Origin of the sequence: Mesorhizobium sp. 131-2-1 (genome assembly GCF_016756535.1) — a bacterium.
In the GTDB taxonomy this organism is placed as follows: Bacteria; Pseudomonadota; Alphaproteobacteria; order Rhizobiales; family Rhizobiaceae; genus Mesorhizobium.
On the sequence record NZ_AP023247.1, the window covers coordinates 5,216,897 to 5,272,411 of the forward strand.

Consider the following 55,515-nt stretch of genomic DNA (forward strand, 5'->3'; position numbering starts at 1 on the left):
TGTGAGACATGGAAAAGCGCCCTGCCCGGCGGCGGAGCCGGAAGTCTAAAGTGGTGCAGCGTCCTTTGCGCGCCCAAAAGGACGCGCGGCGCTGCACGCTGCCTTCTATTGGCGTTTTCCACAGTGGTCAAACCGGTGGATCCAGCATCATGGATGATTTCACGGCTACAGCGGCATCGTTCGCTGTCGAACCACCGCGCAATAACTCTCGCTGAGCCATCGTCACGGCATCGACTGAACAACAAACGTTGTGCCGGCCAATTAATACCAGCTGTTGTCGCCCGACCATTCCATGAAGCTACCGAGGCCGGGAAGCGGTCCCTCCAGTATATTATGGATCACGCAAGTAAGGTAGCTGCCTGGTTGGGCGCGGAGGAGTTGGGATTTCCTTTTGGGATTGGCAAGGCCGCCAGTATCGGCTAGCTAGCGAGCCGGACAAATCTTCGGAGCGAACTTGGCTGTCAGTCGGGAATATGGCGTCGGCAATCGAGGCGCGCATCGCGCCGACCTGCCGCTGACGGAACAGGCCAGGCATCCGGGCAGCGCGCATGACGAAATTGAAATCGTGGCGCTCATACCCTGCTACAACGAAGCCGCGACCATCGCGACCGTGGTGGCCGAGTTTCGCCAGTCTCTGCCGAAAGCCCGCATTTATGTCTATGACAACAACTCGATCGACGACACCGCGACGGTAGCCGCATCCGCTGGCGCGACTGTCCGCCGTGAGCATCGGCAGGGCAAGGGCAATGTGGTGCGGCGGATGTTTTCCGATATCGACGCGGACGTGTACCTGATCGTCGACGGCGATGCGACATACGATGCTTCCGCGGCGCCTGCCATGGTCCTCGAGCTCTTGTCCGGACCATACGACAAGGTGAATGGAGCACGCGCTCATGCCAGCCAGCTGGCATTCAGGCCGGGCCACCTCATCGGAAACCGCCTGCTTACATCGCTTGTTTCGCTTTTCTTCGGCGACCAAAGCCGGGACATGCTGTCCGGCTACAAGGCGCTGTCACGTCGGTTTGTAAAAACATTTCCGGCGGTAAGCGCGGGCTTTGAGATCGAGACCGAACTCCTGATCCATGCGCTGGAACTTGGCGTACCGATGAGCGAGATCGAAACGCATTACAAGGAGCGGCCCGCGGGCTCGTTGAGCAAACTGGCGACCTACAAAGACGGCTTTCGCATCCTGTGGGTGATTTTCCACTTGATCCGCGACCTGCTGCCGCTTCCGTTTTTCCTGTCGATCGCCGCGGCTCTGGCGCTGATAGCGATTGGATTCGGCACGCCCGTCTTCCTCAACTATCTCTCCACCGGATTGGTGCCCCGCTTTCCGACCTTGATAGCGGTGTCGGCAGCAATGATCCTCGCATTCCTTTCCGTATTCGCCGGCCTCATTCTCGATAGCGTGGCGCGCGGCCGCAAGGAGGCGAAGCTGCTTGCCTATCTATCCTACCGATCGGTGCAGCGGTGAGCGTGACGAGCGCGAAAATGGCGCGCTTTCTCTTTGCCGGGGGCATTGGGTTCGTCACTGACGCGGTCGTGTTCTTCGGCTTCGTGTACGGTTTTGGCGGCTCGATCATCACGGCGCGCGTGTTGGCAAGCCTGGTCGCGATGACCGTGACCTGGATCCTGAACCGGAGCATGACTTTCGTTGACGGCCGCATGCAAAACAGAACCGCCGAGTACGGCAAATATCTGATTGCATCCTTCATCGGGATGGGCGCGAACCTCGTCGTGTTGAACGAGGCCAGCAAAATTGACGCCAATTTCTACCATGTGCCCGCGTATCTGCTCGGCGCGATTGCAGGCCTCGTCGTCAACTACGCTCTGTACGACCGAATGGTTTTCAACGGCCATCGAAGCCTGGGGTGATGGAAATGGCCGCTGATCAGCATCAAGCGCCCGGCGACGAGAACATCGACTCCGTCTTTTATCGCGACGGGGCGTCGAATTCGTTTGCAATGCGCCTGCTCAAGACCGCCAGACGGAACATGTTCAATCTGTTCATTGAACAGATGCGTCCCTCCCCGCAAACTACCGTTCTCGATATCGGCGTTTCCGACGACGAGAATGAAGGCGCCAATTTCCTCGAAAAATCCTACCCTTGGCCGGGAAAAGTGACTTGCGCAGGGATCGGAACCGGCGAGCAGGTCAAGGCACGTTACCCCTCCGCCACCTTTCGGCAAATCGTTCCCAATGAACCGCTGCCTTTTGCGGACAAGTCGTTCGACATAGCGACGTCCAACGCGGTCCTCGAGCATGTCGGGGGCGTGCGGGAGCGCAAGCGATTCATCCTGGAGCATTTGCGGGTTGGCCGCTCCGTCTTCATCACCGTCCCCAACCGCTGGTTCCCGGTCGAACATCACACCGGGCTGCCGCTTCTTCATTATTCGCCATCCGCGTTCCGCGCGCTGCTTGGCAAATCATCGATGGAATATTGGACGAAGCCGGAGAACCTGGACTTTCTCAGCCGCGATCTGATCAGGCGAGAATGGCCGGGAGCCAAGGCGCCGCGCGTCTGGATGACGGGGATCAGGCTCGGCCCCTTCAGTTCGAACATCGCCATCGTTGCCGGCGATCATACTCAGACCTAGCCGGTGCATTCCATGCGTGGATCTTCAGTCCTGAGACTGGTCAATGCATGGGCTCTGCCATTGGCGCTGCTTGTCCTGTTTTGCCTCTATCAGTACAGATATTCGACCTACCCTTCGGTTCCCGGCAACAGCGCGCAATATCCACTGGGCTGGTGGGGATGGATAGACCAGGGTCTCTACTGGAAGTCCGCGAAGGCCTTCTCCGTCCTCGATCTCAGGCCTGCATCGCATTTCTATCCGCCGCTTTATCCTCTCATCGGTGCGCTCTTTCTACCGATTTCGGAAATGCACCCCTTCTATCTGGTCAACCTCGCGTTGATGGGCGGTTTCTTTCTGCTGGTGTTCCGCCTGTTTCGACCACATCTAGGGCCGGCCCCTGCCGCTCTTCTCACTCTGGCGGGTATGGTCGGATACCCGATCATCGGACTTCAGTGGGTTGTTGCGTGGACCAGCACCCTTAGCGCTTTCCTCCTGGCCGCGACCCTTGTGCTTCTCGACCGCTTCGATCGGCTGAGGGAATCCTCGCTCCCCGCATCGACATTCGCGGCCAACGCGTTCCTGTTCGGCATTGTTGTCGGCGCCCAGATCCCCGTTCGTCCCGCGGACTTCGCCACGACTGCTCCGGCTGCGATCGCCTATGCGTCGCTTGTCGTGGCGATGGCGGTGGGCAATGAACCCGACCCGCGCAGAAAGGGGATCGTTTCCATAGGCGCCGGGGCGGCTGGGTTTGCCTTGCCGGTGCTGTTCTTCACAACATTCAATTACCTGAGCGCTGGAACGCTGGCCGGCACATATTTCCACGCAGTCGCTGGAGGAATTGGCTTCGACATTTTCCAGGTTCCGGAGCGGCTCTTTTCGCTCCTTGTTGCCTCACAGGTCTATTTCCTGGAGTTCAACGCCGATTGGATCAGCGTGATCCCCATCCTCTTCACCGTCGTCGTTCTGGCGATTGTTTTCACCGTTTTCCCGGCGCCTCTTTTCATGCGCGTGGCCGGCTTGATGATGGCCGTGCATCTGGTTGTCTATGCGAGCTATCGGGACAGCGTTCCAACCGGCATGTTTCGTTATTTCAACGTCCACTACTACAAGTGGATGTTTCCCATCGCGTTGGGGATCGTCGCCTATAAACTGAAGCCATCCACCTTTTGGCGAAGAGGAGCAGTCGCAGTTGCAACGGGCGCGCTCATCATCTTGCTCATCGCATCCGTGACCGTGCAACGTCGGGATGTACCGATACTAGCCTCGACATCCGAAGACAGAACCGTGACGCTGGACGTTCAGCAACCCAACACCATCCAGATAATCGATCTTGTGGGCGTCAAGGCACCGCCGGAGAGCAATGCCATATCGGTCGATACGTCTGTAACGATCGATGGCAAGCAGCTTTTCCCCATCCGCGACTACAGATTTGTCGCCAACCAAAGAGTTGTCCGTCTCATACTGGCCAGCCCGCAGAGTGCCGGCTCGGTGGAAATCCACCTGTCGAAATATGTCGAGCCTCCCAAACCCGGCTGGACGGCTCGCGCCTCATCAATGAATTTCAGGCTCGGACTGCCGTTCGCGCAGCAACGGCTCGACACGTCCGTTCCCGGCCCCCCGGTCTCCTAGCCGCCTGCCACGCCGCCCGGCCGTGGAGCCGGCTGAAGGCTGCCACCCAGTTGCGTTTTTCCACAACGAACGAACGGTGATCCGGTGCATCAAACTGTGATCCCGCGGATTTAGTTTTGACACATTCGGTTGGTTTCTGCTCTCTTCCATCCGCCGTTGAGGATCCGCCGCGATAGTGCCGGCGCAATGACCAAAGAGGACGACGATGCGTACCCTGATTGGCGCTGTTGCCGCCATGCTGCTGATTTCCACCGCCGCCGCGTTCGCCGGTCAAACCGAAGGCCTGATCAAGAAGGTCGACAAGGACACGCTGACGCTGACCCTGGACGACGGCAAGTCCTACAAGCTCAACGCCGAGACCGATCTCGACGCGCTGCAGCCGGGCATGGACATCGTGATTGCGTTTGACGTCACCAACGGCGAGAACGTGGTCACGGATATGCAGCTACCGGACAGCGACGCCAATTAATTCGGGTGGTTCCGGCGTGACGTGAATCGTCGCGCCTTGCGCAGTCAGCTTACAGCCACTCAAGGCTCCGGCCTTCCAGCCGGAGCAGCCGGTCCTGCGGGATCTCCAGGCCAGCGGCCTCCTGTTTGGACAGACCCACGACAAAGCGGAACAGGCAGCGCATCACACCGCCATGGGTGACGCAGACCGTCTGCCTGTCAAGCGCGTCGAACCACGGCTTTGTCCGTTCGAGCAGCATCTCGTAGCTTTCCGCGCCGTCGCCGGGCGGCTGGAAATCCCATTTGGCGGCGCGCCGTCCATGCGTCGATCCAGGATGCCGGGCCTCGAGCTCCCGAAACGTAAAACCCTGCCAGTCGCCGAAACTCAATTCCACCAGACGAGGTTCTGTCCGGTACGCGAGCGGGTCGAGCCCCATTGCTGCCCGCATCAGTTCCATGGTTTCGCACGTGCGCCGCATCGGGCTGGCGACAAAGTCGAAATCCTTGCCCTTGCCGATCAGCGCGGCCAGGCGCCGGCCGTTGCCAGTCGCCTGCTGGCGTCCAAGTTCGTTGATGTCGGTATCGGCCTGACCCTGAAGGCGACGCTCGGTGTTCCATTGCGTCTGGCCGTGGCGCGCGATGTAGACGAGCGGATACATCTGGTCTTCCGGAGGTCGGGCCAGGGCCTGGGCGGAGGGCCGGCGGAGAGAACTATTCCTTGACGGTCGAGATGTCGGGCGCGTCGACCGCCTTCATGCCGACGACATGGTAGCCGGAATCGACATGATGGACCTCGCCGGTGACGCCGCGCGACAGATCGGAAAGGAAATAGACGCCGGAATCGCCGACCTCTTCCTGGGTGACCGTCTGCTTCAGCGGCGCGTTGTATTCGTTCCACTTCAGGATGTAGCGGAAGTCGCCGATGCCGGAGGCAGCAAGCGTCTTGATCGGCCCGGCCGAGATGGCGTTGACGCGGATTTTCTTGGCGCCGAGGTCGACGGCAAGATAACGCACGCTGGCTTCGAGCGCCGCCTTGGCGACACCCATGACGTTGTAGTGCGGCATCACCTTTTCGGCGCCGTAGTAAGTCAGCGTCAGCAGCGAGCCGCCATCGGTCATCAACGGCTCGGCGCGCTTGGCGATGGTGGTGAAGGAAAACACCGAAATGTCCATGGTGCGCAGGAAATTGTCGCGCGTCGTCTCGACATAGCGGCCGGTCAGCTCGTCCTTGTCGGAAAAGGCGATGGCGTGGACGAGGAAGTCGAGCTTGCCCCAGTACCTGGCGATATCGTCGAAAACGGCATCGAGACTTGCTGGATCGGTGACGTCGCAATGGCCGGCGACATGTGCGTTGAGTTCCGCCGCCAGCGGCTCGACGCGCTTTTTGAACGCTTCGCCCTGATAGGTCAGCGCAATCTCGGCGCCGTGATCGACGCAGGCCTTGGCGATGCCGAAGGCGATCGACCGATTGTTCGCGACGCCGAGGATCAGCCCGCGCTTGCCGGCCATGAGGCCCTGTCCACCCGCCATGTGAGCGTTCTCCGCAAGAATGTCTGCTTTGTGGAGAGCCCTATCGCACAGGCACAGGGCCCCTTCAAGCGCCCATAGTGGACTGTACGGGGGAGAAAACTCCCGGGTCAGCCCTTTTGGCGACGCATCAGCGCTTCCAGCTCGCTGTCACCGCCATCGGGCAGCATCAGCCTGACATGGACATAGAGATCGCCATGGCCGCCGGCTTTCTCCGGCAATCCCCTGCCCTTCAGCCGCAACACCTTGTCGGAGCTCGACCATGCCGGGACATTAACCGCGAGGCGGCCGGTCGGCGTCTCGACCGCAACCTTGGCGCCCAGCACGGCATCGGCCAGCGCCACGGGCAGGTCGGCATGCAGGTCACGGCCCTCGACCCGGTAGCGTGGGTGGCGTCGGAAATGGATCTTGACCAGCGCGTCGCCCGGCTGACCCGGCCCCTGCTCGCCCTGGCCCTTCAGGCGGATGGTCTGGCCGTCCTCGACATAGGCCGGCAGCTTGACGGCGACCTTGCGGCCGTCGGGGAACATCGCTGTCACCTTCTCGGCGGTGGCCGCCTCCTCGATGGTGACGTCGAGCGTGACGTTGAGGTCGGCGGCCTGGGCCGGCTGACGACGGTCGCCTGTTCGGGCGCCGCTTGGGCCGCCGCCACGGGCGCCGCCCGAGAAGGCGTCGCCGAAGATCTGGCTGAAGATGTCGCTGTTGCCATCGAACGGATCGCCGCCCGGCCTGCCCGAGCGGAATTCGAAATGCGCGCCGCCCGGGCCCTGCTGGCGGCGGAACCCGGCGAACGGATCGCCGCCGCCGGCACCCTCGAAGCCCTGGAATTTCGGCTTGCCGTCGGCGTCGATCTCGCCGCGATCGTAGGCGGCGCGCGTCTTCTCGTCGCCGACGATCTCGTAGGCCTGGTTGGCGGCGGCAAAACGGTCCTTCGCCTTGGGATCATTCGGATTCTGGTCCGGATGATGCTTCTTGGCGAGCTTGCGGTACGCCGATTTTATGTCCTTGGCCGATGCGTTCCTGGCAACGCCCAGCACCTCATAGGGGTCGCGCATGCTTCCTGCCTGCAAGAGAGAATGAGTCCACGGTTGCTCCCTATATGCGCTCGCATAGGAAGAAATTCCAGTGGCGCAAGGTAAGATCGGCAGGCGAAAATCAGAGCGCCTTGAAGTCCTGCATCTGCCATCCGCCGGCGCCGGCCATGCAGAGCTCGCCCTTGAACAGCGAGACGCCGTCGAAGCTTTCGCGCGAGGCGGTGAAGCTGCGGCAGGTCTGACCCTTGTCCTTCAACTCGACCAGCTCGGTGATGGAGCCGCGCGAACCGGTGCCGGCATTCGCCCAAGGCACCACCTGGCCGGCGAGTTCCTCGATATCGGCCGAAGAGACGGCATTGCCGATGGTGGTTTGATCCGAGTCCTTGTCGCTGTTCGCCGGCGCGGCCGGCGAGGCAGGCGCGCTCGACGTGACGATCGAGCGGTCGACTTCCGCCTTCTCGAGGCTGAAGCCGCCGGCGCCGCAAGCGGCAAGCGGAAGTGCCATGGCCGCGACCATGAGCTTGACGCTGGCCGAAGCGAAACCGCTCCTTTGCCTGCTGTCAAAAGCTTGCATCATGCGCGACAACAGGCAAAGTCCTCCGGCAACGGTAAGAATTTGGAAAACTATGAGCGAAACTGAGTTAACAAGCGGTGACTTTACCGAGGCCGCCGAGCCATTCCGCCTCTTTGCCGCCTGGCTGGAAGACGCGACCAAAAGCGAGCCCAACGACCCCAACGGCGTGGCGCTGGCGACCGTCGATGCCGACGGCATGCCTGATGTGCGGATGGTGCTGCTCAAGGGGTTCGACGAAAGCGGGTTTGTCTTCTACACGAATTTCGAGAGCGCCAAGGGCCGCGAGATTCTTGGCAGCATGAAGGCGGCAATGTGCTTCCACTGGAAATCGCTGCGCCGTCAGGTGCGCGTGCGCGGGCCGGTGGAGATCGTCAGCGATGCCGAGGCCGATGCCTACTACGCGACGCGCCCGCGCGGCAGCCGCATCGGCGCCTGGGCCTCGAAACAGTCGCGGCCGCTGGAAAGCCGCTTCGCGCTGGAGAAGGCGGTGGCCGAATACACCGCGCGCTACCCGATCGGCGAGATCCCCCGGCCAAAACACTGGTCGGGCTTCCGCATCGTGCCGCAGTCGATCGAGTTCTGGCACGATCGGCCGTTCCGCCTGCACGACCGCCTGGTCTTCTCGCGCAACGCGGAAGGCGGCTGGGACAAGACGCGGCTCTATCCGTAACCTCAGCCCTTCTTGCGCATCATGAAGGCGGTGAGCGCGGCGCGGGCCTCGTCGGATTTAAGGCGTTCGCGGAAATGCTCGCTTTCGACCTTGATGCGGGCGACGAGATCGTCGCGCGAGCCGCGCATCAGGTCGCGCGCGATCTTGAGCGCCTGAGGCGGCTTGGCGGCAATCTCGCTGGCGGCGGCGAGCACCGCCGCTTCCAGCGCGTTCTCCTCGACCACGTCGTAGATCAGGCCGGCGGCCTTCGCCCGCTCGGCGGAAAACCCTTCGCCGAGACCGAGCAGCGCGAAGGCGCCCTGCCGGCCGAGGATCTGCGGCGCGAGCAGGCTGGAGCCGGCCTCCGGCACCAGGCCGAGATCGACGAATGGCGTGCGAAAGACGGTGCGCGGCGTCGCAAAGGTCAGGTCGCAATGGAGGTTGAGCGTGGTGCCGATGCCAACCGCGATGCCGTCGACGCCCGACACCATCGGCTTCTCAGTCTTGGCCAGCGCCATCAGGAAATCCCAGACTTCCGTGCCGCCCTCGCCGCCGGTGGCGATGACCATGAAGTCGGCGAGGTCGTTGCCGGAGGAAAAGGCGCCGGGCACGCCGAGGAAGACATGGACGCGCACAGCCGGATCGGCATCGCCCTCGGCAAGGGCCGCCGACATCTTCGCGTACATGGCGCGCGTCAGCGCGTTCTTCTTGTCCGGCCGGTTCATGCGGATGATCTGGATGGCGCCCTGGCGCTCGACGAGGATGTGGTCTGTCACGGCTGGTTCCTTCGAATGTCAGGGTGTTCAGGCAGATATCAGCGCCTTGCCGGCCACGGCGAGGCTTTCGGCGCCGTCGATGACACGCTCTTTCAGCGCGCGCGTTTCGCCGAGCAGGTTCTCGGCAAAGAAGCGGCAAAGGGCGACGCGATCGTGGTCGGCAAGCGCGCCCTGCGCCAGATAGGCGCCGCCGGCGGCAAGCGAGATCAGCCTGAGATAGGGGGTGGCGCCGGCCATCGCCGCGTCTGCCTGCTCATCGGCCATCAGCTTCTGCAGGAAGCGCGTCGATTCGGAGAGGTCGTCGAGGGCCCGGTCGAGACAATCGGCGGTGCGGCCAAAACCCGCGACGTTGGAGATCCGCACAGCATCGGCAATCGCCTTCAGCTCACCGATGTAGCGATGCACATGCTCGCCGCCACCGAGCGGCAGCTTGCGCGCCACCAGATCGATCGCCTGGATGCCGTTGGTGCCTTCATAGATCGGCGCGATGCGGGCGTCGCGATAAAGCGCCGCCGCGCCCGTCTCCTCGATGAAGCCCATGCCGCCATGCACCTGGACGCCGATCGACGCTACCTCGACGCCGACATCGGTGGAAAAGGCCTTCGCCAGTGGCGTCAGCAGATTGGCTCGGTCGCGCCAGTTGGCGGCGGCCTCGCCTTCGCCGACCCGGGCCCGGTCGATGGCATGGGCACAGGAATAGCTTATGGCGCGCGCGATCTGGGTCAGCGCCTTCATGGTCAGCAGACTGCGCTGCACGTCGGGATGGTGGACGATCGGCGCCATGCCTGAACCTGAATAGTCGGACGCCTTGCCCTGGCGGCGCTCATTGGCATAGGCGATCGCCTTCTGGGTGGCCGTCTCGGCCACCGCCACACCCTGCATGCCGACGGCAAGCCTTGCGTTGTTCATCATGGTGAACATGCAGGCCAGCCCCTTATTTTCCTCGCCGATCAGCCAGCCGATCGCGCCGGGGGTCGCGTTCTGGAAACCGTCGCCATAGATCATGGTGCAGGTCGGCGAGGCATGGATGCCGAGCTTATGTTCCAGGCCGGAACAGAAGACATCGTTGCGGGCGCCGAGCGAGCCGTCGTCACCGACCAGGAATTTCGGCACCAGGAACAGCGAGATGCCGCGCGTGCCGGCCGGGGCGTCGGGCAGCCGTGCCAGCACCAGATGGACGATGTTGTCGGTGAAATCGTGCTCGCCATAAGTGATGAAGATCTTCTGGCCGAAGATACGATAGGTGCCGTCGCCCGCCGGCTCGGCGCGGGCACGCAGCGCGGCTAGGTCGGAACCGGCCTGCGGCTCGGTCAGGTTCATCGTGCCCATCCACTCGCCGGAGACGAGCTTCGCCAAGTATTTTTGCTTCAGCGCCTCGGAGGCGTGCTTGTCCAGCGCCTCGACCGCGCCCATGGTCAGCGTCGGGCCGATGCCGAAGGCCATGGCGGCGGAGTTCCACATTTCGAGTGCGGCGACCCCGAGCATGGTGGGCAGGCCCTGGCCGCCGAATTCCTCCGGGCCGGACAGCGCATTCCAGCCGCCGTCGATCCAGCGCCGGTAAAGTTCCTTCCAGCCGGGCGGCGTGGTGACGGCGGCGTCCTTCAGCACCGCGCCATGCTCGTCGCCGATCTTGTAGAGCGGCGCCACCTCTTCAGTGGCAAAGCGGCCTGCTTCCCCCAGGATCGCATCCACGAGGTCCTCACCGAGATCGCCGAACGTGCCGGAATCCAATGCCGGCTTCAGTCCGGCCACATGCTTCAGCGTAAACGCGATATCCTCGACCGGTGCCTTATACATGCCGCTTGCTCCTCCGCTGCCCCGGCCGCTCGATCGTAAGACTCGGGCCTATGCAAAACCATCCGCCTTTAGGCGGCCTCCAACCTTCTTTTTACGTAAACGTCAAACTTTGTCACGCGGATTTTGCAATCGCGGCGGCGCGCGTTAAATTCTGAGTCCACCCGGCATTCGACCGGCGAGAAACCGGAGCCCTTCATGCTCGCCAGACCCGACGCGTACCGCTGCATCGAATGCGGCCTGCCGTACCGGGCCACGGGCTTTTCCTACTATCATGGTGATCTTGATAACGGCCCCGCCTGCTGGACCGATCGCGGCATTTTGTGTTCGCCGCGATGCTCGCTGGCGCATCACCGCAAACGCGCGACCGAAGGCACGTTGCCGCAGGAACCGGCGCCCGATCCGTTCGAGGCGCCGTCGCTGTTTCGGCGTTGAGCGACTTATCCGCTTTGAAAGCACTTCCTTAACCATAGCGGTTCAGGATCGATCCCTGGTCAGTGGGGACACCCTGATTGAAAACGCCGGCGCGCCCTCTTCGCCGCCTGGCACTTCTCGCGGCTGCGATGGTGCTGGGCACGGCGGCAAAGGCCTCGGATTTCTCCGAGCCATGGAAGAACGCTGACCGCGCGCTGGTCATCGATGCCTACGAATACAATTCCATCGACTGGGCCGAGCTCGCCACCGACAAGCGCGTCGTCGGTTTCATCAACAAGGCGTCCGACGGGCTGCCGCCGCCCTATTTCTGCTCGGGCGACGACACCGAATTCCGGCTCTGCAAGGCGCTGTGGAAGCGCTACGCGGTGACGCGCGAACTGTTCCAGACGCGCAAGGTGGTGGCCAAGGCGCTCGGCCTGAAATGGGGCGCCTATCATCTTGCCCGGCCCGGCAACCCGGTCGAGCAGGCCAACAATTTCGTCGATTTCGCCGAGCCTGCACCGGACGATCTGATTGCCCTCGACCTCGAAGGCAACGATCCCACGCAATGGATGTCATTTGAGGATGCGGAAGAATTCGTGCGCCAGGTGCATCGGCGGCTCGGCCGCTTCCCGGTGCTCTACACCAATGGCAGGACTGCGCAATACATTGCCGACAACCGCTACCAGTACCGTCTCTTGTCGCGGCTGCCGCTGTGGTACGCGCGCTACAAGCCGGACATCGACGTGCATTTTCCGATGGGCAACTGGCAGGGTTACGCTCTGTGGCAGTTTTCGGCGCACACCAATTGCGGCCGCTTCAAATGCCCCTATCGCGTGCCAGGCACACCCAACGACATCGACGTCTCGGTCGCGCCGATGGATGCCGGAGCGTTGCGTCAGCAATGGGCCTTCGGCGGTCTGATCGACGTGCCGCCCGACTATCTCGCCTCGATCCCGGTGCCGGTGTCGCGCGAGGCCGGGCTCGCCGGCAAGATCACCATCACCTATGCCGATGTGGCGACGCCGCCCACCGTCGAGGAGATGGTTTCGGTGCTCGGCCAGCGCTGGCAGAAGTTCCGCGACGGCTTCCGCATGCCGGTGGTGAAGACCGTGCCGCGGCGTCCACGCTTCGGCATCGTCGAATATGTCGCCTGGAAGCGGACCGAGCAGCGCTCGGCCACGCAGATCGAGGCCGCCTTCGCGGCGGCCGATCCGGTCAGCACCGCATCGACCGCGATCGACCGCAACCGGCGCTGACCAGCCGGATACAGCATCGACGGCGGCAATTGCCTCAACGATGATTCCCCAGGCTGGCATACATGCCGGTGGTGCGAAACTGCGTCGGGGTGATGCCATAGGAGCGGCGAAAAACCTTGGAGAAGTAGTTCGCGTCCTCGAAACCGCACATGACGGCGACTTCCTTGACTGGCAGGAAATCAGCTTTGGTCAGCAACTTCGCCGCGCGCTGCAGCCGCTGCTGCAAGACGAATTCGGCAGGCGGGATGCCTTCGCTCTCGGCGAAGCAGCGCGAGAAGTGCGCGCGGCTGAGGCCACTGATGCGGACGAGATCCGCCACCGGCAGTGGCTTGTCGAGATTGGCGTTGATGTGATCGATCACCGGCTGCATGGCGCTCAGCTTTTCGGCGAAGGCGTGCGACCCGAAAACATCGTCGTAGAGCGCCATGGCGGCTTCGTAGGCGACGGCGGAAGCGGCGCCCGGGGAAGCTGCCCCCTTGATGAGCCGTAGGCTGCAATCGGCAAGATGATCTATCGTCGCCGGCTGCAATCGGAATACGGGGCCTGAGACGCTCAGAATCGATTTGTGGATGCGCAGCGCCTCCTCGCCATTCATCGAGATCCAGAAATATTCCCAGCGGTCGCCCTTGGCCAGCCAGTAGCGATGGTTGTGCGGCACCAGCACCAGCAGCGTGTCGTTCTTCTGGAGGCGGTAGTTGCGGTTCTCGTAGCGCAGCTGGCCGGCCCCGCTGATGGTGTGCTGGAGCACGGTGAACGGGGTCTGGCCGCGCTTTCGACCGTCCCAGTCGTAGGTTTCGTCCGCGCGAACTTCGTAGCCCGTGCTGGTCGGCATGGCATGCAGGCGCTGGCGTCCACGCGGCAACGAGATCGTCCGCATCGACTGTCCGTTGGCGATCAGGTCTTGCAGCACAAAATTACCCTCGAAAGCATAATCCTTCTCTGGTCGCGCCCGAGAATAAGCGCATAATCACCCTCGAACAAACATGAAGGACCCGCAGTCGAGGAGCGGGCGGGAGGAGAAAAAGCCGGGATTTCCGGCTTGAATGGCGCGCGCGCTTTGGCGTGTGGCCGTTTCTTCCCTCGCAACTCCTTGCCTAGCATTTGATCGCATCGAGGTGAAGGTGATGAGTTTCAAAATCGCTATCATTGGCGCCGGCAGCGTCGGATTCACCAAGAAGCTGTTTACCGACATCCTGTGCGTTCCGGAATTCCGGGACATCGAATTCGCGCTGACCGACGTCAGCGAACATAACCTCGGCATGATCAAGGCGATCCTCGAAAGGGTCGTGGAAGCGAACAATCTGCCGACCAGGGTGACGGCGACGACTGACCGCCGCAAGGCGATCGAGGGCGCGCGCTATATCATCAGCTGCGTGCGGGTCGGCGGCCTCGAAGCCTATGCCGACGACATCCGCATTCCCTTGAAATACGGCATCGACCAGTGCGTCGGTGACACGATTTGCGCCGGCGGCATCCTCTACGGCCAGCGCAACATCCCCGTGATCCTCGATTTCTGCAAGGACATCCGCGAAGTCGCCGAAACCAACGCCAAGTTCCTCAACTACGCCAACCCGATGGCGATGAACACTTGGGCCGCGATCGAGTATGGCAAGGTCGACACGGTCGGGCTCTGCCACGGCGTCCAGCATGGCGCCGAGCAGATCGCCGAGGTGCTGGGAGCGAAATCGCCGAAGGAGCTCGACTATGTGTGCTCCGGCATCAATCACCAGACCTGGTTCATCGAGCTTCGCCTGAACGGGCGCAAGATCGGCAAGGACGAGCTGGTCGCCGCCTTCGAGGCGCACCCGGTCTATTCCAAGCAGGAAAAGCTGCGCATCGACGTGCTGAAGCGCTTCGGCGTCTATTCGACCGAAAGCAACGGGCATCTCTCCGAATACCTGCCCTGGTACCGCAAGCGGCCGGACGAAATCACCCGCTGGATCGATATGTCCGACTGGATCCATGGCGAGACTGGCGGCTATCTCCGCTACTCGACGGAAACCCGCAACTGGTTCGAGACGGAATATCCGCAGTTCCTCGAGGCGGCGTCGAAGCCGATCGATCCGGCCAAGCGCTCGAACGAGCACGCCAGCCACATCCTCGAAGCGCTGGAGACCAATCGCGTCTATCGCGGCCATTTCAACGTCAAGAACAATGGCGTGATCACCAACCTGCCGCAGGACGCCATCATCGAGTCGCCCGGCTTCGTCGATCGCTTCGGCATCAACATGGCCGCCGGCATCACGCTGCCTGAAGCCTGCGCGGCCACCTGCATATCCTCAATCAACGTCCAGCGCATGTCGGTCCATGCCGCGATATCAGGCGACATCGATCTGTTGAAGCTCGCCGTGCTGCACGACCCGCTGGTCGGCGCGGTTTCGACGCCCGAAGAGGTCTGGCAGATGGTGGACGAGATGGTCGTCGCCCAAGCGGCCTGGCTGCCGCAATATGCGCATGCAGTTCCAGCCGCCAGGGAACGGCTTTCGAAATCCAAGGTCAAGACGCGTGAATGGGCGGGCGCAGCGCGCCGAAGCGTGCGCTCGATCGAGGAATTGCGCGCCGAAAAGGCGGCCCTCAAACAGGCCGGCTGAGACCGCGGGCACGAAGGCGGATCCGCGGGAGGCCGGTCCGCCGAATAGGCTGTCCCGCATCGAACGCGGGCAGCAGAAGACGTCCAAACATCTGGGAGGAGACAGACTATGAGGAACTTACACAGAATTGGCATAGCCGCAGGACTGGCGCTGAGCGTTTCGATTTTCGCACTCAACGCTTTCGCTTCCGAACCGACGGTCCCGCCGGAGCCGGCGACGTTCCCGGCCGAGGGCAAGATCAAATATGTGGCGCGCGACTCCATCCTGGAGTTCAAGGCGCTGCCGGAATATCGTGAGCCTGACTGGGTCACCGAGAAATACGTCAAGACCGGCAAGCTGCCGCCGGTTAAGGACAGGCTGCCGAAGGAGCCGCTGGTCTTCAAGACGGGCAACATGACGGATGGTATCGGTGTCTATGGCGATACGATGCGCCATGTCATCGGCGGCAGGCCGGAAGGCTGGAATTATGGCGCCGGCCAGACGCAAGGCTGGGGTGGCATCGATATCGGCCTTTCCGAATGCCTGACCCGCACCGCGCCGCTGTTCCAGGTCGAGGCCAAGGACACCGAGCCGCTGCCCAACCTGGCCAGGAGCTGGGACTGGTCGAAGGATGGCCACAAGCTGACCATGCATCTGGTCGAAGGCGCCAAATGGTCCGACGGCGCGCCCTTCAACGCCGACGACATCATGTTCTACTGGGACGATGAAGTCGTCGATCCGAACGTCTCGCCGCTCAACGGCGCGACGCCGGAGACCTTTGGTGTCGGCACGACGCTGAAGAAGATCGACGACTACACTGTCGAGTGGACCTTCAAGGAAGCGTTCCCGAGACAGTACCTCTATGCGATGGCCTACGGCACCTTCTGTCCCGGCCCCTCGCATATATTGAAGCCGCAGCATCCGAAATATTCGAAGAACACCTATGATCAGTTCAAGAATGCCTTCCCGCCGGAATTCATGAACATGCCGGTGATGGGCGCCTGGGTGCCGGTGGAATACCGCCCGGACGACATCATCGTCATGCGCCGCAACCCCTACTACTGGAAGGTCGACGAGAAGGGCAACCAGCTGCCCTACCTCAACGAGCTGCAATACAAGCTCTCGACCTGGGCCGACCGCGATGTCCAGGCGGTGGCGGGCTCGGGCGACTTCTCCAACCTGGAGCAGCCGGAGAATTTCGTCGCCTCGCTGAAGCGCGCGGCTGAGGCGAATGCACCGGCCCGGCTTGCCTTCGGACCGCGGCTCATCGGCTACAATCTGCGGATGAATTTCTCGGCCAATGGCTGGGGCAATCCCGACGAACGCGGGCAGGCCGTCCGCGAGCTGAACCGCAACGAGGACTTCCGCAAGGCCGTCACCATGGCGTTCGACCGCAAGGCGCTCGGCGACTCCCTCGTCAAGGGTCCGTTCACCGCCATCTATCCCGGCGGCTTCTCCTCGGGCACCAGCTTCTATGACCGCAATTCGACCGTGTACTATCCGTTCGACCTCGAGGGCGCCAAGGCAGAGCTTGCCAAGGCCGGCCTTAAGGATACGGACGGCGACGGCTTCGTGAACTTTCCGGCCGGCACTGCCGGCGGCAAGAACGTCGAGATCGTCATGCTGGTCAACAACGACTACACAACGGACAAGAGCCTCGCCGAAGGCGTCGTCGCCCAAATGGAAAAACTGGGCTTGAGGGTCGTGCTCAACGGGCTCAACGGCACCCAGCGCGACGCCTCGCAATATTCCGGCCGCTTCGACTGGCTGATCAGGCGCAACGACCAGGAGCTGACCTCTGTCGTGCAGAACACCGAGCAGCTTGCTCCGGTCGGTCCCAAGACCAGCTGGAACCATCGCGCGCCGGAAAGCGGCGAGGTCGATCTGATGCCGTTCGAGAAGGACCTCGTCGACATCGTGAACAAGTTCGTCTCGACGCAGGACAACGACCAGCGCGCCAGCCTGATGAAACAGTTCCAGAAGATTTCGACGGAGCACGTCTACAATGTCGGCCTGACGGAGTATCCCGGCGCGCTGATCGTCAACAAGCGCTTCTCGAACATCCCTCAGGGCACGCCGATCTTCATGTTCAACTGGGCCGAGGATTCGATCATCCGCGAGCGCGTCTTCGTCGCGGCCGACAAGCAGGCCAAGCATGAATTGTTCCCCGAGGAGCTCCCCGGCAAACCCGGAGACAAGGGCCCAATGAATTAGGTTTACCTCCCTGACGAAGAGAACTCCGGTCGCGCCGCTGGCGCGGCCGGACAAAACCAACCCCCCGCACGCGCCCAAGCTGGGAGCGACCGGCGAGACAAGGAAACGGACCGTCCGATGTTACGATTCCTGCTCACGCGCATAGCGTCGGCGATCCCGGTCCTTGCCATTCTGAGCCTGGTCACCTTCGCCATCATCCAGGCGCCGCCTGGCGACTATGCCGACTACATCCGCTCGCAGCTTATCAACCAGGGCGGAGCCTCGTTCGCCGAAGCCGACGCGCAGGCGCAGGCCTATCGCGTCGAGCATGGCCTCGATAAGCCGCTGCCCGTCCAGTATCTGAACTGGATCGGAGGCATCATCACCCGCGGCGATTTCGGCTACAGCCTCTACTACAACAAGCCGGTGGCCGATGTGGTGGGCGAGCGCCTGCCGCGCACGCTGCTTCTGGCGCTGGTCTGCCATTTGCTCGCCTCGGTCCTCGGCATCACATTCGGCATATGGGCGGCGACCCGGCAGTATTCCTGGATCGACTCGACGCTGTCGGCCATTTCCTTTCTCGGCATGACGGTGCCGCGCTTCCTGATGGCGCTAATCATCGTCTATCTGCTGGTCTTCCAGTTCAACGTTTCGGAGATCGGCAGCTTCTTCTCGCCGCAATATGGCGGCGCGCCGTGGTCGTGGGCAAAGTTCGCCGACCTCGTCAAGCATGTCTGGCCGGTGGTGGCGATCGCGACCTTCGGTGGCCTCGCCTACAATATGCGCGTCATGCGCGGCAATCTGCTCGACACGCTGAACGCCCAATATGTCGAGACGGCCAAGGCCAAGGGGCTGACCGGCGCCGCCGTTGTCATGCGCCACGCCGTGCCCAATGCACTGCACCCGCTGGTCATGTACCAGGGCGTGGTGCTGCCCTACATGCTGACCGGCGAGATCGAGACGGCGATCATCTTCGCGCTGCCGACCGTCGGCCCGGCGATCGTCGGCTCGATGGCGGTCGGCGACGTCTATGTCACCGCCACCTTCATGATGGTGCTGTCGGCGACACTGATCGTCGGCAATATCATCGCGGACATGCTGCTCGTCCTGCTCGATCCGCGCATCCGCCAATACGGGGAGAGCTAGATGCTGGCGCGCGACACCTCACTGCCACCGCCGCCCGCCGAGGGAGCCATCGAGAAGCCCGCGCGCGGCAATGAGAGCTACATCGCGCTGGTCTGGCGGCGGCTGAAGCGTTCGTGGACCGGGATGGCCGGGCTTTGGCTCGTCGCGCTTCTGCTTTTCATGGCGGTGTTCGCGGAGTTCCTGGCGCCGATGGACCCGAAGGCGACGGATATCGGCTTCGCCCCACCGCAGCTGCCGAGCTTCCACGACAAGGACGGCAATTTCGTCGCACGGCCGAGGGTGTATGCGCTGGCCGATTCCGCCGATCTCGATCCGGTCACCTTCCAGCCGATCGTCGGCCCCGACTATGAGCATCCGAGGCTGCTCGGGTTCTTCGTCGAGGGCGCGCCCTATAAGCTCCTCGGACTGGTCCCGGCGAACCGGCATTTCTTCGCCTCCATGGACGGAAAGCCAGTGCATTTCCTCGGCACCGACAAGTTCGGCCGCGACGTGCTGTCACGCGCCGTCCACGGCTCGCGCGTCTCGCTGATGATCGCGCTGACCGTCGTCTTCATCATCACCATCATCGGCACCACCGTCGGCATGGTCTCCGGTTATTTCGGCGGCAGGTTCGACGTCTGGGTGCAGCGCTTCGTCGAACTGGTGCTAGCCTTCCCGCAGCTGCCGCTGTACCTGGCGCTGACCACGCTGATCCCGGTCACCGCGCCGACCAACGTCTTCCTCGCCTTTGTCATCATCGTCATGTCGGCGCTGGGCTGGGCGCAGATGTCGCGCGAGGTGCGCGGCAAGACGCTGGCGCTGGCGCGAATAGACTATGTGCGTGCCGCCATGGCGGTCGGCGCCACCGACCGGCGCATCATCATGCAGCACATCTTCCCCAATGTGATGAGCCACGTGATCGTCGCCGTGACACTGGCGATCCCGACGGTGGTGCTGCTCGAATCCTTCCTCGGTTTCCTCGGCTTCGCGGTCAAGCCGCCGCTGATCTCGTGGGGGCTGATGCTGCAGGACACCGCGACCTATTCGGTCATCGGCACCTATCCCTGGATCCTGTCGCCGGTCGGTTTCGTGCTTGTCACCGTCTTTGCCTTCAACGCGCTGGGCGACGGCCTGCGCGATGCCGTTGACCCTTATTGAGGTGGCTGGGATGTCCGTCGTACTCGCCGAACCCTTCGCACCAGCCTTCCGCCGCGACCATGGCGGTCGCCAGGACCAGCCCATCATCGACGCCCGCCATATCGAGGTCGCCTTCACGGTCGAACATGGCGTCGTCGATGCGGTCAAGGACGTGTCGTTCCAGCTCTATCGCGGCGAGACGATCGCGATCGTCGGCGAATCGGGTTCCGGCAAGTCGGTGACGGCGCGCATTGTCATGGGGCTGCTGTCGCGGCGGGCCACGGTGTCGCCCAGGTCGAGCGTCGAGTATGACGGCCAGGACATTCTGAAATTCCCGGAGAGCGCCCGGCGCAAGCTGCGCGGCAACCGCATCTCGATGATCTTCCAGGAGCCGATGAGCTCGCTGAACCCGATCTATACGGTCGGCAGCCAGATCGTCGAGGCGATCAGGGTGCACCGCAAGGTCAGCCGCAAGGCGGCCTGGGCGCGGGCGCTGGAGCTCTTGCGGCATGTCCAGATCCCTGAACCGGAAGCGCGGCTGAAGCAATATCCGCATCAGCTCTCCGGCGGGCAACGCCAGCGGGTGATGATCGCCATGGCGCTGGCTAACGATCCAGACGTGCTGATCGCCGACGAGCCGACGACGGCGCTCGACGTGACGGTCCAGGCGCAGATCCTGAATCTGATCCGCAATCTGCAGAAAGAGCTACGGATGGCGGTGATCCTGATCACCCACGACCTCACCGTGGTGCGCAAGTTCTCCGACTACGTCTATGTTATGCAGCATGGCGAGATGTGCGAACACGATATCACGGAACGGCTGTTCGCCGATCCGCAGCATCCCTATACGCGGCGGCTGCTGGCCTCCGAACCACGCGGGCGACCGCAACCGCTGCCCGAGGGCTGCGGCACCATTCTCGAGGCGAACGGCGTGCGCGTCTGCTTCATGCTGCGCCACGGCAGCTTCCTGAAACCGGACTGGCGCGAACTGGTCGCCGTCGACGATCTCGACCTCAAGCTTTGTCGCCACGAGACGCTGGGTCTGGTCGGCGAATCAGGCTCCGGCAAGACCACATTCGGCCAGGCCCTGCTCAGATTGCTCGATCCCAAGCGCGGCGAGATCCGTTTCGATGGCCAACCGATCCACGGCCTGTCGCGCAACGAGATGCGGCCGCTGCGCTCGCGCATGCAGGTCGTCTTTCAGGACCCGTTCTCGTCGCTCAATCCGCGCATGACGATCGGCCAGATCATCGAGGAAGGGCTGATCGTCAACAGCATCGGGGCGACGCGGCGCGAACGGAACGAACGGGTGCGCGAGGCGCTGGTCAGCGCCGGCATGCCGGGCGACATCCTTTCGCGGTTTCCGCATGAGTTCTCCGGCGGCCAGCGGCAGCGTATCGCGATCGCCCGGGCTATCGCGCTGGAGCCCGAATTCATCCTGCTCGACGAGCCGACATCGGCGCTCGACCTCTCGGTCCAGGCGCAGATCATCGACCTGCTGCGCAAGCTGCAGGACGAACGCGGCTTGAGCTATCTCTTCATCTCGCACGACCTCAAGGTGGTGCGCGCGCTGTGCCACCGCGTCATCGTCATGCAGCACGGCAAGGTCGTCGAACAGGGACCTGTCGACGAGGTCCTCACCAATCCCAAGACCGCCTACACCGAACGGCTCGTCCGAGCCGCTTTCGATGTGGCCTGAGCATATGCCGGAGGTTAGCGTGGCAAGAAATCCCAAGATTACATTCATCGGCGCCGGTTCGACGGTGTTCATGAAGAACATCGTCGGCGACGTGCTGCAGCGCCCGGCACTCTCCGGCGCGACGATCGCGCTGATGGACATCAATCCGCAGCGGCTGGAGGAGAGCGCCGTCGTCGTCAACAAGCTGATCGCGACGCTCGGCGTCAAAGCAAAGGCCGAGACCTATTCCGACCAGCGCAAGGCACTAGCCGGCGCCGACTTCGTCGTCGTCGCCTTCCAGATCGGCGGCTATGAGCCCTGCACCGTCACCGACTTCGAAGTGCCCAAGAAATACGGCCTGCGCCAGACGATCGCCGATACGCTCGGCGTCGGCGGCATCATGCGGGGTCTGCGGACAGTGCCGCATCTATGGAAGATCTGCGAGGACATGCTCGCGGTCTGCCCCGAGGCCATCATGCTGCAGTACGTCAACCCGATGGCGATCAACACCTGGGCGATATCCGAGAAATACCCTGCCATCAAGCAGGTCGGGCTGTGCCATTCTGTGCAGGGCACGGCGATGGAACTGGCGCACGACCTCGACCTTCCCTACGAGGAGATCCGCTATCGCTCGGCCGGCATCAACCACATGGCCTTCTACCTCAAGTTCGAGCATCGCCAGCCGGACGGTTCCTACCGCGACCTCTATCCCGATCTCGTGCGCGCCTATCGCGAGGGCCGCGCGCCGAAGCCCGGCTGGAACCCGCGCTGCCCGAACAAGGTGCGCTACGAAATGTTGACGCGGCTCGGCTATTTCGTCACCGAAAGCTCAGAGCATTTCGCCGAATACACGCCCTATTTCATCAAGGACGGCCGCCCCGACCTGATCGAGAAGTTCGGCATCCCGCTCGACGAATATCCCAAGCGCTGCATCGAACAGATCGAGCGCTGGAAGGGACAGGCGGAGGCCTATCGCTCGGCCGACCGGATCGAGGTCGAGCAGTCGAAGGAATACGCCTCCTCGATCATGAACTCGGTGTGGACCGGCGAGCCGTCGGTGATCTACGGCAATGTCCGCAACAATGGCTGCATCACCTCGCTGCCCTTCGATTGCGCCGCCGAAGTGCCGTGCCTGGTCGATGCTTCAGGCATCCAGCCGACCTATATCGGCGACCTGCCGCCCCAGCTGACGGCGCTGATCCGGACCAACATCAACGTGCAGGAACTGACGGTGCGGGCCCTGATGACGGAAAACCGCGAACACATCTACCACGCGGCGATGATGGATCCGCACACCGCGGCCGAGCTCGACCTCGACCAGATCTGGTCCCTTGTCGACGATCTGCTCGCCGCTCACGGCGACTGGCTGCCGGCCTGGGCGCGCAAGGGCGGCCGGAGCAAGGCGGCCTAGGCGCCGGCCTTCTCGCGCGCCACGGCCTGCCAGCCGATGTCGCGGCGGCAAAAACCCTGCGGCCAGTCGATGCGATCGAGCGCGGCGTAGGCGCGTTGCTGCGCCTCGCCGACGGTCGCGCCTGTCGCCGTGACATTGAGCACGCGGCCGCCATTGGCGACCAGCGCGCCGCCGTTGATGGCGGTGCCGGCATGGAAGATCTCGGCGCCGCCGCTGGCAGCCTCCTCCAGGCCGCGGATGACCGAGCCCTTTTCCGGCGTGCCGGGATAGCCCCTCGCCGCCATCACCACGGTGAGCGCCGCATCGTCGCGCCAGCGGATCGATGTGTGCGCAAGCTGGCCGTCGACGGCGGCGTTGAGCAGCACCAGGAGATCGTCCTTCAGCCGCATCATCAGCACCTGGCATTCGGGATCGCCGAAGCGAGTGTTGTATTCGATGAGCTTCGGCCCCTTGTCGGTGATCATCAACCCGGCGAAGAGGATCCCGGCGAACGGCGCGCCAAGCTCGGCCATGCCACGCATCGTCGGCTCGATGATCTCGCGCATGGTGCGCTCTACCATTTCGGGCGTCATCACCGGCGCCGGCGAATAGGCGCCCATGCCCCCGGTGTTGGGACCGACGTCGCCATCACCGACACGCTTGTGATCCTGCGCAGTGCCGAAGGGTAGCGCGGTGGTACCGTCGCACAGGCAGAAGAAGCTCGCCTCCTCGCCGGTCAGATACTCCTCCACCACCACCTCGGCGCCGGCGGCGCCAAAGGCGCCGTCGAAACAGGCGTCGAGCGCCGCGAGCGCCTCGTCCAGGGTCATGGCGATGGTGACGCCCTTGCCGGCGGCGAGCCCGTCGGCCTTGATGACAATCGGCGCTCCGACCTTCTCGACATAGGCCTTCGCCGCGGCGAGATCGGCGAAGCGGCCATAGGCGGCGGTCGGGATGTCGTATTTGGCGCAAAGGTCCTTGGTAAAGCCTTTCGAGCCTTCGAGCCGCGCCGCCCGTTTCGACGGGCCGAAGACGCGGATGCCATCGCCGCGCAGATCATCGGCAATGCCGGCGACCAGCGGACCCTCAGGCCCGACCACGACGAGATCGATCTTTTTGTCCCGGCAGAAGGCGGCAACCGCGGCGTGGTCGGCAATGTCGAGCTTGACCAACTCGGCTTCGCGGCCAATGCCCGGATTGCCGGGCACGGCATAGAGTTTGGTCAAAAGCGGCGAGGCCGCGATCTTCCAGGCCAGGGCATGTTCGCGGCCGCCGGAGCCGATCACCAAAACGCGCATGCCGATGTCCCTTGTCCATCCACGACAGGACCTCCCGCTATTGCCCCGTGGCCGGCGGGTCAAGGCTTTTGGCTTGCTCGATGCCGGTTGCGCACGGGAACGTCGCGACATTCCCGGTTGATGAGTGGTCCCGCCGGCGCAGTCAGCTCTGGAAAACGACCGGGAACCAGTCCTCGCGCAACTTCTGGCCGGGCTGCATGCCGTGGCCGGGATAGGGCGGCGAGGTACGGCCAGGGCGCTCGACATAATGGGCGTCGTCGCCGACCCAGCGCAGCGACAGCGCACGGCGCCTTGCCGAAGTCAAATTGCCGCGCGCGCCATGCGCCGTCCTGAAGTCGAACAGGATGGCGTCGCCCGGCTCCATCTCCCATTCGAGCACTTTCATCGATGGATCATTGTCGGGATCGGGCACCGGCCGGTAGTCGCCCTCGCCGGCATAGAAATTGGCGTCGTTCAGCCAGCGCACCGGCAGGACCATCTTTTCCCATCTATGTGAGCCGGCGATCAGCCGCAGCGTCGCTTCCTTCACCGGATCGATCGGGATCCAGAAGCTGACCGTCTGGCTGCCGTCGACGAAGTAATACGGAATGTCCTGGTGCCAGGGCGTCGGCTTCTGCGTGCCCGGCTCCTTGACCAGCACGTGATCGTGAAAGAACTGGGCGCTGCGCGACTGCATCACCGCCGCCGCCAGTTCGGCCGCGGGCGATTCCCTGACGATCCTGACGAATTCAGGGATGCGCTCCCAGTTGCAGTAGTCGTCGAAGAAACTGCCCTTGCCGTTGGCGATGTCGGAAGCGGTGGCGCTGCGGTTCTGCACGTTGCGCTCGATGCCGTCGGCGATGACATCGACCCAATCCTTGAAGGCGCCACGGATGCAGACCGCGCCGTCGCGCTGGTAGTCGGCAATTGCTTCGGCATCGATCCGGGTGGCCATCCTGTCCTCCTTGGTTGGGATGGCCGACTATCGCAGCCGCCGTACATCGCGTAAAATAATAACTTCTCATCTTACTTATAGTCCTACCCTATGAATTTGACTCTCACGCAGTTGCGCTACCTCGTCGCCGTGGCACGCCATGGCAGCGTCACCGCGGCTGCCAGGGCGCTCAACGTCTCGCAGCCGTCGATCTCGGTGGCGATCGACAATGTCGAGGAGACGCTCGGCCAGAAGCTGTTCGTGCGCCAGCGCGGAAGCGGCGTCGCGCTGACGTCGTTCGGCCGCAACGCCGTGGCGAAGGCAAGACAGGTGTTGGCCGAGGCGGACGAGCTGGCGGGGCTGGGATCGCAAGAAGCCGAAGTCGGCGGCGAGCTGGTGCTCGGCTGCTTCGAGGACCTGGCGCCCTATTTCGCACCGGGGCTGATCCGCTCGTTTTCCCAGCGCTGCCCATCAGTCACAGTCGTCGTGCGCGACGAGACCTTCGAGACGCTGGGCCGGCGGCTCGGCGATTCGGCCATCGATCTCGGCCTCACCTACGATCTCGGCCTGCCGGCGCATTTCGCCCGCATTCTCCTGCATGAGCTGCGGCCGCACGCGCTTCTGCCGGCTGGGCATGCGCTGGCGAGCCGGCGGACGGTCAGCCTGGCGGAGCTCGCAGCGCACCCTCTGATCATGACGGACCAGCCGCACAGCTGGCAGCACATGCTGGACCTCTTCCTCAGCCGCGGCCTGTCGCCCGTCGCCCAATCGACGACGAGCTCGTTCGAGCTGCAGCGCAGCATGGTGGCCAACGGCTTCGGCGTTGCGGTCAGCTACACCAGGCCGCATGGCGACTTGAGCTATGACGGCCTGCCGCTGGTTTGCAGGCCACTCGCCGATCCGCTGCCGATGCAGCGGATCATCCTCACCCATGACACGCGCCAGCGCCTGCCGAAGGCGGCGCTGGCATTCATCGAGGTGGCAAAAGAATGGTTCGCCAGTCACGATGTTTTCACCGGATGAGCGACAACGCGGCCGCTTGACGACGCTCACCGCTGCTGCCACTCCAGCATGATGGAAACCATCCAGTCGAAAGCGGCCCAGGGCCGCGTCGCCGACGCGCCGAGCGGTCACTGGGTCTACCGCGCGCTGCCGCGCTGGCTGTGGGCCTATGCGCAGCTTGCCCGTTGGGACCGTCCGATCGGCTGGCAGTTGCTGTTATGGCCGTGCTGGTGGTCGGCCGCGCTTGCGGCAAGCGCCTATCCGCGCCCGACGGACCCGCTGCTGACGCTGCTGCCGGCGCCCTGGTATCTTTTGCTGTTCCTGATCGGGGCGATCGCCATGCGCGGCGCCGGCTGCACCTACAACGACCTGGCCGACGAGAACATCGACAACCAGGTCGAGCGCACGCGCTCGCGGCCGCTGCCGGCCGGCAAGGTGACGCGCCGGCAGGCCTGGGTGTTCCTGGTCATCCAGGCGCTGGTGGGTCTGGCCGTGCTGTTGCAGTTCAACAGCTTCACCATTCCGCTCGGCATAGCCTCGCTCGTCATCGTTGCGATCTACCCGTTCATGAAGCGGATCACCGACTGGCCGCAATTCGTGCTCGGGCTTGCCTTCTCCTGGGGCGCGCTGATGGGATGGGCGGTCGAGTTCGGCGATCTCGATGGCCCGGCTATCATGCTCTATATCGGTTCGATCCTGTGGGTGATCGGCTACGACACGATCTATGCGCACCAGGACAAGGAAGACGACGCCATCGTCGGCGTGCGCTCGACGGCGCGGCTGTTCGGCGACAACACCAAGACCTGGCTGGTCGGCCTCTACGGCGGCGCGCTCATCTGCTTCGCCATCGCCTTCGCTTCAGCGCAGGCGCCGATGCCGGCGCTGGCCGGGCTGATCGCCGCCGGCGCGCATATGGCGCGGCAGATCGCTAGGCTGGACATTAACAATCCGGACCAGTGCCTCAAGCTGTTCAAGTCGAACAACCAGGTCGGCTGGCTGATCTTCCTCGGCCTGATCGGCGGCTCGCTGTGGGTGGCGCTGAAGCCGCTGATTTAGCTTCTTCCCTTCTCCCCCTGTGGGAGAAGGTGGATCGGCGCGCAGCGCCGAGACGGATGAGGGGTGTTCCAGCGGAGTGAAACGTCGGCGTTCCCTGGAGCACCCCTCATCCGTCGCCTTCGGGGACACCTTCTCCCACAAGGGGAGAAGGGGGAAATCGCGTTATTCGCGTGCGATGATCTCCTCGCCGTCGACGACGAGTCTGAGGCCAAGATTGCCGGCCCTGCGGCGGGCGAGGAAGCGCGGGCGGCGCATGGTCGAGACGCGACCCTTGCGGCGCTCCTGCGGCGGCAGCGCCTTGATGGCGGCGCCGAGCGATTCCTCCAGCGTGCGGGCAACGCCGTCGGCCTCGATCAGCAGCATCGGCAGGCGATAGGCATCGGCCCAGGCGCGCCAGTCGGCGGCGACATCGTCGAGGTCGTCGGCGACCAGCAGCGGCACCGACAGCATCGGATCATTGTGCAGAAGCTCGAGCGTCACGGTGACATTGCCTTCAGGGTCTTCCATGGCGCGGGCGGCGACGCCGCGAAACGCCTTGGCGGGCAGCGCGATGATCGCCGGCACGCCGCTCATCTCCAGCGTGCGGCGGATGACGGCGCCACGCTGGTCGATGGTGAAGGTAACATCGCCATAGTCGTCGCGTGTCGCATAGCTGACCATCTGCGGCAGGCGGAATGGGTCGAGACGCATGTTGCGCCCAGCCCAGACTGGCTTCAGTCCAGTGTTCATCGAGTGCCTTCCTGTGTCTCCTGAGGGCCGTTTACCGGTTCTCTCCGGGCCAGTTTTTTCCGGCCTCGCTTATGGGGAAACATTAGCGCTGGCTTCTTACCGCCGCGCTTAAGAAAGTCGGTTAAATTTTGCTGATCTGAGCCGATGGTTATCGGAATGCGACCAGCCGCAACATGTCGGAAGGATCAGATAACCTTACCGGGATTCATGATGCCGGCCGGGTCGAAGGCAGCCTTCACCCGGCGCATCAGGTCGATCGCCATCGGCGGCGCCGTGGCGATCAGCTCGTCGCGCTTCAGCTGGCCGATACCGTGCTCGGCCGAGATCGAGCCATGGAAGGAACGCACGACGTCGTGCACGGCCGCGTTCATCGGATGGTAGAGGTCGAGGAACGCCGCGTCCTGCCAGTCCAAAGGGCGGGAGATGTTGTAGTGGAGGTTGCCGTCGCCCATGTGGCCGAAGCAGACCACGCGCGCGCCGGGGCAGACGCTCTCCACCACGCCGGCAGCCTTTTCGATGAAGTCGGGGATCGCGGCTATCGGCACGGAGATGTCGTGCTTGATCGAGGCGCCCTCGGGCTTCTGGCATTCGGGGAGCGTCTCGCGGAAATTCCAGAGAGCGTCGCCCTGGGCAAGGCTTGCCGAGACCACGGCGTCACCGACGATGCCTTGCTCGAGGCCGGCTGAAAGAATCTCCTCGATCAACGCCTTGCCGTCCTCTTCGGAACGGCCGGAAGAAACCTGCATCAAGACATACCATGGCCAGTCGTCAGCCAGCGGCCGGGTGATGCCTTGACCATGTTTCAGCGTGAAGTCGTAGGGCCTTTTAGCGATCAGCTCGAATGCGGTGAGCGAGGCGCCGGCCCGGTCCATCGCCAAGGTGAACAGAGAGAGCGCGTCCTTCGGGGACGACGGCAGGCCGGCAAAGGCAACCTCCCTGCCCTTCGGCTTCGGGAAGAGCTTCAGCACGGCGGCGGTGATGACGCCGAGCGTGCCTTCGGCGCCAACGAAGAGGTTCTTCAGATCGTAGCCGGTGTTGTCCTTCTTCAGTTTGCGCAGATCGTCGAACACCTCGCCGGTCGGCAGCACCACCTCGACGCCGAGGCAGAGCTCGCGCGCATTGCCGTAGGCAAGAACGCCGGTGCCGCCGGCGTTGGAGGAAAGGTTGCCGCCGATCTGGCAAGAGCCTTGCGCGGCGAGCGACAGCGGAAACAGCCGGCCGGCGGCGTCGGCCGCTTCCTGCAAGGTCTGCAGGATGACGCCGGCCTCGACGGTGACGGTGTTGGAAAGCACGTCGATCTCGCGGATGCGGTTCAGCCTGGATAGCGAAAGCACGATGTCGCGGCCGGACTTGTCCGGCACCTGGGCGCCGACGAGACCGGTGTTGCCGCTCTGCGGCACGACGGGTGTTCCGGTCTCGGTCGCCAGCCGCATGATGCGGCTCACTTCATCGACGCTGCCCGGCCTCAGCACCAGCGACGTCCGGCCGTGCCAGAGACCGCGCCTTTCGGTGATATAGGGCGCGATCCCGGCCTGGTCGCGCAAGGCGTATTTGTCGCCGACGATGGCCGCGAAACGGTCGATTAGGCTGGGATCGAGGTTGAAGGGCTGGTCGTCGGTTTGATCGTTCATGGGGCCAGAACCTATGGCGCTCAGGCGATCTTGTCACGCGGCGCGGCGGCGCGCGACAGCCGGTCGTTGATCGCCTCGCCCAGCCCGTCGAAAGGGATCGGCTCGACGGCGATGGTCGCGGCGCCGCTGCGGTCGAGGTCCTGCATGTAAGCGAACAGGTTCGCCGCCGCCTCGCGCAGATCGCCCGCCTCGGAAAGGTTGCGCAGCGAGGCCGCACCTTGCCAGCCTGCGGCGCGGCGGCCGCCAAAGGCCAATAGCGCTTCGCCTTTGGCGATCTGTCGGGCGTTGAGCCGCAGCGCGGCGCCCGGCGCATAGTGCGAGGCGAGCATGCCCGGCGCCTCGATGCCGGCGGCCGCGCCGCGCAGCAGCGGCTTGCCGGTGACGGCCTCGATCTCGGCCGCCGCGATGCCGCCTGGCCGCAGCAGCCGCACGTTCTCGCCCTCGACTTTGACGATGGTCGATTCCAGGCCGACCGGGGTCGCGCCGCCATCGACCACCAGCCTGATCCTGTCGCCCAGATCGGCGGCGACGGCCTCGGCGGTGGTGGCGCTTATTCTTCCGGAAGAATTGGCGCTGGGCGCGGCGAGCGGATGACCGAGCCTGGCGATAAGCTCGCCGCCGAACCCCTTGGGCATGCGCAGCGCGATCGTGTCCAGCCCTGCCGTGACCAGCGGATGAATGCCATTTCCAGGGCGCTGCGGCAGCACCAGCGTCAGCGGCCCCGGCCAGAAGGCCGCGGCCAGCTTTCTCGACAACGGGTCGAAGGACGCGATGCGCTCGGCCATGGCGAGATCGGCGACATGGGCGATCAACGGGTTGAAGCGTGGGCGGCCCTTGGCTTCGAAGATGCGGGCAACCCCAATGCCGCTGGTGGCGTCGCCGGCCAGCCCATAGACGGTCTCGGTCGGGATGGCGACGACATCGCCGCTCTCGAGCAGCGCCAGCGCCTGCTCCATCGCCTCGCCGGCGGCAACTATCTCAGCCAATTGTCGTCACCTCTATGGATGCCGGGCTGCGTAATACGGCGGCGTCCGGGGGGCAAGTCCGGGCGTTGGCGAATTATCAATCCCTAAAATGCTATGTTTCCGCGCAAGCAGGCATCAATCCCGCTGGGAATATGGTGCCGGTTTGTAGGGCCAGGGGAAACTATCATGGTGTCGATGCGTGTCCTTGCAGCGTTTGGCGTCAGCCTGTCGGCGATCACCGGCGGCGCGCAGGCTTCGTCCATTGTCGTGTTGGGCGCGTCGACCACGACGCCTTCCATCGTCCGGCTGGCGCCCGAACCGATGAAGCCGGGCTCGATGCCGTCGGTCGTGGCGCTTGGCGAGCCGCCGCCCGATGTCACCGACGAGAAGGTGGCGGCGATCCCCGAGAAGCCGGCCCACCATGGCTCCATGCAGAGCCCGATGATCATTCGCGGCGGCGTCGTCGGCGGCGCCTTTGCAACGCCTGCCGCCGCGCCGGCCAAGGCCACCACCGCCACGGCGCCGGCGACCGACACGAAACCCGCCGACGACGGCAAGCCGGCGGAAACGGCGACCGCTTCGAACGGCACTGCCGAGGCGAAGCCTCAGCCCGAGCCGAAGCAACCACAACCGGCAGCGGCGCAGCCGGCTCCGATATCCCCTGTCGAGAAAGCCATGTAAGCTTTCAGTGGAGGCGTATCCGTCATCCGGCGCATATGCCCGGATGGCAGTATTCCTCCTGATTCCATCGCTACTGCCCGAATTGTCGGGCGGCTTCAGTGGAAGAAGACTGGTTTTCAAAAGGGGGTCACTATGAACGAGACGAGACGATTTGCCGTCGCCGCATTGCTGCTGGCGCTGGGCACGAGCACGGCGCGGGCCGACGACATGCTCGGCTCCTATGTCGCGCGCATTTCCGAGCGCGACCATCACGCCAGCGACGGCTACGCGCTGGACAGCGCTGCGCAGATGGTGCGGCAGGACCGCGCCAACTGGCACAAGTTCCATCGGCGCGACCGTGACGACGAAGGCGATGCCTGGTTCCGCAGCAATGAAGACCGCGCCGATCTGGAGCGAATGCTGAGGCGCGGCGGCGCGATGAGCGGCGCGACACGTCGCGCCATCGTCAATGGCGAGCCGCTGATCCAGGTCGACGTCTATTCGAACAGTGTCTACGTCAGCATCCTCGAGGACTGACGACAAAAGGGCGGCACATTGACGCCGCCCCTTCTTCAACTAGGCGGGCTACCTGTGGAGCGCGGCTCAGGCCGCCTCCAGGACGGCCAAGGCCGCCTGTAGGATGGCTCAGGCGGCTTCTTCCTTGTCCTCGTCGGACTCGTCTTCGTCGTCCTCGCCTTCGGCCTTCACGCCGTCTTCTTCGTCCTCGCCGTCTTCGTCCTCGTCGTCACCCGACAGGGTGGCTTCCTCGTCGTCGCCGTCCTCGTCATCGTCAGACAGGTCGGCGGCTTCGACCGCGGCAGCGGCGGCATGGTCGAGGGTGTCGTCGGAAGCAGATTCGATCGCCTCGGCAGCGGCCGTGGTTTCTTCAGTGACTTCGATGTCGTGGTCGGAATTCATGGCAAGCCTCCGTGGTTGGGGGAACGTCCTGATTCTCCCACGCGGAGGTCATCGTCATATGACTGTAAGCCGGCTCCAGCGTATGAAATATTGGCGCCTGAAAGCGGGACCACACGCCCTCGCGCAGATGGGCGCAGGCAATTGCAGGGTCCGCGTTTTCAGCCGTCAGCCGGCGATCTTGGAGAAATCCGCGACCTGATCGGTGGCGGCGCGGATGCGGGCCAGCAGGGCCAGGCGGTTGGCGCGCACGGCCTGGTCCTCATCATTCACAAGAACCCGTTCAAAGAATGAATCAACCGGTTCACGCAACACGCTAAGCGCCAGCATGGCGGCGGAAAAATCTTCGTTTTGAATCGCTTGGCCGGCTTCCTTCTCGGCTTGATTCACCGCGGCAAACAGCGATTTCTCGGCATCCTCGCGAAACAGCGCCGGCTCGACACGATCGGCGACCAGCGTTTTCTTCTTCTCCTCGGCCGCCAGGATGTTGGCCGCGCGCTTGGTGCCGGCGAGCAGGTTCCTGCCATCGTCGCTGTCGAGGAAGGAGCCGAGAGCCTCGACGCGGCGCACGATCTGCAAGAGGTCGTCCGACTGCGGCGTGATGACGGCGTCGATCAGATCATGCCGCGCGCCCTGGTCGCGAAGATAGACTTTCAGGCGGTCGTGGAAGAAGGCGAGGAGGTCGGACTGCTGGCTTGCGCCGCCTGCGAAGTTTGCAAAGGCCTTGGCGAAGATCGACGTCAGCGCCAAACGAACGCGGTTCTCGATCAGGATCCTGACCACACCGAGCGCAGCACGCCGCAGCGCGAACGGATCCTTGCTGCCGGTTGGTTTCTCATCAATGGCCCAGAAACCGGTCAGCGTGTCGAGCTTGTCGGCGAGCGCGACGGCAACCGAGACCGGATCGGTCGGCACGCGGTCGGACGGGCCCTGCGGTTTGTAGTGCTCCTCGGCGGCCGCGGCGACGGATGGATGCTCGCCCTCCAGCAGCGCGTATTTGCGCCCCATGGCACCTTGCAGTTCCGGGAACTCACCAACCACCTCGGTCTGCAGATCGGCCTTGGCCAGCATTGCGGCGCGGCGCGCCAGCGCCGGATCGGCGCCGACGATCGGCGCCAGTTCCTCAGCCAGCCGCGCGATGCGCTCCACGCGCGCTCCTTGCGTGCCGAGCTTGGCGTGGAAGGTCACGTTGAGATGGTCGAGGCGTGCCATGCGCTGGTCGAGCGGCTTCTTCAGATCGAGCCCGAACTTTTCGGCCGACGCCTGGAGCTCGCTGAGATCCGGCAGATCGCCCTGGTCGGTCTTCCAGAAATAGAGCGCATCGGACAGGCGGGCGCGCACCACCTTGCCGTTGCCGTGCGCGATCTCCTTGCCGCCATCGCTCGCCTCGATGTTGGCGACGAGGATGAAGCGGTTGGACAGGTCCTCGCCCGCCCCTTGCGGCCGGGTGACGAAGCACTTCTGGTTGGCGCGGATGGTCAGCCGGATGACCTCGGGCGGTATGGCGAGGAAATCCTGCTCGAATTCGCCCATCAGCACGACCGGCCATTCGACAAGGCCGGACACTTCCTCCAGCAGCCCCTCGTCCTCGACCAGGTCGAGGCCGTTGGCGAAGGCGAGGTTGCGGGCGTCGGCAAGGATGATCTCCTTGCGGCGGTCGGCATCGAGCACGACCTTGGCCGCTTCCAGCTTCGACACATAGTCGTCGAAGCGGCGCACGGTGAAATCGCCCGGCGCCAGGAAACGATGGCCATAGGTGACGTTGCCGGAGCGGATGCCGTCGATCTCGAAATCGACCACCACCGGCTCCTCGGTCTCGGGTCCGAAGGTGCAGACGATCGATTGGAGCGGCCGCACCCAGCGCAACGAGCCGGGCTTGGCCGAGGCCGGTCCCCAGCGCATCGATTTCGGCCACGGGAAGCTGCGGATGATCGCCGGCACCAGTTCGGCGATGATTTCTTCAGCCGCCCTGCCCGGCTTGGAGATATGGGCGACATAGAAGTCGCCTCTCTTCGGGTCGGAATGGACATGCGCCTCGGCGATCGAGGCGAGGCCCGCCTTGCGCAGGAAGCCCTGCACCGCCTGCTCCGGCGCAGAGGTGGCTGGTCCCTTGATCTCCTCGCGAATGTCCTTGGAACGCGCCGTCAGGCCGCGAATGTCGAGCGCCAGGCGCCGCGGCGTCCAGTACTCGCGCGCCGCTTCGTAGGTGAGACCCGCCTCGACCAGGCCGTCGGTCAGCATCTTCCTGAGGTCGCCCGCAGCCTTGCGCTGCATGCGCGCGGGGATTTCCTCGGAGCGAAGTTCCAGAAGCAGGTCGGGCATAGGGTTGGCTCCTTACCCTCCCCTCGATGGGGAGGGTCGGCGCGTAGCGCCGGGGTGGGGTGGCGGCGTCTCAACCGCCAACACCGTCGGCACCATCGCGCAAACGCAGGTGTGATTTCCGTTCTTCCACCGCCGCATAAATTGTATCGAGGACGGAATCCAGTTCGTTTTTTATCTCGTGGTTCCAGAAACGAAGGACACGATAGCCCTGGCTTTCAAACCATCGTGTTCTAGCCTCATCATGGCTCTGCTGGTCATCAAAACTGTGGTGGAAGCCATCTGCTTCGATAATCAGCTTCAGCCGATGTGAGATGAAGTCGGGGTAGTAGCCGCCTACGGATGCCTGTCGGCGAAAGTGCGTGCCCTCTACCGGAATGCGCCAGAGGTGCCGCCACAACGTACGTTCTTCCTCGGTCATAGTCGCGCGAAGCCTTCGCGCGGACTGCAGCTTGAACCGATCGAGTTTTGGCATTGGGAATCGCGCAGCACCCCCACCCGCCGCTTCGCGGCGACCTCCCCCATCAAGGGGGAGGTAGGAGCGGCATAGCAACTCGGCTCGCCGCTGTCACCCCTGCCTGCCGATCGCCGGATCGAGCTGTTTCAGGAAATTATCAGATCTTTGTCGGGACGAAGCGGGCCCACCCGTCCTAAGAGCAGAAATCCCGTGAACCAAACGCTGCGCTGAAGCGACCAACGCTCAGGCAGAGACCTATTGGCTGAACGACCATGAAAACGGTATCGAGAACCCTGCAGATCCTGGCACTGAGCGCCTGTTTCGCCGCCCAGGCGCATGGCACGTTCACGATGCCGGGTGTGCGGCAGGCGATGCGCACGATCGATGGCGCAAGCAGCCAGAACTCGCTGCCGATCACCGCCGCCACTGAAATCGCAATCGTGTCGAGCTAGGCCGCCAGGCCGCCCGCCTCGGTCTGCAGGAAGGCTTCGCCGCAGGCCTTGGCCAGGTTGCGCACCTTGAGGATGTAGCTCTGCCGTTCGGTGACCGAGATCACGCCGCGCGCGTCGAGCAGGTTGAAGACATGGCTGGCCTTGATGCACTGGTCATAGGCCGGCAGCACCATGCGGTGCCTCGCCTGCGCGTTACTCGACCCGGGCGCGCCGGCTGCGAGCAGCGCCTTGCATTCGGCCTCGGCGTCCTCGAAGTGCCTGAGCAGCATCGCGGTGTTGGCGAATTCGAAATTGTGGCGCGAATATTCCTGCTCGGCCTGCAGGAAGACGTCGCCATAGGTGACCTTATCGGCGCCCTCGCGGCCGTTGAAGTTGAGGTCGTAGACATTGTCGACGCCCTGCACATACATGGCGAGGCGCTCCAGACCGTAGGTGAGCTCGCCGGCCACCGGCGCGCATTCGATGCCGCAGACCTGCTGAAAATAGGTGAACTGCGACACTTCCATGCCGTCGCACCAGCACTCCCAGCCGAGCCCCCAGGCGCCCAGCGTCGGGCTCTCCCAATCGTCCTCGACGAAGCGGATGTCGTGCAGCAGCGGATCGACGCCGATGGCTTCCAGCGAGCCGAGATAGAGTTCCTGCAGATTGGGCGGGTTCGGCTTCAGGATCACCTGGTACTGGTAATAGTGCTGCAGCCGGTTGGGGTTCTCGCCATAGCGGCCGTCCTTCGGCCGGCGCGAAGGCTGCACATAGGCGGCGTTCCAGCGCTTCGGGCCCAAAGCGCGCAAGGTGGTTGCTGGGTGGAAAGTGCCTGCGCCGACCTCCATGTCGTAGGGCTGCAGGATGACGCAGCCATAGTTCGCCCAGTAATTGTGCAAGGTCAGGATCAGCCCCTGGAAGGAGCGGCTGGGATGCATATGGGCGGGAATGTCGACGGTCACGGCGGCCTCGATGGAGCGGCTGGATACGGGCACGTCCTAGAGGCCCGGCCGGCAAGCGTCAAGGCAAGGCCCGCGACTGGCCCATTGCCGGCAAGACCGGGCCGCGGTCTGTTCGACGCCGCAGCCACCAGCAACAGCAGGTCAGCCATGCCGGACCCGATCAGCATCCGCCCCGTCAGGCGAGAGGATTTCGAGCAATGGCTGCCGCTCTGGGACGGCTACAACGCCTTTTACGGCCGATCGGGCGAGACAGCCCTGGCCGAGGAGGTCACGACCATGACCTGGTCACGCTTCTTCGACGCCTACGAGCCGGTGCATGCGCTGGTGGCCGAAAGCGAAGGACGCCTTCTCGGTCTCGTCCACTATCTTTACCACCGCAGCACGACGGCGATCGCGCCGAACTGCTATCTGCAGGATCTGTTCACCACCCAGGCCGCGCGCGGCAAGGGCGTCGGCCGGGCACTCATAAGCGCCGTTTACGAGCGCGCCGAAGCCGCCGGCGCCGGCCGCGTGTATTGGCAGACGCATGAGACCAATCAGACGGCGATGCAACTCTACGACAAGGTCGCCGAGCGCTCGGGGTTCGTCGTCTACAGAAAGCTGTTCTGAAAACAAAAACGGGGCTCCCCAGGAGCCCCGTTCATAAATCAAATCGCCGATATCACCCCTTCGGCGCGGGCGTGACCGGCTTGACCTTCGGGGTTTCCTGCGCCGTGTTGGATTCGATCGGCGGCAGGCCCTTGAGCAGCTTCTGCTGCAAGGTGGCGAGCACGTCGGGGTCCGGCTTCAGGTCGCGGGCCTGGTTCCACTGGTAGGTGGCTTCCAGCTTGCGGCCGACGCGCCAGTAGGCATCGCCGAGATGGTCGTTCAGAACCGGGTCTTCCGGCTTCAGCGACACGGCACGCTCCATTTCGCGGACCGCGTCCTCGAACCGGCCCATGCGGAAATAGGCCCAGCCCAGCGAATCGACGATGTAGCCGTCGCTCGGCCTGAGGTCGACGGCCTTCTGGATCATCGCCAGGCCTTCCTTGAGGTTCATGTTCATGTCGACCCAGGAATAGCCGAGATAGTTCAGAACCTGCGGCTGGTCGGGGAACAGCTCCAGCGCCTTGCGGAAGTTCGGCTCGGCCTTCGGCCATTCCTTCAGCCGCTCATAGGCGATGCCGCGCTGGTAGAAGATGTTCCAGTTGGCATTGGTCGGCGTCTTCAGCACCTCGACGGCCTTGTCGTAGAGGTTGGCGGCAGAGCGGAAGTCCTCCTTGGAGGAATAGACGCCGCCCAGCGCCAGATAGGCGCGCATATCGTCCGGATGCTTTTCGACGAACGCCTTCAGATGGGTGATCGCCTCATCATGGCGATCGAGATCGGCGAGGTTGAGGCCGAGCTGCAGGTCGGAAAGCTCCTTCAGCGGCGATGAATCGGGAATGCGCCTATAGAGTGCTATTGCGCCCTCGCCGTCCTTCAGCTGCTCGGCGACGGCGGCGAGTTGCACCAGGGCCGCATCGCTGTCGGGCTTCAGCGCCAGCGCATATTGCAGATAGAGGCGCACGAACGGCTCGCCGCCGCCGCGATTGAGCGCGGTGGCGAGATCGAGCAGAATCTCGGAGGCGCCGTCGGACGGGCCGGCGATGAAGGGCTCGATCTTGTCGCCCTTGTTGATCCTGTCGCGGAGCGTCGTGATTTCCAGCTTGCCCGGCGCGAATGCCTCGGCTTGGTCGAGCACCGAAAGCGCCTTGGCCTTGTCGCCCTTGCGGGCGAGGAAGGAGGCGTAGGCCTGCGCGTTGCGCATCCACGTCTCCGGCGCTGCACCGCCGGCGGTGGTGTCCTGCAGCGTCGCGGCGTAGATCTGATCGGCCTTCTCCGACATGCCCGCGGCGTCGGCAATCAGCGCGCGGTGGAAGGATTTGAACAGGCCGAACCAGTCGGGGCCTTGCAGCTTGTCGATGGCGGCCATGGCATCGGCGGGCTCGCCGGCGCCTTCCTTGGCCCAGCCGCTCATGACGCCGGACAACAGCCGGTCGAGATCGGATTCGAGCGACAGTTTCAGCCAGTACTCAGCCTTGGAGAAATCCTTCTTGTGGAAGGAATCTACCGCCAGCGCCAAGCGCGAGAAGCGCTCGACATCGGGCACTTCCTTGAGCTTGTCGGCATAGACGAGCGATTCCCCGAAGCGGCCCTGCGCGATCAGCGACAGCATCAGGCTCTGCTGCAGCGTGGTGTCGCCGGGCGCAAAGGCGAGCGCCTGCTTGTAATAGGCGATGGCACTGTCGAGATCGTTGTCGCCTTCGGCAATGCGGGCGGCGAGATAGGCGCCGGAGAACGACGTGATCTTGACCGGCTCGGTGGTTTGCTTGGCGTAGGCCGGCAGACCCGAGATCGCCATGCCCGTCACAATTGCCAGCCCTGCGAGCCAGCGCGCACGTCCTTGCCGCATCGTATCCCTTTCAGCCAGACGCAATCCCCAAGTCGATGGGACCGCCACAGACTCGGTCTTTTCCCGACAAAGCATGGCCTTTTTGGGGTCAGGCTTCAATCCGGGCCGAATTCACAATCGGGTCACCCGATTAACGAACCATGACGAAGCATTATAGCAGATCGCGCGGCCAACCTACACCTTGACATGATGATCTACGCCTTGGCGTCACGATAGCCGCTCGCGGCGACCCCGCCGGATAGCCCGGCCCATTCGCAGCCCTGGCAGGCCTGGCGCGTCAAGCCTGTGTAAAAGGCCCGCGCATAGTGTGCATTGGCCGCGTCGAGAACGTGTGCCGGGCGGGATTGGCAGTCCGCCGCCCGAACCTCAGTTCACTCTGGCGATGCAGAAATCGATGACGTCGATCAGCGCCGATTTCTGCGGCGTCGCCTCCAGCGGCGCCAGCGCGTCGCGGGCGATCTCGCCGAAATGGCGGGCGCGGCCGATGGTATCAGCGATCGCCCCGTGACGGGTCATCAGGCCGATCGCCTTTTCGAGCCCGGCGTCATCGGTGACATTGTCCTCGATGGCGCGCTTCCAGAAGGTGCGTTCAGCCTTGGTGCCGCGCCGGTAGGCGAGGATCACCGGCAGCGTCACTTTGCCCTCGCGGAAATCGTCGCCGACATTCTTGCCCAGATCCTTGCTGGAACCGCCGTAATCCAGCGCATCGTCGATGAGCTGGAAGGCAAGGCCGAGATTCATGCCGTAGGAACGCAGCGCCGCGCGATCGTTGCGCGTCGCCTGGGCGATGACCGGGCCAACCTCGGCGGCGGCGGAGAACAGCGCCGCGGTCTTGGCCTTGATGACGGCGAAATGCTCGTCCTCGGTCGTTTCGAGGTTCTTGGCGGCGGCAAGCTGCATCACTTCGCCCTCGGCGATGATGGACGCAGCGCTCGACAGGATGTCGAGCGCTTCCAGCGAGCCTACATCGACCATCATGCGGAAGGCCTGGCCGAGCAGGAAATCGCCGACCAGCACGCTCGCCTGGTTGCCCCAGATCATGCGCGCCGTCTTCTTGCCGCGCCGCATGCCGCTTTCGTCAACGACGTCGTCGTGCAGCAGCGTCGCGGTGTGCATGAACTCGACCGAGGTGGCGAGCTTGACGTGGCCTTCGCCGGAATAGCCAAACATCTGGGCGGCGGCGAGCGTCAGCATCGGCCGCAATCTCTTGCCGCCGGACGAGATCAGGTGGTTGGCGACCTCCGGGATCATCTCGACGTCGGAGCCGGCCTTGGACAGGATCAATTCGTTGACGCGCCCCATGTCGGCGGCCGTGAGATCGATCAGATCCTTGATGGAGGCGGGTTCCCGCTTCCCGTTTTCGATGTTGAGAACGACACCCACCACAGACACTCCCGTCTATTCCAAGCGCACGCGGCACCCTAGTCCCGGACCGACTCTAGGGCGGCATCCACCGGCACGGCAAGAGGCGAATTGGCGCGGTTGCGGCCAGCACTCGGAACGCCCACGTTTACAGGAACGGCGCAACCTGCGATTTTCGTTCCATGATAGAGCTCATCCGCACCAACGATGCCGTGATCATATCCTTTGTCGAATCGCTGATGCGCGATGCCGGCATCGCCTGTTTCGTCGCCGACCAGAACATGAGCGTGCTCGACGGCTCGATCGGCATCCTGCCCCGACGCGTCATGGTCGATGCCGACCAGGCGGATGCGGCGCGCCGCATCTTGACCGACGCCGGCATCGCCAACGAGATTCGCCGCAAGTAATGGTAGCGTCAACCGCCCTTGCCCCGGACACGCCGGCCCACACGGTCGATGCGTTCCATCGCGGGCGCTTCTGGCTGGTTCAGCCGAGAAACGGTCATCGTGCAGGCATGGACGCCATGATGCTGGCGGCGGCCGTGCCCTCCTCCTTCGCCGGACGGCTTGCCGATTTCGGCGCCGGCGCCGGCGCCGCGGGGCTCGCGGTGCTGTCGCGGTGTCCCGCCGCGCGGGCCGTGCTGGTCGAACGCTCGCCGGACATGGCCGAATTCGCGGCCGCGACGCTTGCCCATCCCGGCAATGCGCATCTCGGCGACCGCGCCGCGGTGCTGAGGGCCGACGTCACACTGACCGGCAAGGCGCGCGGCGCGGCCGGCCTTGCCGACAACAGCTTCGACTTCGTCATCATGAACCCACCCTTCAACGCCGCCGAGGACCGCGCCACGCCGGATCAGCTGCGCAAGCAGGCGCATGTGATGGAGGACGGGCTGTTCGAAAGCTGGATCCGAAGTGCTGCGGCCGTGGCAAGGCCGCGCGGCGGGCTCGCCGTCATCGCCAGGCCCGAGCAGCTCGGCGCACTGCTCGATGCGATCGAGGGCCGCTTCGGCGATGCCGAGATGCTCTCGGTCCACCCTCGCCCCGACGCGGTGGCGATCCGCATCGTCGTCAGGGCGACGCTCGGCGCGCGCGGCAAGCTGTCGATCCGGCCGCCACTGGTGCTGCATGGCGAGACGGGCAACGGACCGGCGGAACGGACCGAAATGATCAACAATGGACTGGCGTCGCTGTTCGGCGACTGATCCTGCGCCAGCCATGCGGCATTGCCGAAGGCTGGTGAATTCCTACATGCCCAATGCAGGATGAGGCCTCATCCTGCTTTTTCAGCGACTGGAGATCTCGTGAAACGCCTCTTGAACCGCCTGCTGCCGAAGTCCTGGCGCTCCACCGTCGTCACCGTTCCGGTCATCCGGCTGCACGGCACGATCATGCCCGGCGGCGGCCAGTTCCGGCCCAGCCTGTCGCTGGCGTCGACCGCCGGCCTCATCGAAAAGGCGTTCTCCTTCGACGCGCCCGCTGTCGCGGTTTCCATCAATTCGCCAGGCGGCTCGCCGGTGCAGTCGCGGCTGATCTTCAAGCGCATCCGCGACCTGGCGGTGGAGAAGAACAAGAAGGTGCTGGTCTTCGTCGAGGACGTGGCGGCCTCCGGCGGCTACATGATCGCGATCGCCGGCGACGAGATCTTCGCCGATCCGTCCTCGATCGTCGGCTCGATCGGCGTCGTATCGGCCTCGTTCGGCTTTCCCGAGCTGATGAAGAAGATCGGCGTCGAGCGCCGCGTCCACACCGCCGGCCAGAACAAGGCGGTGCTCGACCCGTTCAAGCCGGAGAAGAAGGAAGATGTCGAGCGGCTGAAGGCGCTGCAGCTCGAGGTGCACGAAACCTTCATCGACCTCGTCAAGGAGCGGCGCGGCACCAGGCTGAAGGACGATCCGGACCTGTTCACCGGCCTGTTCTGGACCGCCAAGAAAGGTCTCGAACTCGGCCTCGTCGATGCTCTGGGCGACATGCGCGGCGTTTTGAAGACGCGCTTCGGACCGAAGACCCAGCTGAAACTGATCACTGCGCCGCGCGGCCTGTTCGGCAGGTTCGGGCTGTTCGGGTCGCGCTTTTCGGCGCCAGACATCGCGGCCGCCGCGGCCAGTGGCGTCGTCGATGCGGCGGAAGAGCGCGCGCTGTGGGCGCGCTTCGGGCTTTGAAAAAAGGTTGAAAGCGACTAGCATATCCGCTTGACCGACCCGACCGGCCGCATTCGCCGCCTTTTCGAGGGAGGAGTTTTGGGATGCCGCAGATCATTTTCTTCGTCGTTATCGGCGCCGCCGCCTATTTCGGCTATCGCGCTTTCATCCGCGAAGCCGAACGCGTGACGGCCAAGATCCGGCGCACCGAGAAACAGGCGGCCAACGGCACGATGGGAACGCTGGTCAAGGACCCGAAGACCGGCGAATATCGCCTGGCCAAGGACTGAACGCCATCTCGCCAGCAACAGACACGTTGGATGCCGAGGCCGGCACGCGGATTTGGCTCGCCCCTGCCAAGATCAACCTAGCGCTGCATGTCACCGGCAGGCGCGCCGACGGCTATCATCTGCTCGAAAGCCTCGCCGTGTTCACCCGCTTCGGCGACCGGGTCGAGATCGAGCTGGCCGAGAGCGACCGGTTTTCGGTGTCGGGCAAATATGCGCCGGCGGTGCCGCTGGACGAGACCAATCTGGTGGTCAAGGCGCGCGAGGCGCTGCGCCGGGAAGCCGGCCCGCAGGGGGCGGCGCCGGTCGCCATCAAGCTGGAAAAGAACCTGCCGGTCGCCTCCGGCGTCGGCGGCGGTTCCAGCGATGCCGCCGCCGTTCTGCGCGGGCTGGTCCAGACTTGGCAGCTCGACATAGGCGAAGCCGAGCTGGCGCGGATCGGCCTGTCGCTCGGCGCCGACGTGCCGATGTGCCTGGCGGCCAAGCCGCTGATTGCGCGTGGCGTCGGCGACGAGTTGTCGGCCGTGCTGGGCTTTCCCGCGCTCGGCCTGGTGCTGGTCAATCCGGGCGTCGCGGTTTCCACACCGGAGGTTTTCAAGGCGCTGGCCAGCCGCGACTACGAGGCGTTGCCGCCGCTGCCCGGGAAGCTTGATTTTCACTCAATCCGCAACTGGCTGGAGGCGACGCGCAACGACCTCGAGTCTGCCGCCCGGACGATCCAGCCCGCCATCACGGAAGCGCTCAGGGCGCTGAAGAAGGCCGACGCCGGCTTTGCCCGCATGTCGGGCTCCGGCGCCACTTGCTTCGGCCTGTTCGAGACGGGCAATGTCGCCAAGCGCGCGGCGCTCGACATAAGGCACCGCCATCCCGACTGGTTCGTTGCCGCGACGCGAAGCATGGAGGCCTGAATGGCCCGGATCGACGAAAGCCGCCCCTTCATCCCCGTGCGCATCGCGGTTCTCACCGTTTCCGATACGCGCAGCCTTGCCGAGGACAAGTCGGGCCAGACGCTGGCCGACCGTATCGCGGAGGCCGGCCATATCCTCGCCGCCCGCGACATCGTCACCGACGACCGGAAAAAGATCCGCGACAAGGTGCTCGACTGGTCGAAGGACAAAGCCGTCGATGTCGTCATCACCACCGGCGGCACCGGCTTCACCGGCCGCGACGTGACGCCGGAAGCGCTGGAGCCGATCTTCGAAAAGCGGATGGACGGCTTTTCCGAAGTGTTCCACCGCATCTCCTACGACAAGATCGGCACCTCGACGATCCAGAGCCGGGCGACCGGCGGCGTCCTCAACGCCACCTTCGTGTTCGTGCTGCCGGGCTCGCCCGGCGCCTGCAAGGACGCCTGGGACGGCATCATCAAGCCACAACTCGACTACCGCCACATGCCCTGCAACTTCGTCGAGATCATGCCGCGCCTGGACGAGCACCTGAAGCGTGGCGGCAAGGCCGGATAATCGCCTGTCCGCGTCGCCGGCTCAGCGGATGACCGGCTCGCCGTGGAAACGCCGGCGCGACGGCCGCGACACGCCGAAGCCGACTTCCATCATCAGCCGCGGCGTGCGCGAAGGCACCGTGCCCATGTGGAAGCCGAACGGATCCTCGACGAAGCCGAGACCCGCCTCACCCGTAAGCGTGACCGGGCTGTCGTCGCCATAGACCTTCAGCACCTCATCCGCCGGATGGCCGACGAGCAGCGTCAGCTGGTGCTTGAGGCTGCGGCGTTTGTGGCTGCCGCGCACATAGACATGCGGGCCGGTGCCGGCGTCGCAGGGCTTCAGGTAGAAGAAGAATTTCAGCATCCGCCAGTCGTCGAGGTCGAAATGGTACTTGCCGAGCGAGGCGAGGTTCTTGTCGGCGTCGGAAGCCTCGCCGGTCGGAAAGCTCCACCAGACGCGCGTCGTGATCAGTTTCGCCTGACCGCCGAGATAGTGCTGGGCAATGCCGGACAGCAGCGGGTCGTTCTGGATGGCAAGCGCCGCCTTGGAGGAGAGGATGCGCTCGAAATAGTGGCCGCTGAGCAAGGAGCGGCCGAAGCGCTTCTCGGCCTCGGCATGGTCGGAGGGCATGAATTCGAGGCGGCGGTCGAAATTGCCGAAGCAAGGCGTGTTGTCGGCGAAGCTGGCGATCTCCTCATGGATCGCCTGCGGCAGGACCAGGCCGGAGAACAAACCTTCGGAGCGAAGCGCCTCGACCGCCGAGTCGAGGTCGATACCGCTGAACATCGTATCCCCGGCATTCGGCGCCGGGCGGGCGGGCCTGGCGCCCAGCCAGTGCATCCTGCGCCCCGGCATGGTGCGCGCCAGCATGAACATCGGCAGCCAGGCCGGGTTCTCGCGCAGATCCGTCAAATAGGTCGGGATGCGCACCGCGATGCGGCGAAACAGGCTGCCGTTGCGGGCGATCGCCTCCAGGCTTGCAGCGCCGGATTTGTCTGATGTCGAAAGGTTCATCGGGGTCCTCAGGTACGAGCGGCATCCGTCGAAAAGTCGGCTGCTCACCGCTCCGGCATTACCCAAACCCGATTGTCCCGCATCAAAGGGATGTTAGCCCCGCCTCATATTTTGTGCAATGCACAATAGAAGATTGCGGTGAATGGGAAGCGCCAAGCTTCACTTCGGCGGCGCGACCCAGATCTCGGCGTCCAGCCTCTTCGTCGCCAGGCCGCGCGCCATGGCCTCGGCGCTGCGGGCGCTTTTCGAAAGCGCCGTGGCCTGGCGCTTGCTGATGACAAGCCCTTCGGCGAGCGCCCGGTTGCCGGAAAAGACCCTTGCCAGGAATGGCGCGCGGCTGCCGCGCGCGCGGGAAAAGCGCGCCGGCATTGTGTGCCTCGCCGTGTGGGCCGCGACCTCTTCGATCCAGCCGTCCGACAGGCGCGCGCCGGGCTCCAGCAACAGCAGCCAGTCGCCCTTGGCCTGCCTGATGCCGACGGAAATGCCGCCTGCAACGTAGTGGCAGCCGGCGTGGTCCGCGACACGATGGGTCTGGTCGGTCGAGCCGGTGTCGCAAACGACGACGTCGCGCACGACGCCCTCGACCGCGCCGCCAATCAGCGAGGCGAGCGTGCGGGCAAGGCCCTCTTCGTCATTCAGGGTTTCGATGAGAACGCTGAGCATTGCCAGCCGAATAGCGGAAAGCCGCGCGCCGCGCCAGTTTTTGCATCGCGGCATAAAAAGTTCTTGCTTTGTTCTCATTCGGAAAATAGGAATAGTTTCATGAACCGAGCGATTCGACAGCCTGCGGACAGTCCCTGGGAGAGGGCGAAGATGGAACAGATCGTGCGTGCCGACATTGCCGCCTTCGGGGCCGGTAGAGCAGAGATGGCCAATGCGATGATCGAGCAGAGCGGCATGCGCGTGCGGCCCGACCGCAACCGCGGCCGTTCCGCCGGCATCAATCCGTCCGGCCGTTTCGAACCGGTGAGCCGGCATGTGTTCGACGATGGCTGGAACTCGCTTGAGGAGTTGCCGCCGTTCAAGACCGAGGTGCAGGTCGAGAAGCCGCGCACCATCATCACCCGCAACGAGTCGCCCGACATCTCCTTCGACCGCTCGATCAATCCCTATCGCGGCTGCGAGCATGGCTGCGTCTACTGCTTCGCCAGGCCGACGCATGCCTTCATGGGACTGTCGCCGGGGCTCGATTTCGAATCGAAGCTGTTTGCAAAGCCGGATGCGGCGCGCATGCTGGACAAGGAGCTGTCGAAGCCCGGCTACCAGCCGCGCACCATCGCCATCGGCACCAACACCGATCCCTATCAGCCGATCGAGAAGCAGTACCGGATCATGCGCGAGATCCTCGAAGTGCTGGAGGCGCGCGGCCACCCGGTCGGCATCGTCACCAAATCGGCGCTGGTGACGCGCGACATCGACATCCTGTCGCGCATGGCCGAACGCGGGCTCGCCAAGGTGGCGCTGTCGGTGACGACGCTCGACCGCATGCTGGCACGCACCATGGAGCCGCGCGCGTCGACGCCGACCAAGCGGCTGGAGGCGATAAGGCAGCTCTCCGACGCCGGCATTCCCGCCTCCGTCATGGTCGCGCCGATCATTCCCGGCCTCACCGATCCGGAGATGGAGCGCATCCTCGATTCGGCACGCGCCGCCGGCGCGCGCGAGGCCGGTTATGTCATTTTGCGGCTGCCGCTGGAGGTCGCGCCCATCTTCAAGGACTGGCTGCTGCGTCATTATCCGGACCGCTACCGGCACGTGATGTCGCTGATCCGTTCGATGCGCGACGGCAAGGACTACGATTCGGAATGGGGCAAGCGCATGAAGGGCGCCGGACCCTATGCCTGGCAGATCGGCCGCCGTTTCGAGATCACCGCCAAGCGGCTCGGGTTAAATGCCGAGCGGCGGCAGCTCAGGACCGACCAGTTTATTGCCGCAGCCAACGCCGCCGAGCAGTTGATGCTGCTTTGAAGGTATCGCGCCGCCCATCGCCGGCCGGCGCGAGAAGAATCCCGTCCGGCCTGTCCCCGGCCTTGAGACGGTGCCCTCCCGGTCCGCGCCCCACCCCGACCCGGAGGGACTTGCGGAGAATCGGAGCCGATGCGAACCTCGCCGCACCATGGCTCGCGCGCGTTCCGATTCTCCGCTTCTCTTCGAAATCGTCGAGAAACCCGATTTCTCCATCGAGACGAAGGCGATGGCTGACGGCCTGTGGCCGGTGGCGGGAATGGACGAGGCCGGGCGCGGGCCATTGGCCGGGCCGGTGGTCGCCGCGGCGGTGGTGCTCAATCCCGCCAACATCCCGGAAGGGCTCGACGATTCGAAGCGCCTGACGCATCTGCAGCGCGAGGCACTGTTCGCCAGGATCCTGGGTTCGGCGCTCGGTGTCTCGATGGCCTCGATCAGCGCCGAGGGCATAGACGGCAGCAACATCTTGAAGGCCAGCCTCGAAGCGATGCGCCGCGCCGTCGCCGGCCTTTCGCTGCAGCCCAAGCTGGCGCTGGCCGACGGCCGCGACGTGCCGCCGGGCCTCACCTGCGCCGGACGCGCGCTGGTCAAGGGCGACCAGCGCTCGCAGTCGATCGCTGCCGCCTCGATCGTCGCCAAGGTGATGCGCGACCGCATGATGTGCGGCTGCGGCGGCCATCACGACCGCTACGGCTTCGAGGTGCATATGGGCTACGCCACTGCGCGCCACCGCACGGCGATCGAAGCGCACGGACCCGTGGCGCGCCTGCACCGCGCCTCCTTCGCGCCGTTCCGTCTAGGCGGGGTCGAGGTGGCGGAAGAGGAAGAGAGTTTCGCCGGGCTGGAGTGAGGTGAAGGCGGGGCTGGTGATCCTTCGTCATCCTCGGGCTTGACCCGAGGATCCATGCCGCGACTCCACCGTAGAGTGCGTCCGATCAGAATTCTTCACCGTTGCAGTGCTCGAAGGTTACGGCATGGATCCTAGGGTCTGCGCCGCGTCGCTACGCTCCTTGCTCCGCCCTAGGATGACGACCGGCAAGGCAACAAAAAAGCCGCCAGGTTGCCCGGGCGGCTTCATGCCAGCGACCCTAAGACCGCTCAGTTCAGCTTGGCCTTCACGTCCTGCAGCGCAGACTTGAAGAAGTCCGCGCCGGCCTTGGCGTCGACCTTGGCGGCAAGCAGCGCGCGGGCGGCCTCGACGGCGATGTCGACGGCGCTGGCGCGCACCTCGCCGATCGCCTCGCGCTCAGCCTGGCCGATCTTCTGCTCGGCGAGCGCGGTGCGGCGCGCGACGTAGTCCTCGGTCTTCTTGTGCGCCTCGGCGGCGAGCAGTTCGGCCTCGCGCTTGGCAGCGGCGACGATGTCGGCGGCCTCCTGCTCGGCTTCCTTGCGCTTTTTCTGGTACTGGCCGAGCAGCTGCTGGGCCTCCTCGCGCAGCCGGCGGGCTTCTTCAAGCTCGTTGCTGATCTTGGCGGCACGGGCGTCGAGCCCCTTGGCGATCAGGCCGGGCACCTTGATGTAGATGGCGATGCCCAGGAAGATGACCAGGGCAACCGTGGCCCAAAGCGTTGCGAGAGATGTGGCGTCCATGATGCGCTCCTCACCGGGCCACGGATTTGACCGCGGCCGCGATCTCGGCCTTGCTGGCCTTGCCGCCGACAAGTGCTTCGACAATGGCCGAAGCGGTGTCCTCGGCAATCGTGCCGACTTCCTTCATGGCGTTGGCCTTGATGGAAGCGATGCTGGCCTCGGCCTCGCCAAGCTTCTTGTCGAGCGCCGCCTCGACCTTCTTGCGTGCAGCCTCGGCCTCGGCCTTGGCTGCGTCGCCGGCTTGCTGGCCGATGGCATTGGCCCTCGCCTTGGCCTCGGCCAGTTCCTGCTCGTAAGCGGCAACGGCGGCGTCGGCCTCACCCTTCAGCCGGGCGGCGTGGTCGAGATCCTGCGTGATGCGGTCATTGCGAACGTCGATGATGCCACCAAGGCGCGGCATCACCACCCGCTTCAGAAACAGGTAGAACAGCCCGAAGGTGATCGCCAGCCACAGCAACTGCGACGGGAACGTCGCCGGATCGAATGGCGGGAACGTGCCGTGCGCCTCGGCCGGCACCTCGGTACCGGCATGCGTTTCGGCTCCCGCACCGGCGGCGCCTTCGGCGGCCGGCGCTGACTCTTCTGCAAAGGCAGATGTCACGAACATGGACTATCCCCTAATATCAGGCCCGCCGCAGGCTCGCGGCCGGCCCGTCCAATCTTCCCAGTGCTCAGCCGAACAGGGCCAGAAGCGCGATGAGAAGGGAGAAGATGCCCAGAGCTTCGGTCACGGCGAAGCCGAAGATCAGGCGGCCGAACTGGCCATCGGCGGCCGACGGATTGCGCAGCGCGCCCGCCAGGTAGCTGCCGAAGATGTTGCCGAGGCCGATGCCTGCGCCACCCATGCCCAGGCAAGCGATGCCAGCGCCGATGTACTTTGCTGCTTCTGCGTCCATTTCAAACTCCTTTGGATCTGTAATTCCGTTGCAATTCCATCCGGCGGTTAATGCCGGAAACTCGTAATCAGTGCCCGGGATGCAGGGCGTCGTTGAGGTACATGCAGGTCAGCACGGCAAAGACATAGGCCTGCAGGAAGGCGACCAGCAGTTCCAGCGCCGTCAGCGCCACAGCCATGGCCAACGGCAGCACCGAGCCGGCAACGCCGACCGCGCCGAGCGCGCTGAGGCTGACGACGAAACCCGAGAAGACTTTCAGCGTGATGTGGCCGGCCAGCATGTTGGCGAAGAGACGAACCGAGAGACTGACCGGGCGCGACACGAAGGAGATCACCTCGATCAGCACCACCAGCGGCAGCAGGAAGACCGGCACGCCATGCGGCACGAACAACTTCAGGAAACCGAGGCCGTGCTTGGTGAAGCCGTAGACAATGACGGTTCCGATGACCAGCGCGGCAAGGCCGAAGGTGACGATGATATGGCTGGTGACGGTGAAGAAATACGGGAACAGGCCCAGCAGATTGGCGACCAGCACGAACATGAACAGCGAAAAGACGAAGGGGAAGAACTTCAACCCCTGCTTCCCAGCCGCGTCCCGCAGCATGTTGGAAACGAATTCGTACGCCATTTCCGAGACCGACTGCAGGCGGCCGGGAACCAGGCTGCGGCTGGCGGTGGTGAGATAGAGGAAGGCCGATGCGACGGCGACGGTCGCGACCATGAACAGAGCGGAGTTGGTGAAGGACAGGTCGTAGCCGCCGATGTTGATCGGAATCAGCTTGACGATATGGAACTGGTGGATCGGATCGACCTTGTCAGCAGCCATTTACATCCCCGTCAAAGCCGCACGCGGCCTCAGTGTCCTAATTGCGCCTGTGACAGCGCCACTTCATTCTTTCGGATCGCGCGACTTCTCGCCCTGTCCGAATTCCGACACAAGCCCCGCCGAGCGCAGGACATTGAGCACACCGGCGCCAAAGCCCAGCAGCAGGCCTACGATCAGACCCCATGGCGAGATTCCCGCCAGCCGGTCGATGATCCAGCCGATTGCGACACCGACCACTATCCCGGCGATGAACTCGCTGGACAGCTTGAGTGCCTGACCGTATCCGGTCACTGCTTTCGCGTCGTCTTTCCCCTCGAGCCGATCCGGCCTTCTTGACGCAAGCGATGCTTCAAGATCACGCCGGCGGCGCTCAAGATCGTCGTCTCGGATGTCGGCTTCGCGCTCACTGCCGCGGCCGGTTTCTCCGGTTCCGTCTGGCCCTTTCTTGTCGGCCATCGCAACCCCCCTGCCCGGTCAGACCGCTACCGTCCGTCCGCTTCTAAAGTCGCCGGCAACATAGTTAGAGGGTCCGCGCCCGTCAAGCCACGGGCCGAACTTCAAGCCTATGTATTTTCTGCAATAAAATCAATTGTTTATGGAGGTGCGACATCGTGCCCGTCGCGGTTGCCGGCAAGTGCGTGCCGAATCCTCGCGGCGACCGGTCTCCAGTTGCCGGCGCGCGGGGCCGTTCGGGTCAGGCCAGACGGTGCCGGCGAACGAGCCTCAGCTCCAGCCGCCGCCGTAGGTGCGGTAGAAGATATGCAGGCCGATCTTGGTCATCTTCTGCATGGTGCGCGCCCAACCCGGATGCACGTAGTTGGCATAGTAATGGGTCGAAGAGCCAACTTCGGGAATGAAGATCTTGCCGGCGGTCACCGCCATGGCGACGTCCTGCGCGGTCTTGTAGGCGACGGGATCGGTGACGCGCTTCTTGCGGCCGTCGCAGGCGAAGGAGAACTGGCAGCGGTTCAGCCAGTTGTCGTTTTGGTAGACGACGCCGCAGATCGACTTCGGATAGGCCGGGTTGCGGACGCGGTTGAGGATCACCTGGGCGACGGCGGCCTGGCCGCGCACGGATTCGCTACGCGCCTCGAAATAGATGCCGTTGGCCAGGCAGGCTTGCTCCGGCTTGGAGAAGACGCTGGCCGGCAGCGGGTTCTGGATCCACCAGTGGTCGCCCTTGGCCATCGGCGGGATGAAGCGGCCATCGTTCGGCTGCTCGTCCTGCAGCAGCGCCTCGAAGGGGGACGACTTGGCATAATCCGGCTCGGCCTGGGCATAGGCGGTGGCCAGCACGTCCGGCTTGTCATTGTTGACGAGGGACGCCAGCATGGCCGGTACGCCGGGATCGGGCTTCTTGTCCTCGCGGATGTGGAAAGCCTGAGCGATCTGGACCTCCTTGCCCTTGATGCCGGGCTTGGCGAAGGCGAGCTTCAGCCCGCTGTCCATGCTCGGGCGCAGCAGCGAGGATGTGCGCTCGAAGATCGAGCCGGCATTGAAGGCCTTCGGCGGCGTCACCGGCGAGATCTGGACGATGCGGCCCTTCTTGTCGGCGCGCACGATGCGGTCCTCGTCTGGCGTGGTTCCCGCTACGCTGCCCTTGCCGCGAAAGGCGACCGAGCCGACCCCGGGCAGTTGCACGCCGGAGCCGGAGATGGAGCCGGTTGAGACGGAATCGACGAAGGGCATCTCGGCTGCGTGGACCGAGCCGGCGACGGATTTCTCGACATAGGCGTTCCAGCGGGCGTTCGGCGCCTCCAGACCGGAAACCAGGCTGGTTATGTCCTGGTAGGCAACGACGGTCGGAAAGCCGACCCAGATGCCGAGGCCAATGACGAACGGAGACAGGAAAGAACGTTTTCTCTCACCGGCGGCGGCGACCAGCCGCTTCAAGACACGTCGATGCACGGAACTCTCCAGAAACGCAACTGACCCTCTGGAGAGCCAAAATGATGCATTAACCTTGATGGGGCGTTAACGCTATCGATCGTGTTTTTTTGATGTTGGCCCGAAACGGGACGTCGTTCTCCCGCCGCCCCCGCATGCCGCGAAAATCAGCGCGGTCGCAGGAAGATCGGCCAGGCGACCAGGGCGCAGGCCGCCGCCGCCAGCCACACGCCGGACCACGACCAGAGGTGCAGAAGCCCGGGAATGGCGATCGGCACCAGGCAGAAGCCGACGAAGACGAAGCTGTTGGCAAGGCTGAGCGCGGTTCCGACATGGCCGGGGCCGGCAAGCGTGGCAAGCTCGGTATAGGCGACGCCATGCCAGGCAGAGACCGCGATGCCCGCGACGACCAGCACGACGGGAAGCGCCGCCGTCAGGGCCGGTTGCCCTGCGGCCGCGACGACCAGCAGCCAGAGGACCGCGAAGGCAAGCGCGCTCAGCGCACTGCACAGCCTGAGGAACGGGCGGCGGTTGCCATGACGGTCGGTGAAGCGGCCGCTCCAGACGCGCATGACCATCGCGCCGGTCTGCACGGCAGCCAGGCTCAGGCTGATCGCCATTGTCCCCATGGCGGCGAAATCGTGCAGGAACACCGACGCGAAGGTGAGCACCGCCACCTGCGGGAAGCAGAGCAGGCCGATGGCGCTCGAGATGCGCCAGACCTCGATGTTGCGAAGCGGCGCCGGGCCGGCCGTCGTGGCGGCGGCTTGGCCACCCCGTTCCGCTGGTGGCTCGTGCAACCAACGCCAGGCAAGGAAGGCCGAGAGGGCGGAAACGGCTGCAAGCAGACCGAAGACCGCGGCAAAGCCGAAGCCCGAGGCAAGCGAAGGCAGGACGAGCGCGCCAAGGCCGCCGCCCAGCGGCACCGCCGTCTGCCGGATGCTCATGGCAAAGCCGCGCTCCCCCTCCCGGAACCATCCCATGATGGCGCGGCCGCTGGAGCCGTTGACGCTGCCGCCGAGCAGGCCTGCAACGAGCAGGCTTGCCGAGAGCAATGTGACGCCCGGTATGGCACCCTTTGTCGGCACGACCAGCATCGCCATCGCGAAAAGCCATGCCGCCGTCGCGCCGAGCCCTGTCAAAAGCACGCGGCGGTCGCCCCAACGATCGGTGAGCACGCCCCAAGGCAGTTCGCTCAGCGCCACACCGAGGCCGAGAAGGCCGAGCGCCAGACCGAGCGAGGCATTGTCGAGATGATAGCCCTGGCGCATCACCACCGCGGTTGCCGGCACGCCGGAGAAGGTCGCCGAGAAGCCGGCATTGGCGGCGACGCCGATGCCCAACACCTTCCAGCGATGATTGGGTCCGAAGGTTCTCGCGGCAGTGCCAGCCACGGCATTGGGAGGCGGCGGGCAATCGGTGCGTGTAACGATGGCGGACATGGTTCCATTCTCGTGGTGGCCGGCTGCCGGCTTGACGAGGGTGATGTAGCGCCATAGCTTCATCCATAAAATCAGGAAGTTTTTGACCAACACTCCTGAAAAACGGGATTATGCCGTGCGACGCGTCACATTCGACCTGGATGTCCTCAGGACATTCGTCACCGGCATGGAGCTGGGCAGTTTCGCCAAGGCGGCCGAGCGGCTTGGCCGTTCGACCTCGGCCGTCAGCGCGCAACTGAAGAAGCTGGAGGAGCAGGCGGCAACGCCGATCTTCCGCAAGTCCGGGCGCGGCCTGGCATTGACCGAGGCCGGCGAGACCATGCTCGGCTATGCGCGCCGGCTGCTCGAGCTCAACGACGAGGCGGCCGCTGCCATCCACGACGTCGAGCTGGAAGGCTGGGTGCGGCTCGGCCTGCAGGAGGATTTCGGCGAGGCGGTACTGCCGGAGGTGCTGGGCCGCTTCGCCCGCACCCATCCCAAGGTCAAGATCGAGGCGCGGATCGCGCGCAGCCACGAACTCGCCGAGCGGATCACCGCGGGCAGCCTCGACATCGCGCTGGCCTGGCACAGCGGCGCGAGCCTGCCCTACAGCCGGCACGTCGGCGATGTTCCAATGCGCTGGATCGGGCCGGCAAAGCCGATCGAGGCTGGGCTGGGCGAGGACGACACCCTGCCGCTGGTGGCGCTGGAAGCGCCCTGCCTGCTGCGCTCAGTGGCTACCGAAACGCTCGACCGCGCCGGCCGGCCCTGGCGAATGGCGTTCTCCAGCCCCAGCCTTGGCGGCATCTGGGCGGCGGTCGCCGCCGGGCTCGGGCTGACGATCCGCACGGATATCGGGCTGCCCGCCAATGTCAGGGCGATGGCGCCCGAAGCGCTTGGACTCCCTGCCCTGCCGAAAATGGCGCTCCACCTTCACCAGAAGGACGCCGAGCTCGACCCGGTGGCGGCGCGGCTGGCGGATATCTTGCTGCAGGCGGCGATCGAGGCCCTACCCGAGAGCGCCGAGACGAAAGAGAATCTGCTGAAAGTCGCCTAGCTTCTTGGCCGCAACGTATCGTTCGTTATCCGAGCGCAGCGACGCGAAGCGGAGTGTAGACTCTAGGACCCATGCCTCCGACGAAGAGCGCAGCGGAGCTGAATTCCGGACCCTAGCAACGCTTCCAAGTCATGGCATGGATCCTCGGGTCTGCGCGGCGTCGCTTCGCTCCTTGCTCCGCCCGTGGATGACGAGGAAGCGGCGTTTGCGACAATCTCCAACCGTCAGCGCTTCTTCGCGCGGCCGGCGAAGGGATTGTCCGAAGTGCGCAAGGCGATGCGTATCGGCACGCCGGGCATGTCGAAGGCCTCGCGCAGGCTGTTCGACAGGTAGCGGACATAGGATTGCGGCATTGCGTCGGGCCGCGAGCAGGACACGACGAAGCCCGGCGGCCGGGTCTTGGCCTGGGTGACGTATTTGATCTTCAGGCGGCGCCCCGCGACGGCGGGCGGCGGATGATGCGCAAGGATGCCTTCCAGCCAGCGGTTGAGCTTGCCTGTCGAGACGCGGCTGTTCCACACCTTGTGCGTCTTGATGACGCTATCCATCAGCTTGTCGAGGCCGCGTCCGGTTTCGGCCGAGACAGTCACCGCCTGGATGCCGCGCACCTGCGGAAGAAGCCGTTCGGTCTTCTCGCGCAATTCCGCCAGCAGTTCCTGCGGATTGTCGATCAGGTCCCACTTGTTGAAGGCGATTACCGGCGCGCGACCCTCACGGATGATGAGATCGGCGATCTGAAGATCCTGCTTCTCGAAGGGGATGGTGGCGTCGAGCACGATGATGACGATCTCGGCGAAGCGGATGGCGCGCAGGCCGTCCTGCACGGACATCACTTCCAGCTTTTCGTGGATCCTGGCCTTGCGCCGCATGCCGGCGGTGTCGAACAGTTTTACCCGGCGGCCGCGCCAGTCCCAGTCGACGGAGATGGAATCGCGGGTGATGCCGGCTTCCGGCCCGGTCAGCAGCCGCTCCTCGCCGATCAGCGCGTTGATCAGCGTCGACTTGCCGGCGTTCGGGCGGCCGACGACGGCGATGCGCATCGGCTTGGTGTCGTCATAGGCGGGCTCGGCGTCGGGGTCGGCGA

At 64.4% G+C, this 55,515-nt stretch carries 58 protein-coding genes (2 of these 58 only partly in view); 29 read left to right on the forward strand and 29 right to left on the reverse strand.

What is annotated here, in order from left to right:
• Positions 1 to 10, reverse strand: the beginning of a protein-coding gene (gene aroC, locus JG743_RS25420; protein WP_202293695.1) for a chorismate synthase. The gene continues 1,106 nt to the left of window position 1, outside the view; only the first 10 of its 1,116 coding nucleotides appear in the window; the start codon lies at positions 8 to 10; the stop codon falls past the left edge of the window.
• 555 nt (positions 11 to 565) lie between these two features.
• Between aroC and JG743_RS25425 the strand changes: the two genes are divergently transcribed.
• The 5 genes from JG743_RS25425 (at position 566) to JG743_RS25445 (ending at position 4,674) form a co-directional block, all read left to right on the forward strand.
• Positions 566 to 1,474, forward strand: coding sequence for a glycosyltransferase family 2 protein (locus JG743_RS25425; protein WP_342215672.1), 909 nt, complete (start codon positions 566 to 568; stop codon positions 1,472 to 1,474).
• Positions 1,475 to 1,491: 17 nt separating this feature from the next.
• Positions 1,492 to 1,875, forward strand: a complete 384-nt coding sequence (locus tag JG743_RS25430) for a GtrA family protein (protein ID WP_202293697.1) — start codon at positions 1,492 to 1,494, stop codon at positions 1,873 to 1,875.
• A gap of 5 nt (positions 1,876 to 1,880) precedes the next feature.
• Positions 1,881 to 2,597 (forward strand): methyltransferase domain-containing protein, encoded by a 717-nt coding sequence (locus tag JG743_RS25435; RefSeq protein ID WP_202293700.1) that lies wholly within the window; start codon positions 1,881 to 1,883, stop codon positions 2,595 to 2,597.
• A 60-nt stretch (positions 2,598 to 2,657) separates the two neighbouring features.
• Complete coding sequence (locus tag JG743_RS25440; RefSeq protein ID WP_202293703.1) at positions 2,658 to 4,205, forward strand: hypothetical protein; 1,548 nt, start codon at positions 2,658 to 2,660, stop codon at positions 4,203 to 4,205.
• Between the two features lie 205 nt (positions 4,206 to 4,410).
• Complete coding sequence (locus JG743_RS25445) at positions 4,411 to 4,674, forward strand: DUF1344 domain-containing protein (protein WP_202293706.1); 264 nt, start codon at positions 4,411 to 4,413, stop codon at positions 4,672 to 4,674.
• A 49-nt stretch (positions 4,675 to 4,723) separates the two neighbouring features.
• Here JG743_RS25445 and JG743_RS25450 read toward each other — a convergent pair whose 3' ends face one another.
• The 4 genes from JG743_RS25450 to JG743_RS25465 form a co-directional block, all read right to left on the reverse strand.
• Complete coding sequence (locus JG743_RS25450; RefSeq protein ID WP_202293709.1) at positions 4,724 to 5,311, reverse strand: histidine phosphatase family protein; 588 nt, start codon at positions 5,309 to 5,311, stop codon at positions 4,724 to 4,726.
• Positions 5,312 to 5,363: 52 nt separating this feature from the next.
• Complete coding sequence (gene fabI / locus JG743_RS25455; protein ID WP_202293712.1) at positions 5,364 to 6,182, reverse strand: enoyl-ACP reductase FabI; 819 nt, start codon at positions 6,180 to 6,182, stop codon at positions 5,364 to 5,366.
• A gap of 107 nt (positions 6,183 to 6,289) precedes the next feature.
• Complete coding sequence (locus JG743_RS25460) at positions 6,290 to 7,234, reverse strand: DnaJ C-terminal domain-containing protein (RefSeq protein ID WP_202293715.1); 945 nt, start codon at positions 7,232 to 7,234, stop codon at positions 6,290 to 6,292.
• Between the two features lie 100 nt (positions 7,235 to 7,334).
• Positions 7,335 to 7,799, reverse strand: coding sequence for an RT0821/Lpp0805 family surface protein (locus JG743_RS25465; protein ID WP_202293718.1), 465 nt, complete (start codon positions 7,797 to 7,799; stop codon positions 7,335 to 7,337).
• A 40-nt stretch (positions 7,800 to 7,839) separates the two neighbouring features.
• Between JG743_RS25465 and pdxH the strand changes: the two genes are divergently transcribed.
• Positions 7,840 to 8,457, forward strand: a complete 618-nt coding sequence (gene pdxH, locus JG743_RS25470) for a pyridoxamine 5'-phosphate oxidase (RefSeq protein WP_202293721.1) — start codon at positions 7,840 to 7,842, stop codon at positions 8,455 to 8,457.
• A 2-nt stretch (positions 8,458 to 8,459) separates the two neighbouring features.
• On the opposite strand, the gene JG743_RS25475 is transcribed toward pdxH, so the two are convergent.
• Both JG743_RS25475 and JG743_RS25480 read right to left on the reverse strand, forming a co-directional pair.
• Entirely contained in the window at positions 8,460 to 9,212 is a 753-nt protein-coding gene (locus tag JG743_RS25475) for a crotonase/enoyl-CoA hydratase family protein (protein WP_202293724.1), read from the reverse strand.
• A 27-nt stretch (positions 9,213 to 9,239) separates the two neighbouring features.
• Positions 9,240 to 11,009 (reverse strand): acyl-CoA dehydrogenase family protein, encoded by a 1,770-nt coding sequence (locus JG743_RS25480; RefSeq protein WP_202293727.1) that lies wholly within the window; start codon positions 11,007 to 11,009, stop codon positions 9,240 to 9,242.
• A 195-nt stretch (positions 11,010 to 11,204) separates the two neighbouring features.
• Here JG743_RS25480 and JG743_RS25485 point away from each other — a divergent pair, with 195 nt between their 5' ends.
• Positions 11,205 to 11,441, forward strand: coding sequence for a hypothetical protein (locus tag JG743_RS25485; protein ID WP_202293730.1), 237 nt, complete (start codon positions 11,205 to 11,207; stop codon positions 11,439 to 11,441).
• Positions 11,442 to 11,518: 77 nt separating this feature from the next.
• Positions 11,519 to 12,679 carry a glycoside hydrolase family 25 protein gene (locus JG743_RS25490; protein ID WP_446720874.1) on the forward strand — a complete coding sequence of 387 codons (1,161 nt, stop codon included), beginning with the start codon at positions 11,519 to 11,521 and terminating at the stop codon, positions 12,677 to 12,679.
• 34 nt (positions 12,680 to 12,713) lie between these two features.
• Here the strand turns inward: JG743_RS25490 and JG743_RS25495 are convergent, their stop codons facing one another.
• On the reverse strand, positions 12,714 to 13,589 hold the full coding sequence (locus JG743_RS25495) for an AraC family transcriptional regulator (RefSeq protein WP_202293733.1): 876 nt from the start codon (positions 13,587 to 13,589) through the stop codon (positions 12,714 to 12,716).
• Between the two features lie 214 nt (positions 13,590 to 13,803).
• On the opposite strand from JG743_RS25495, the gene melA (JG743_RS25500) reads away from it, so the two are divergent.
• From melA (JG743_RS25500) to melA (JG743_RS25525), 6 genes are all read left to right on the forward strand, one after another.
• Complete coding sequence (melA, locus tag JG743_RS25500; RefSeq protein WP_202293736.1) at positions 13,804 to 15,270, forward strand: alpha-glucosidase/alpha-galactosidase; 1,467 nt, start codon at positions 13,804 to 13,806, stop codon at positions 15,268 to 15,270.
• 108 nt (positions 15,271 to 15,378) lie between these two features.
• Positions 15,379 to 17,463 carry an ABC transporter substrate-binding protein gene (locus tag JG743_RS25505; protein ID WP_202293739.1) on the forward strand — a complete coding sequence of 695 codons (2,085 nt, stop codon included), beginning with the start codon at positions 15,379 to 15,381 and terminating at the stop codon, positions 17,461 to 17,463.
• A gap of 117 nt (positions 17,464 to 17,580) precedes the next feature.
• On the forward strand, positions 17,581 to 18,588 hold the full coding sequence (locus tag JG743_RS25510) for an ABC transporter permease (protein WP_202293742.1): 1,008 nt from the start codon (positions 17,581 to 17,583) through the stop codon (positions 18,586 to 18,588).
• Complete coding sequence (locus JG743_RS25515) at positions 18,589 to 19,725, forward strand: ABC transporter permease (RefSeq protein ID WP_202293745.1); 1,137 nt, start codon at positions 18,589 to 18,591, stop codon at positions 19,723 to 19,725.
• Between the two features lie 10 nt (positions 19,726 to 19,735).
• Positions 19,736 to 21,403: an ABC transporter ATP-binding protein gene (locus JG743_RS25520; protein WP_202293748.1), complete on the forward strand. Its 1,668-nt coding sequence runs from the start codon at positions 19,736 to 19,738 to the stop codon at positions 21,401 to 21,403.
• A gap of 19 nt (positions 21,404 to 21,422) precedes the next feature.
• Positions 21,423 to 22,793: an alpha-glucosidase/alpha-galactosidase gene (melA, locus tag JG743_RS25525; RefSeq protein ID WP_202293750.1), complete on the forward strand. Its 1,371-nt coding sequence runs from the start codon at positions 21,423 to 21,425 to the stop codon at positions 22,791 to 22,793.
• Here the strand turns inward: melA (JG743_RS25525) and purD are convergent.
• Both purD and JG743_RS25535 read right to left on the reverse strand, forming a co-directional pair.
• Complete coding sequence (gene purD / locus JG743_RS25530) at positions 22,790 to 24,070, reverse strand: phosphoribosylamine--glycine ligase (RefSeq protein ID WP_202293753.1); 1,281 nt, start codon at positions 24,068 to 24,070, stop codon at positions 22,790 to 22,792. The genes melA (JG743_RS25525) and purD overlap by 4 nt on opposite strands.
• Before the next feature lie 142 nt (positions 24,071 to 24,212).
• Positions 24,213 to 25,004: a phytanoyl-CoA dioxygenase family protein gene (locus tag JG743_RS25535; RefSeq protein WP_202293756.1), complete on the reverse strand. Its 792-nt coding sequence runs from the start codon at positions 25,002 to 25,004 to the stop codon at positions 24,213 to 24,215.
• 90 nt (positions 25,005 to 25,094) lie between these two features.
• Between JG743_RS25535 and JG743_RS25540 the strand changes: the two genes are divergently transcribed.
• Both JG743_RS25540 and ubiA read left to right on the forward strand, forming a co-directional pair.
• The gene (locus JG743_RS25540; RefSeq protein WP_202293759.1) at positions 25,095 to 26,006 is read left to right on the forward strand and encodes a LysR family transcriptional regulator; all 912 of its coding nucleotides are present in this window, start codon (positions 25,095 to 25,097) and stop codon (positions 26,004 to 26,006) included.
• Between the two features lie 51 nt (positions 26,007 to 26,057).
• Positions 26,058 to 27,041, forward strand: a complete 984-nt coding sequence (gene ubiA / locus JG743_RS25545; protein WP_202302957.1) for a 4-hydroxybenzoate octaprenyltransferase — start codon at positions 26,058 to 26,060, stop codon at positions 27,039 to 27,041.
• A 162-nt stretch (positions 27,042 to 27,203) separates the two neighbouring features.
• Here the strand turns inward: ubiA and JG743_RS25550 are convergent, their stop codons facing one another.
• The 3 genes from JG743_RS25550 to JG743_RS25560 form a co-directional block, all read right to left on the reverse strand.
• A complete protein-coding gene (locus JG743_RS25550; protein WP_202293762.1) occupies positions 27,204 to 27,770 on the reverse strand; it encodes a DUF6101 family protein in 567 nt (188 codons plus the stop codon).
• A gap of 185 nt (positions 27,771 to 27,955) precedes the next feature.
• Positions 27,956 to 29,401, reverse strand: a complete 1,446-nt coding sequence (locus tag JG743_RS25555) for an FAD-binding oxidoreductase (protein WP_202293765.1) — start codon at positions 29,399 to 29,401, stop codon at positions 27,956 to 27,958.
• 20 nt (positions 29,402 to 29,421) lie between these two features.
• Positions 29,422 to 30,387, reverse strand: a complete 966-nt coding sequence (locus tag JG743_RS25560; RefSeq protein ID WP_202293768.1) for an L-threonylcarbamoyladenylate synthase — start codon at positions 30,385 to 30,387, stop codon at positions 29,422 to 29,424.
• A gap of 165 nt (positions 30,388 to 30,552) precedes the next feature.
• On the opposite strand from JG743_RS25560, the gene JG743_RS25565 reads away from it, so the two are divergent.
• Positions 30,553 to 31,047 (forward strand): hypothetical protein, encoded by a 495-nt coding sequence (locus JG743_RS25565; RefSeq protein ID WP_202293771.1) that lies wholly within the window; start codon positions 30,553 to 30,555, stop codon positions 31,045 to 31,047.
• 132 nt (positions 31,048 to 31,179) lie between these two features.
• The gene (locus JG743_RS25570) at positions 31,180 to 31,563 is read left to right on the forward strand and encodes a hypothetical protein (RefSeq protein WP_202293774.1); all 384 of its coding nucleotides are present in this window, start codon (positions 31,180 to 31,182) and stop codon (positions 31,561 to 31,563) included.
• A gap of 108 nt (positions 31,564 to 31,671) precedes the next feature.
• Here JG743_RS25570 and JG743_RS25575 read toward each other — a convergent pair whose 3' ends face one another.
• The 3 genes from JG743_RS25575 to JG743_RS25585 form a co-directional block, all read right to left on the reverse strand.
• Entirely contained in the window at positions 31,672 to 31,944 is a 273-nt protein-coding gene (locus tag JG743_RS25575; RefSeq protein WP_202293777.1) for an ATPase, read from the reverse strand.
• Positions 31,945 to 32,109: 165 nt separating this feature from the next.
• Complete coding sequence (gene glyS / locus JG743_RS25580; RefSeq protein WP_202293780.1) at positions 32,110 to 34,263, reverse strand: glycine--tRNA ligase subunit beta; 2,154 nt, start codon at positions 34,261 to 34,263, stop codon at positions 32,110 to 32,112.
• A 70-nt stretch (positions 34,264 to 34,333) separates the two neighbouring features.
• Complete coding sequence (locus JG743_RS25585) at positions 34,334 to 34,735, reverse strand: endonuclease domain-containing protein (RefSeq protein WP_202293783.1); 402 nt, start codon at positions 34,733 to 34,735, stop codon at positions 34,334 to 34,336.
• A gap of 254 nt (positions 34,736 to 34,989) precedes the next feature.
• Between JG743_RS25585 and JG743_RS25590 the strand changes: the two genes are divergently transcribed.
• Positions 34,990 to 35,169 (forward strand): hypothetical protein, encoded by a 180-nt coding sequence (locus JG743_RS25590; RefSeq protein WP_202293785.1) that lies wholly within the window; start codon positions 34,990 to 34,992, stop codon positions 35,167 to 35,169.
• Here JG743_RS25590 and JG743_RS25595 read toward each other — a convergent pair.
• On the reverse strand, positions 35,166 to 36,110 hold the full coding sequence (locus JG743_RS25595) for a glycine--tRNA ligase subunit alpha (protein ID WP_202293788.1): 945 nt from the start codon (positions 36,108 to 36,110) through the stop codon (positions 35,166 to 35,168). The two genes, JG743_RS25590 and JG743_RS25595, sit on opposite strands and share 4 nt — an antisense overlap.
• 147 nt (positions 36,111 to 36,257) lie before the next feature.
• On the opposite strand from JG743_RS25595, the gene JG743_RS25600 reads away from it, so the two are divergent.
• A complete protein-coding gene (locus tag JG743_RS25600; protein WP_202293791.1) occupies positions 36,258 to 36,719 on the forward strand; it encodes a GNAT family N-acetyltransferase in 462 nt (153 codons plus the stop codon).
• A 52-nt stretch (positions 36,720 to 36,771) separates the two neighbouring features.
• Here the strand turns inward: JG743_RS25600 and JG743_RS25605 are convergent, their stop codons facing one another.
• Both JG743_RS25605 and JG743_RS25610 read right to left on the reverse strand, forming a co-directional pair.
• The gene (locus JG743_RS25605; protein ID WP_202293794.1) at positions 36,772 to 38,544 is read right to left on the reverse strand and encodes a tetratricopeptide repeat protein; all 1,773 of its coding nucleotides are present in this window, start codon (positions 38,542 to 38,544) and stop codon (positions 36,772 to 36,774) included.
• 366 nt (positions 38,545 to 38,910) lie between these two features.
• Positions 38,911 to 39,927, reverse strand: a complete 1,017-nt coding sequence (locus JG743_RS25610) for a polyprenyl synthetase family protein (protein ID WP_202293797.1) — start codon at positions 39,925 to 39,927, stop codon at positions 38,911 to 38,913.
• A 161-nt stretch (positions 39,928 to 40,088) separates the two neighbouring features.
• On the opposite strand from JG743_RS25610, the gene JG743_RS25615 reads away from it, so the two are divergent.
• The 6 genes from JG743_RS25615 to moaB all read left to right on the forward strand — a co-directional run bounded on the left by JG743_RS25615 (position 40,089) and on the right by moaB (position 43,793).
• Positions 40,089 to 40,313, forward strand: a complete 225-nt coding sequence (locus JG743_RS25615; protein ID WP_126055969.1) for a putative signal transducing protein — start codon at positions 40,089 to 40,091, stop codon at positions 40,311 to 40,313.
• Complete coding sequence (locus JG743_RS25620; RefSeq protein ID WP_202293800.1) at positions 40,313 to 41,107, forward strand: tRNA1(Val) (adenine(37)-N6)-methyltransferase; 795 nt, start codon at positions 40,313 to 40,315, stop codon at positions 41,105 to 41,107. Before JG743_RS25615 ends, JG743_RS25620 begins: the two co-directional genes overlap by 1 nt.
• 99 nt (positions 41,108 to 41,206) lie before the next feature.
• Entirely contained in the window at positions 41,207 to 42,064 is an 858-nt protein-coding gene (locus tag JG743_RS25625; RefSeq protein WP_202293821.1) for a S49 family peptidase, read from the forward strand.
• 83 nt (positions 42,065 to 42,147) lie between these two features.
• Positions 42,148 to 42,333 carry a hypothetical protein gene (locus JG743_RS25630; RefSeq protein WP_127284240.1) on the forward strand — a complete coding sequence of 62 codons (186 nt, stop codon included), beginning with the start codon at positions 42,148 to 42,150 and terminating at the stop codon, positions 42,331 to 42,333.
• 26 nt (positions 42,334 to 42,359) lie between these two features.
• Positions 42,360 to 43,238: a 4-(cytidine 5'-diphospho)-2-C-methyl-D-erythritol kinase gene (locus JG743_RS25635; protein ID WP_202293824.1), complete on the forward strand. Its 879-nt coding sequence runs from the start codon at positions 42,360 to 42,362 to the stop codon at positions 43,236 to 43,238.
• Complete coding sequence (moaB, locus tag JG743_RS25640; RefSeq protein ID WP_202293827.1) at positions 43,239 to 43,793, forward strand: molybdenum cofactor biosynthesis protein B; 555 nt, start codon at positions 43,239 to 43,241, stop codon at positions 43,791 to 43,793.
• A 21-nt stretch (positions 43,794 to 43,814) separates the two neighbouring features.
• Here moaB and JG743_RS25645 read toward each other — a convergent pair whose 3' ends face one another.
• The gene (locus JG743_RS25645) at positions 43,815 to 44,789 is read right to left on the reverse strand and encodes a hypothetical protein (RefSeq protein ID WP_202293830.1); all 975 of its coding nucleotides are present in this window, start codon (positions 44,787 to 44,789) and stop codon (positions 43,815 to 43,817) included.
• A gap of 159 nt (positions 44,790 to 44,948) precedes the next feature.
• The gene (locus tag JG743_RS25650) at positions 44,949 to 45,452 is read right to left on the reverse strand and encodes a glycosyltransferase (protein WP_202302959.1); all 504 of its coding nucleotides are present in this window, start codon (positions 45,450 to 45,452) and stop codon (positions 44,949 to 44,951) included.
• A gap of 150 nt (positions 45,453 to 45,602) precedes the next feature.
• On the opposite strand from JG743_RS25650, the gene JG743_RS25655 reads away from it, so the two are divergent.
• Together JG743_RS25655 and JG743_RS25660 are read left to right on the forward strand one after the other, a co-directional pair.
• On the forward strand, positions 45,603 to 46,757 hold the full coding sequence (locus JG743_RS25655) for a PA0069 family radical SAM protein (RefSeq protein ID WP_202293833.1): 1,155 nt from the start codon (positions 45,603 to 45,605) through the stop codon (positions 46,755 to 46,757).
• 148 nt (positions 46,758 to 46,905) lie between these two features.
• Positions 46,906 to 47,604 (forward strand): ribonuclease HII, encoded by a 699-nt coding sequence (locus tag JG743_RS25660; RefSeq protein WP_202293836.1) that lies wholly within the window; start codon positions 46,906 to 46,908, stop codon positions 47,602 to 47,604.
• Between the two features lie 248 nt (positions 47,605 to 47,852).
• Here the strand turns inward: JG743_RS25660 and JG743_RS25665 are convergent, their stop codons facing one another.
• The 7 genes from JG743_RS25665 to JG743_RS25695 form a co-directional block, all read right to left on the reverse strand.
• Complete coding sequence (locus tag JG743_RS25665) at positions 47,853 to 48,344, reverse strand: F0F1 ATP synthase subunit B (RefSeq protein ID WP_202293839.1); 492 nt, start codon at positions 48,342 to 48,344, stop codon at positions 47,853 to 47,855.
• Between the two features lie 10 nt (positions 48,345 to 48,354).
• The gene (locus JG743_RS25670) at positions 48,355 to 48,951 is read right to left on the reverse strand and encodes a F0F1 ATP synthase subunit B (protein ID WP_202293843.1); all 597 of its coding nucleotides are present in this window, start codon (positions 48,949 to 48,951) and stop codon (positions 48,355 to 48,357) included.
• Between the two features lie 64 nt (positions 48,952 to 49,015).
• Positions 49,016 to 49,240 carry a F0F1 ATP synthase subunit C gene (locus JG743_RS25675; protein ID WP_006206606.1) on the reverse strand — a complete coding sequence of 75 codons (225 nt, stop codon included), beginning with the start codon at positions 49,238 to 49,240 and terminating at the stop codon, positions 49,016 to 49,018.
• Between the two features lie 67 nt (positions 49,241 to 49,307).
• A complete protein-coding gene (locus tag JG743_RS25680) occupies positions 49,308 to 50,066 on the reverse strand; it encodes a F0F1 ATP synthase subunit A (protein WP_126055981.1) in 759 nt (252 codons plus the stop codon).
• A 63-nt stretch (positions 50,067 to 50,129) separates the two neighbouring features.
• Positions 50,130 to 50,522, reverse strand: coding sequence for an AtpZ/AtpI family protein (locus JG743_RS25685; RefSeq protein WP_202293846.1), 393 nt, complete (start codon positions 50,520 to 50,522; stop codon positions 50,130 to 50,132).
• A gap of 267 nt (positions 50,523 to 50,789) precedes the next feature.
• Complete coding sequence (locus JG743_RS25690) at positions 50,790 to 51,974, reverse strand: cell wall hydrolase (RefSeq protein WP_202293849.1); 1,185 nt, start codon at positions 51,972 to 51,974, stop codon at positions 50,790 to 50,792.
• Positions 51,975 to 52,120: 146 nt separating this feature from the next.
• The gene (locus JG743_RS25695; RefSeq protein ID WP_202302961.1) at positions 52,121 to 53,395 is read right to left on the reverse strand and encodes an MFS transporter; all 1,275 of its coding nucleotides are present in this window, start codon (positions 53,393 to 53,395) and stop codon (positions 52,121 to 52,123) included.
• Between the two features lie 115 nt (positions 53,396 to 53,510).
• Here JG743_RS25695 and JG743_RS25700 point away from each other — a divergent pair, with 115 nt between their 5' ends.
• Positions 53,511 to 54,431 (forward strand): LysR substrate-binding domain-containing protein, encoded by a 921-nt coding sequence (locus JG743_RS25700; protein WP_202293852.1) that lies wholly within the window; start codon positions 53,511 to 53,513, stop codon positions 54,429 to 54,431.
• 224 nt (positions 54,432 to 54,655) lie between these two features.
• Here the strand turns inward: JG743_RS25700 and der are convergent, their stop codons facing one another.
• Positions 54,656 to 55,515 carry the 3' portion of a ribosome biogenesis GTPase Der gene (der, locus tag JG743_RS25705; RefSeq protein ID WP_202293855.1) on the reverse strand. Its footprint extends 568 nt past the window's final position, so the window shows 860 of its 1,428 coding nt (coding positions 569–1,428); its start codon lies off the right edge, out of view — the gene reads right to left on this strand; the stop codon is at positions 54,656 to 54,658.

Excerpts from the sequence above, each read along its gene's own strand:
- JG743_RS25590 (WP_202293785.1), top strand. The coding sequence starts at position 34,990 with ATGAAAACGGTATCGAGAACCCTGCAGATCCTGGCACTGAGCGCCTGT.
- JG743_RS25585 (WP_202293783.1), bottom strand. The coding sequence starts at position 34,735 with ATGCCAAAACTCGATCGGTTCAAGCTGCAGTCCGCGCGAAGGCTTCGC.
- JG743_RS25435 (WP_202293700.1), top strand. The coding sequence starts at position 1,881 with ATGGCCGCTGATCAGCATCAAGCGCCCGGCGACGAGAACATCGACTCC.
- JG743_RS25555 (WP_202293765.1), bottom strand. The coding sequence starts at position 29,401 with ATGAACGATCAAACCGACGACCAGCCCTTCAACCTCGATCCCAGCCTA.
- JG743_RS25645 (WP_202293830.1), bottom strand. The coding sequence starts at position 44,789 with ATGAACCTTTCGACATCAGACAAATCCGGCGCTGCAAGCCTGGAGGCG.
- JG743_RS25480 (WP_202293727.1), bottom strand. The coding sequence starts at position 11,009 with ATGTATAAGGCACCGGTCGAGGATATCGCGTTTACGCTGAAGCATGTG.
- JG743_RS25680 (WP_126055981.1), bottom strand. The coding sequence starts at position 50,066 with ATGGCTGCTGACAAGGTCGATCCGATCCACCAGTTCCATATCGTCAAG.
- JG743_RS25620 (WP_202293800.1), top strand. The coding sequence starts at position 40,313 with ATGGTAGCGTCAACCGCCCTTGCCCCGGACACGCCGGCCCACACGGTC.
- purD (WP_202293753.1), bottom strand. The coding sequence starts at position 24,070 with ATGCGCGTTTTGGTGATCGGCTCCGGCGGCCGCGAACATGCCCTGGCC.
- JG743_RS25665 (WP_202293839.1), bottom strand. The coding sequence starts at position 48,344 with ATGGACGCCACATCTCTCGCAACGCTTTGGGCCACGGTTGCCCTGGTC.
- JG743_RS25565 (WP_202293771.1), top strand. The coding sequence starts at position 30,553 with ATGGTGTCGATGCGTGTCCTTGCAGCGTTTGGCGTCAGCCTGTCGGCG.
- JG743_RS25445 (WP_202293706.1), top strand. The coding sequence starts at position 4,411 with ATGCGTACCCTGATTGGCGCTGTTGCCGCCATGCTGCTGATTTCCACC.
- JG743_RS25655 (WP_202293833.1), top strand. The coding sequence starts at position 45,603 with ATGGAACAGATCGTGCGTGCCGACATTGCCGCCTTCGGGGCCGGTAGA.
- JG743_RS25540 (WP_202293759.1), top strand. The coding sequence starts at position 25,095 with ATGAATTTGACTCTCACGCAGTTGCGCTACCTCGTCGCCGTGGCACGC.
- JG743_RS25430 (WP_202293697.1), top strand. The coding sequence starts at position 1,492 with ATGGCGCGCTTTCTCTTTGCCGGGGGCATTGGGTTCGTCACTGACGCG.
- glyS (WP_202293780.1), bottom strand. The coding sequence starts at position 34,263 with ATGCCCGACCTGCTTCTGGAACTTCGCTCCGAGGAAATCCCCGCGCGC.
- JG743_RS25685 (WP_202293846.1), bottom strand. The coding sequence starts at position 50,522 with ATGGCCGACAAGAAAGGGCCAGACGGAACCGGAGAAACCGGCCGCGGC.
- JG743_RS25660 (WP_202293836.1), top strand. The coding sequence starts at position 46,906 with ATGGCTCGCGCGCGTTCCGATTCTCCGCTTCTCTTCGAAATCGTCGAG.
- JG743_RS25605 (WP_202293794.1), bottom strand. The coding sequence starts at position 38,544 with ATGCGGCAAGGACGTGCGCGCTGGCTCGCAGGGCTGGCAATTGTGACG.
- JG743_RS25535 (WP_202293756.1), bottom strand. The coding sequence starts at position 25,004 with ATGGCCACCCGGATCGATGCCGAAGCAATTGCCGACTACCAGCGCGAC.
- JG743_RS25515 (WP_202293745.1), top strand. The coding sequence starts at position 18,589 with ATGCTGGCGCGCGACACCTCACTGCCACCGCCGCCCGCCGAGGGAGCC.
- JG743_RS25460 (WP_202293715.1), bottom strand. The coding sequence starts at position 7,234 with ATGCGCGACCCCTATGAGGTGCTGGGCGTTGCCAGGAACGCATCGGCC.
- pdxH (WP_202293721.1), top strand. The coding sequence starts at position 7,840 with ATGAGCGAAACTGAGTTAACAAGCGGTGACTTTACCGAGGCCGCCGAG.
- JG743_RS25505 (WP_202293739.1), top strand. The coding sequence starts at position 15,379 with ATGAGGAACTTACACAGAATTGGCATAGCCGCAGGACTGGCGCTGAGC.
- JG743_RS25570 (WP_202293774.1), top strand. The coding sequence starts at position 31,180 with ATGAACGAGACGAGACGATTTGCCGTCGCCGCATTGCTGCTGGCGCTG.
- ubiA (WP_202302957.1), top strand. The coding sequence starts at position 26,058 with ATGGAAACCATCCAGTCGAAAGCGGCCCAGGGCCGCGTCGCCGACGCG.
- JG743_RS25450 (WP_202293709.1), bottom strand. The coding sequence starts at position 5,311 with ATGTATCCGCTCGTCTACATCGCGCGCCACGGCCAGACGCAATGGAAC.
- JG743_RS25670 (WP_202293843.1), bottom strand. The coding sequence starts at position 48,951 with ATGTTCGTGACATCTGCCTTTGCAGAAGAGTCAGCGCCGGCCGCCGAA.
- moaB (WP_202293827.1), top strand. The coding sequence starts at position 43,239 with ATGGCCCGGATCGACGAAAGCCGCCCCTTCATCCCCGTGCGCATCGCG.
- JG743_RS25675 (WP_006206606.1), bottom strand. The coding sequence starts at position 49,240 with ATGGACGCAGAAGCAGCAAAGTACATCGGCGCTGGCATCGCTTGCCTG.
- JG743_RS25520 (WP_202293748.1), top strand. The coding sequence starts at position 19,736 with ATGTCCGTCGTACTCGCCGAACCCTTCGCACCAGCCTTCCGCCGCGAC.
- JG743_RS25575 (WP_202293777.1), bottom strand. The coding sequence starts at position 31,944 with ATGAATTCCGACCACGACATCGAAGTCACTGAAGAAACCACGGCCGCT.
- melA (WP_202293736.1), top strand. The coding sequence starts at position 13,804 with ATGAGTTTCAAAATCGCTATCATTGGCGCCGGCAGCGTCGGATTCACC.
- JG743_RS25650 (WP_202302959.1), bottom strand. The coding sequence starts at position 45,452 with ATGCTCAGCGTTCTCATCGAAACCCTGAATGACGAAGAGGGCCTTGCC.
- JG743_RS25550 (WP_202293762.1), bottom strand. The coding sequence starts at position 27,770 with ATGAACACTGGACTGAAGCCAGTCTGGGCTGGGCGCAACATGCGTCTC.
- JG743_RS25615 (WP_126055969.1), top strand. The coding sequence starts at position 40,089 with ATGATAGAGCTCATCCGCACCAACGATGCCGTGATCATATCCTTTGTC.
- JG743_RS25485 (WP_202293730.1), top strand. The coding sequence starts at position 11,205 with ATGCTCGCCAGACCCGACGCGTACCGCTGCATCGAATGCGGCCTGCCG.
- JG743_RS25600 (WP_202293791.1), top strand. The coding sequence starts at position 36,258 with ATGCCGGACCCGATCAGCATCCGCCCCGTCAGGCGAGAGGATTTCGAG.
- JG743_RS25695 (WP_202302961.1), bottom strand. The coding sequence starts at position 53,395 with ATGTCCGCCATCGTTACACGCACCGATTGCCCGCCGCCTCCCAATGCC.
- fabI (WP_202293712.1), bottom strand. The coding sequence starts at position 6,182 with ATGGCGGGTGGACAGGGCCTCATGGCCGGCAAGCGCGGGCTGATCCTC.
- JG743_RS25630 (WP_127284240.1), top strand. The coding sequence starts at position 42,148 with ATGCCGCAGATCATTTTCTTCGTCGTTATCGGCGCCGCCGCCTATTTC.
- JG743_RS25510 (WP_202293742.1), top strand. The coding sequence starts at position 17,581 with ATGTTACGATTCCTGCTCACGCGCATAGCGTCGGCGATCCCGGTCCTT.